Raw genomic sequence first — 54,202 nt, 5'->3', positions numbered from 1 at the left:
TGACGTAGAGCAGGCCCCCCAGCGCGCGCACGACGTACATCGGGTACTTGGCGGCGACGGTGTCGGCGAAGCTGTTGACGAGGAAGCCGTTGGCGTCGACTTCGCGCCACATAAGGCCTTCCATGATGCCCGTGACCCACATGGCGGCGGCGTAGAGAACGATGCCGATGGTGGCGAGCCAGAAGTGCCAGGACACGAGGCCGAGCGAGTAGAGCCGCTCGCGGTTCCAGAGCTTGGGCACGAGGAAGTAGAGCGCGCCGAAGGTGATCATGCCGTTCCAGCCGAGCGCGCCGGAATGCACGTGGCCGATGGTCCAGTCGGTGTAATGCGACAGCGAGTTCACCGCGCGGATCGACATCATCGGGCCTTCGAAGGTCGACATGCCGTAGAAGCCGATGGAGATCACCATCATGCGGATGATCGGATCGGTGCGCAGCTTGTCCCAGGCGCCCGAAAGGGTCATCAGGCCGTTGATCATGCCGCCCCAGGAGGGCATCCACAGGATGATCGAGAACACCATGCCGAGGGTCGAGGCCCAGTCGGGCAGGGCGGTGTAGTGCAGGTGGTGCGGACCGGCCCAGATGTAGAGAAAGATCAGCGCCCAGAAGTGCACGATGGACAGCTTGTAGCTGAACACCGGGCGTTCGGCCTGCTTCGGCACGAAGTAGTACATCATGCCGAGGAAGCCCGCGGTCAGGAAGAAGCCCACGGCGTTGTGGCCGTACCACCACTGGACCATGGCGTCCTGCACGCCCGAAAAGACCTGCACCGACTTGGAGCCGAAGATGCTGACCGGAATCGACAGGTTGTTGACGATGTGCAGCATGGCGACGGTGACGATGAAGCTCAGGTAGAACCAGTTGGCCACGTAGATATGCGGTTCGCGGCGCTTGATGATCGTGCCGAGGAACACCGCGAGATAGGCGACCCAGACCACGGTCAGCCACAGATCGACGTACCATTCGGGCTCGGCATATTCCTTGGACTGGGTGCCGCCGAGGATGTAGCCGGTGGCGGCCAGCACGATGAACAGGTTGTAGCCCCAGAACACGAACCAGGCGAGGTTGCCGCCCCAGAGCCGCGCCGCGCTGGTGCGCTGCACCACGTAGAACGATGTCGCGATGAGGGCGTTGCCGCCGAAGGCGAAGATCACCGCCGAGGTGTGCAGCGGCCGCAGGCGCCCGAAGTTGAGGTAGCCGTCGGCCCAGTCGAAGTTGAGCCCCGGAAAGGCGAGCTGTGCGGCGATGAACGTCCCGGCAAGAAAGCCGACCACGCCCCAGGCCGCGGTGGCGATGACGCCGTAGCGGATCACGCCGTCCATGTAGGAAAGTTGCAATTCCCGCGCCGGAGTCGGTTCATCCGTGTGGCGAAGGGTCCACAGGAACAGACCTGAGGCCACCAGAAAGATCAGGATGGCATGGACCATGTAAGCCACGTCACGTGCATAGTTGGCGGCGATCAAGGCGAGGATCGCGATCAGCCCAAGCACGACGAGCTTGATATAGTTGAGCATTTTTCGTCCCTTCGTCTGCCGCGCGCGATTCGTCTGCCGCGCGGGCGGTTTCAGACTGCACGCTTATTGAAGAAGTGATCGGCGCCGCTCCTTGATCTGCATCAAGGAGCGTCCACCTCTCTATCGACCATGGTTGATCTGCGATCACCCGTCCGGGCCCGTTGTCCGGACATGCCGAGTCCCTGCACTTCCGAGGAGAGCATCATGGGCTATAAGACAATTCTTGCAGTCGTCACCGACGCGTCTCTCATCAAGACGACCATCGACCACGCGGGCGCCGTCGCGGATGGCTGCGGCGCACATCTCGACGTGCTGTGCTTCGGGGTGGATCGCACGCAGAGCGGCTATTACTACGCGGGCGCCAATGCGATGATCCTCCAGGAGACGCTGTCCCGCGCGACCGAGGAGGGCGAGGCGCTTGCCGCCTCCGCGCGCGCCGCGCTGGAGCAGCGCGATACGCGCTGGTCGCTGGAAAGCGGGGTTGCGCAGCTTGTGGACATCGGCCGCCACGTGGCGGGGCGGGCGCGGTTCTCGGACCTCGTGGTGCTGCCGAAACCCTACGGCAAGGACCGCGGGGTGGAACTGGAGCCGGTGGTCGAGGGTGCGCTGTTCGAAGGCCAGGCCCCGGTCATGACCGTCCCGCAGGCGGTGATGCCGACCGCGACCCCGTCCCGCGTCGTCATCGGCTGGAACGAGGGGGCCGAGGCGCTGCGCGCGGTCAGGGCGGCGATGCCGATGCTGATCGGGGCGGAAAAGGTCCACGTGGTCGTCATCGACCCGCCCCAGCACGGCCCGAACCGTTCGGACCCCGGCGGGATGCTGTCGCAATATCTCGCGCGGCACGGGGTAAAGGCGGAAATCGACGTCCTTTCCCGGACGATGCCGCGGGTTTCGGACGTGCTCTGCCGGCATGCGCAGGATGTGGATGCGGACATGATCGTGATGGGGGCCTACGGGCACTCGCGCTTCCGCGAGGCCATCCTCGGCGGTGCCACGCGCAACATGCTCGAACAGGCCGTGATCCCGGTCTTCATGGCGCATTGACGGGCGGGCGGCCGCGCCGGGTCAGTCGAGCCCGCGCAGCATTGCCTTGAGTTGCCCGAGGTCGACGCCCTCCATATGGGCGTCGACCGCATCGTGTTCCGCGCGCCAGATCGGGACCGCACGTTTCAAGAGGTCGCGCCCCGCCTGCGACAATTTCAGCCGCCGGTTCCGCTTGTCCGCGTCGTCGGTCACGGACTCGACCAGGCCGCGCCGCTCCAGCACCTTCATCGCCGCCGTCAGGGTGGTGCGATCCATCGCCAGGAACGGCGCGAGGTCCGAGATCCGCGGCGGCTCGGGCCGGTTGAGCGACATCAGGATGGAGAACTGCCCGTTGCTCAGCCCCACCGGCTTCAACGCCAGGTCGAAACGGCGCGCGAGCACGCGCGCCGCCCGCTGCACGACGAGGCACAGGCAGCGGTCACGCACTTCGAAGGTGGTTTCGATGGGAAGATCCGGGTCCATGCCTGCATTCAAGTTGATATCAACTCAATTATCGGCATATCCTTCCCGACATACAATAGGGAGAATCGAATATGACTTATGTTTCCGGCTTCCTTGCCCCCGTTCCGACCGCCAACAAATCGGCCTACCTTGCCAGTGCCGAAAAAAGCTGGCCGCTGTTCAAGGACTACGGCGCGCTGTCCATGCTGGAAAACTGGGAAAGCGATGTGCCGGACGGGCAGGTGACGTCCTTTCCGCTCGCCGTGAAGCGCGAAGAGGGGGAATCGATCATCTTTTCCTGGATCGTCTGGCCGGACAAGGCGACGGCCGACGCCTGCTGGGCGACGATGGAGACGGACCCGCGCTGGAAGGAAATGGACATGCCCTTCGACGGCAAGCGCATGATCTTCGGCGGCTTCGACACGATCTTCGAGGCCTGACAGGCCCCGCTCAGTCAACCATCCCGCCGTCCGCGTCGTCGCCGGCTTCTTCCAGCAGGCGGCCCATGTCGGGCACGATCACGCGGCGCTTGCCTTCCAGCGTGATGACGCCGTCGCGCTTGAGGGCGGAAACCTGGCGGCTGACGGTTTCCAGCGTGAGCCCGAGATAATCGGCCATCGCCTCGCGCGTGAGGGGCAGCTCGAAGGCGACCGGGGCATCGGCGCCGCGCTGGTTGATGGAGGCATCCCGGCGCGCGATGATCGACAGCAGCGAGGCGATCTTTTCCCGCGCCGTCTTGCGGCCGAGGACCAGCATCCATTCCCGTGCGGCGTCGAGTTCGTCCAGCGTCATCTCCAGCAGGCGCTGGGCGATGTGCGGGGTCTGAGACATCATCTGTTCGAACGGCGCCTTGCGGAAGCAGCACATCACCAGATCGGTCGTCGCCACCACGTCATACGCCGCCGAGGACCGCCCCGGGCGGCCGACGAAATCCGACGGCAGCAGCAGGCCGACCATCTGGGTGCGGCCGTCCTCCATCGTCTGGGTCAGCGTCGCGATTCCCGACACCACCGAACCGACGAAATCCATCCGGTCGCCCGACCAGATGACCGTCTGACCGGCCTCGAACTTGCGATAGTACTTGATCTCTTCCAGGCGATCGAGTTCGTCGCTCTCGCAACGCGCGCAGACCGCCCGGTGGCGGATCGGGCAGTCGTCGCATTGCTGCGAAACGGCGAGGCTGCGTTCGTTCAACATGATCCTTCCGGGCGTTTGATCTGGGTCAATGTCCCGCTCCTGTCAGATACCTAGATGTAGGCCCATGATCACGCGAACACAACTCTCACGGCTGGGCCTGTTCGATGCCAAGGTGCCTCGCTATACCAGCTATCCGACCGCTCCGCATTTCTCGGATGCGGTTGACGACCGGACATTTTCCGACTGGATCGGCGCCCTTGCCGAAGGCAGCCGGGTGTCGCTCTACCTTCATGTGCCATTCTGCCGCAGATTGTGCTGGTTCTGCGCCTGCCGCACGCAGGGCACGGCGACGCTGTCCCCGGTCGAAAGCTACGTCGGGACGCTGATCCGCGAACTCGACCTGTTGAAGGCGCGACTGCCGCGCGGCGTGACGCTGTCGCGCCTGCACTGGGGCGGGGGCACCCCGACGCTGCTGACCCCCGACATGATGCGGCGCCTGATCGACAAGGTGGCCGAGGTCGCGCCCTTCGCGGATCACGCGGAGTTCTCGGTCGAGATCGACCCCAACGAGATCGACCGCGAGCGGCTCGACGTGATGGTCGCCGGGGGGCTGAACCGCGCCTCCATCGGGGTGCAGGATTTCGACGACGAGATCCAGCGCCTGATCGGGCGCGACCAGGGCTATGACGTGACGAGGGCCGCGGTCGACATGATCCGCGAGCGCGGCGTGCCGAGCCTGAACGCGGACATCCTGTTCGGACTGCCGGACCAGAGCCGCGCCCGCATCACCGAGACCGTCCAGAAACTGCTGTCCCTGTCGCCGGACCGGGTGGCGCTCTACGGCTATGCTCATGTGCCGTGGATGGCTAAGCGCCAGCAGATGATCCCCTCGGACAAGCTTCCCGGCCCGGACGAGCGGCTGGCGCTGTTCGAGACCGCCCGCAGCCTCTTTGTCTGGGACGGCTATTGCGAGATCGGCATCGACCACTTTGCCGCGCCGTCGGACGGCTTGTCCGTCGCGCAGAAGACCGGACGCCTGCGGCGCAATTTCCAGGGCTATACCGACGACACCTCGGAGGTGCTGATCGGGCTCGGTGCCTCTGCCATCTCGCGGTTTCCGCAAGGCTATGCCCAGAATGCCCCGGCGACCTCGGCGCATACGGCGCGGATCAGGGCGGGGCGGTTCTCCACCGTGCGGGGGCACGTGTTCGGCGGCGAAGACCGGCTGCGGTCGCGGATGATCGAGATGCTGATGTGCGATTTCCGCATCCGCACGGAAGAGCTGGTGCGCGATTACGGCGCATCGGCCACACGCCTGCGCGAGGAATTCGCGGCGATCTGCCGGCGGTTCGACTCCCTGCCGGTGCTCGACGACGAAGGCCTGTTCCTGCCGCCGGACGTGCGCCCGCTGACGCGCCTCGTGGCGCGGGCGCTGGACGCCTACGACCTGTCAAAGGCCGGCCACAGCTCCGCCATCTGACCGGGGAACGAATCCTCGTCGAAATTGCGGCGCCCGGTTCAGATCGAGAGTTCGAAGGCGGCGGAAAAGAGCGTGCGGGTATATTCGGTGCGGGGGTCGGCAAAGATCTCTTCCGAGCTTCCGACCTCGACCACGTCGCCCTGCTTCATCACGATGACCTTGTGGCTCATCGCGCGAACCACCTTCAGATCGTGGCTGATGAACAGGTAGGCCAGGTCGTGCTTGCGTTGCAGATCGCGCAGAAGGTTCACGATCTGCACCTGCACGGTCATGTCCAGCGCCGAAGTCGGTTCGTCCAGCACCACCAGCCGGGGCCGCAGCACCATCGCCCGCGCGATGGCGATGCGCTGGCGCTGACCGCCGGAAAACTCGTGCGGGTAGCGGTGTTTGGTGGCGGGGTCGAGGCCGACCTCGACCATGACCTCCTCGACCACCGCGTCCCGCGGCCTCCCGTCCGGAGAGCCGTGCACGCCGAGACCCTCGGCGATGATCTGTTCGCAGGTCATCCGGGGCGACAGCGATCCGAAGGGGTCCTGGAACACGATCTGCATTTCCGACCGCAGCCGCCGCAATTCGCGCGTCGACCACTTGCGGACATCCTGGCCGCGGAAGGTTATCCCGCCTTCGGAACGGATCAGCCGCATCATGGCGAGCGCCAGCGTCGTCTTGCCCGAGCCCGATTCCCCGACGATTCCCACCGTTTCCCCCGCGCGCACCGCGAAGCTGGCGTCGTTGACCGCCTTCACGTAGCCGACCGTCTTCTTGAGAAAGCCCTGCTGGATCGGGAACCAGATCTTGAGGTGATCCGCCTCGGCGATCACCTCGGCCGAGGGATCCACCGGGTCGGGGATGCCGGTGCTTTCGGCGGAAATCAGCATCCGCGTATAGGGATGCTGCGGGTTGGCGAAGATCTCCTTCGTCGGGCCCTGCTCGACGATCTCGCCGTTCTTCATCACGCAGACCCGGTCGGCAAAGCGGCGGACGATGTTCAGATCGTGGGTGATGAACAGCAGGCTCATGTCCTCGGCGGCCTTGAGCTCGGCCAGAAGTTCGAGGATCTGTGCCTGGATCGTCACGTCGAGCGCGGTGGTCGGCTCGTCCGCGATCAACAGCTCGGGCCCGTTGGCCAATGCCATGGCGATCATCACCCGCTGGCGCTGGCCGCCCGAAAGCTGGTGCGGATAGGCCGAGAGCCGGGTTTCGGGATCGCGGATGCCGACCCGGGTCAGCAGTTCGAGAATGCGCGCGCGCGCCTTGTCGCCGGTCAGCCCCTGGTGCAGCGCCAGGCTTTCGCCGAGCTGCTTTTCCAGCGTGTGCAGCGGGTTGAGCGAGGTCATCGGCTCCTGGAAGATGAAGCTGATGTCGTTGCCCCGCACCTCGCGCAGCAGCTTGTCCGAGGCCCCGATCATCTGCTGCCCGTTGTAGGTGACGGAGCCGCGCACCCGCGCCGCATCGCCCAGCAGGGACACGGTCGACAGCGCCGTGACGGACTTGCCCGACCCGCTTTCCCCGACCAGAGCCACCGTCTCGCCCTTGTCGACGTGAAAGGACACGCCCTTGACCGCGCGGGTCTCCTTGCCGTCCTGGCGGAAGGAGACCTCGAGGTCCTTCACCTCCAGCAATGCACTCATGAGAAGGTCTTTCTGGGGTCGAAGGCATCCCGCACGCCCTCGAAGATGAAGACCAGCAGGGACAGCATCACGGCGAAGACCGTGAAGGCGGTGAAGGCGAGCCAGGGCGCCTGGAGGTTCTGCTTGGCCTGCAGGGTCAGCTCGCCCAGCGAGGGTGCCGAGGAGGGCAGGCCGAAGCCGAGAAAGTCGAGCGTGGCGAGGGTCGAGATCGTGCCGGTCACGATGAACGGCAGCATGGTGACCGTCGCCACCATCGCGTTGGGCAGCATGTGGCGGAACATGATGGTGAGGTTGGAGACCCCCAGCGCCTTGGCCGCGCGGACATATTCGAGGTTGCGCGCGCGCAGGAATTCCGCCCGCACCACGCCGACGAGCGAGACCCAGCCGAACAGCACCATGAGAAAGATCAGCAGGCCGAAACTGCGCCCGAGGATCGCGAACAGGATGATGATGACATAGAGCGACGGGGTCGAGGACCAGATCTCGATCGCGCGCTGGAAGATGAGGTCGAGCACCCCGCCGAAATAGCCCTGGATCGCGCCGGCAAAGATCCCGATGACCGACGAGAACAGCGTGACCACCAGCGTGAAGATGATCGACAGCCGGAAGCCGTAGATCACCCGCGCCACCACGTCACGCTTGGTATCGTCGGTGCCGAGCCAGTTCTGTTCGTTCGGGGGCAGCGGCGCCGCGCCGGGGCGGTCCACCGGGGTGTTGTAGCTGTAGGGGATCGGCGGCCAGATCATCCAGCCCCTGGCGAAATCCTCGCCCGGCGCGCCGCCCGCGTCGACCTCGGCGATCAGTTCGTCCGGCTCGTCGAAACAGTCCTCGAGCCCGCCTGTGACGATGAGGCATTGCACCTCGGGATCGCGGTAGGCCGCCTCGGTGCGGAAATCGCCGCCGAACTCCGTCTCGGAGTAGAAGGTGAAGATCGGCATCCGCAATTCGCCGCGATAGCTCACGAGGATGGGTTTGTCATTGGCGAGGAATTCGGCGAACAGCGACAGGCCGAACAGGATGGAAAAGATCACCAGCGACCAGAGCGCGCGGCGGTTGCGCTTGAAGTTGCGCCAGCGGCGCCGGTTCAGCGCCGACAGGGCAAAGCGGCCGGGCGGGGGCGGTGCGATGGGTGCGGTCGTGTCCGTCATGGCTCAGCCCTCCCGTTTTTCGAAGTCGATGCGCGGATCGACCAGCACGTACATCAGGTCCGAGATGATGCCCATCACGAGGCCGATCAGGCTGAACACGAAGAGCGTGCCGAAGATCACCGGGTAGTCGCGCTGCAGCGCCGCCTCGAAGCCGAGCCGCCCCAGTCCGTCGAGCGAGAAGATCGTCTCGATGATGAGGGAGCCGCCGAAGAAGACGCCGATGAACACCGCCGGAAAGCCCGCGATGACGATCAGCATGGCGTTGCGGAAGACGTGGCCGTAAAGCACCCGCCGTTCCGACAGGCCCTTGGCGCGGGCGGTCATCACGTAGTGCTTCTTGATTTCGTCTAGGAAGGAATTCTTGGTCAGCAGCGTCAGCGTGGCAAAGGCCGAGATGGTCGAGGCCAGCACCGGCAGCGCGATGTGCCAGAAGTAATCCGCGATCTTCATCGGCCAGGACAGCGACTGCCAGTTGTCCGACGTGAGGCCCCGCAACGGGAAGATCTGCCAGTAGGACCCGCCCGCGAACAGCACCAGCAGCAGGATCGCGAAGAGGAAGCCGGGGATGGCATAGGCCGTGATGATGAGGCCCGAGGTCCAGGTGTCGTAGGCCGTGCCGTCCTTGACCGCCTTGCGGATGCCGAGCGGGATGGACACCGCGTAGGCGATCACCGTCGACCAGAGGCCGAGCGTGATCGACACCGGCATCTTTTCCATCACCAGGTCGAAGACCGAGATCGAGCGGAAGTAGCTTTCGCCGAAATCCAGCCGCACGTAGTTCCAGAGCATCCCGAGAAAACGCTGAAGCGGCGGCTTGTCGAAGCCGAATTCCTTTTCCAGCTTGGCGATGTATTCCGGCGGAAGCCCGCGCGATCCGGCGTAGTTCTCGTTGCCGCCGGGGGCCAGTTCGGCGCCGATGTCGCCGACGCTGCCGCCGCCGCCCGAGAAGCCCTCGAACACGTTGGCCTGGCCCTCCATCTGGGCGATGATCTGTTCGATCGGCCCGCCGGGCACGAATTGCGTGAGCGCGAAGTTCACCACCATGATGCCGAGCAGGGTCGGGATCACCAGCAGCAGGCGTCGGAGGATGTAGGCTCCCATATCAGCGCAGTTCGCCAGCCTCTTTCAGGGCCTTTTCCTTTTCGGGATTGACCCACCACAGGTTGAGATAGCCCAGATCGTAGGGCGGCAGGTTCTCCGGGTGCTCGTACATGTCGAAATAGGCGACCCAGTAATCCGCGATGTAACCGTCCGGGATGATGAAGAATTCGTACCGCAGTGCCCGGTCCAGCGCCTTGAGCGCGACATCGGTCTCTTCCTGGCTCGACGCTTCGAACGACGCGGCGAGGATGGCGTCGACCAGCGGGCTGGCCAGCCCGGCCGGGTTGAACAGGCTGAACTCCGCCTCGCGGGAGCCGTACATCTGCGTCAGACCGCCGCCGGTGGACAGGAACGCCCCGTAGCGGGTGGAATAGAGCATGTCGTACATCCGGTCGCGCCGGAGGTTGGTGTATTGCGAGGGGTCGACCTTGTCGTAGCTGGCATCGACACCGATGGCGCGCAGGTTCTGCACGAAGGTTTCGTGCATCGACTCGACCGAGCTTTCGATATTGGTCGGCAGCAGCAACTTCAGGGCCAGCGTCTTGCCCGCCTCGTTGCGGGCGAGGCCGTCCGACCCGACAACCCAGCCCGCATCCTCGAGCAGCCGGGTCGCCTTGCGCTTGGTGCCGCGGTCGAGAAGGTCGGTGGCGCTGGACTCGTGCATCGTCCAGACGTCGCCTTCGAGCAGGTCCTGCGGCACCACGTCGCCGAGCCCTTCGAGAAAGGCCAGTTCCGCGCCTTCGGGTTTGCCGGTTGCCTCGATATGCGTGCCCTCGACGAAGGAGCTGCGCGGGGAATAGAGGCCGAAACGCAGGCTCTCGTTCGACCATTCGAAATTGTAGGCCAGCGCGATGGCCTCGCGGACGCGCTTGTCCTTGAGCTGCGGCTTGGCGAGGTTGAACACGAAGCCGGTGGGGTTCGGCGGGCTGCCGTCGGGGATCTCTTCCTTGACGATCACGCCGTCGCGGATCTTGTTGAAATCGTAGGAGGTGGCCCAGAGCCGCGGATCGGTTTCCTGGCGGAAGGTGTATTCGCCCGCCTTGAACGCCTCGAAGGCGGCGGTCTGGTCGGCGAAATACTCGACGCGGATCGTGTCGTAGTTCCAGCGGCCCTTGTTGAAGGGAATGTCCTTGCCCCAGTAGTCGTCGCGCCGCTTGTAGACGATGCGGCGGTTCACGTCGTAGCTGTCCAGCTTGAACGGACCGGAGCCGATGGCGACCTCCATCCGCGGCTCGTCGAGGCGCCGGTTCTCGGGGTCTTCCTCGAACCAGGCCTTCTTGAACACGGTGGTGTTGCCGACCGTCTCGATCCGCGACCGCTTGGTCAGCTCGGTGTTGAAGGTGAACTTGACGGTATGTTCGTCCAGCGCCTCGGCGCTCGTCACCATCTCGGAAACGGCGGCGGCGTAGGAGGGCAGGCCCTGTGTGATGAACAGCTTGTGGGAATAGACCACGTCCTCGGCCGTGACGGGCGAGCCGTCCCAGAAGGTCGCCTCGGGGCGCATGTGGAAGATGACCCAGCTCTTGTCCTCGGGATATTCGAGGCTTTCGGCCAGCAGGCCGTAATATTCGCCGACCTGGTCCTCGACCGACTCGATCAGGGAATCGTACTGGATCGAGGTCAGCGCGCCGGGGCGGCCCTTGCGGGAATAGGGGTTGAGGCTGTCGAAGGTGCCCGAGCTGTCGACCACCAGTTCGCCGCCCTTGGGCGCGTCGGGGTTGACGAAGTCGAAATGCGGGTAGTCGGCGGGGTAGGCGAGGTTGCCGAAGTAGGAATAGCCGTGGGCGGTGATGATCTTCTGCTCTTCGGCAGAGGCCTCGGTCGCGGTCCCTTCCGCGGTCTCGGCCCGGACGGAGCCTGCGGCGAGCGCGAGACCCATCGCGGTCAGCGAGGCGAACAGGGTTCTGCGAGACAGCTTCGTGTCGATCACTGCGGCGATGGCGGCGGCGCGGGGCGTCGTCCGGTTCATGTGCTCTCCCCTATATTGCGGCGTGTTTGTGCCGTTTGATGTAAGCTAAGGGGCGGGCCCGACCACATTCAAGCGCAAGTTGTTGGCGAATGCGTGATCGGTGCGCGATTTGCCCACCGGACGGGGGCCGGGCACCAAAAAAGGCCGCGGAACGGTGCCGCGGCCTTTCGGATGGTCCGGAAAGGGCTGGTTCAGCCGCCCTGCTGCTGCAGGTAGGCGATCAGATCGACGCGATCCTGGGCCTTGGGAAGACCGGCAAAGGTCATCTTGGTGCCCGGTGCGACGCCCTTCGGGCTTTCCAGGAAGTGGAAGAGGTTCTCCGGCGACCAGGTCTCGCCGACCTGCTCGAGCGCGCCGGAATAGGCAAAGCCGTCGACCGAGTCGATGGCGCGGTCGACCACGCCGTCGAGGTGCGGGCCGGTGGCGTTGCTGCCGTCGAGCTTGTGGCAGGCCTTGCACTTGCCGAAGACCTTCTCGCCCTTGGCCGCATCGGCCGAGGCGAAGAGGGTTTCGAAGTCCACGGCTTCCTCGCTCCCCGAGTCGCCGCCGCTTTCCTCGACCTCGATCACGTAGGCTGCCGCATGCTCTTCGCCATGTCCGCCGCCCACAGTAAAGAGCAACTCTCCCGCCCAGTTTCCGAGCAGATAGATCAGGAAGGCGCCGCAAACGCCGCCCACGGCCTTGGTAACTGTCATCGTGTCAAGCATGTGTGCGTGTCCCAAAGATGTCCGTCGGGCGGTTGTCTACGGCTTCCCTTGCCGTCTGGCAAGGTATAGAAGCCGCGACCAAACGCCCGCTCGGGTAAATTATGTCACGAATACGGGGCAGTGCAACGGCATGAACAGACGTATAGCCTTTCAGGGCGAACCCGGCGCCTATTCCCATCAGGCCTGCCGCGAGGCGCGGCCGGAGATGGAGGCGCTGCCCTGCGGCACTTTCGACGACGTGATCGCCGCCGTGCGCAACGGCGATGCGGAGCTTGCCATGCTCCCGGTCGAGAACACCACCTACGGGCGCGTGGCCGACATCCACCGCCTGCTTCCCGAGAGCGGCCTGCGGATCGAGGACGAGGCCTTCGTGCGCGTCCACATCAGCCTGATGGCGCTGCCGGGCGTGGCGATCGAGGATCTGAAGAAGGTGCGCGCCCACGTCGTGCTGCTGCCGCAGGCGGCGAGCTTCCTGTCGCAATACGGCATCGCCGGCGAGGCGGCCGCCGACAGCGCGGGCGCGGCGGCGGAACTGGCCGAGGACCGCACGCCCGAGGTCGGCGTCCTGGCCTCGGATCTCGCGGCAGAGATCTACGGGCTCGACATCCTCGCGCGGCACATCGAGGATCATGACCACAACACCACCCGCTTTCTCATCATGGGCAAGACCCCGGATCTGAGCCGGCGCGGCGATCACGGAATGATGACCACCTTCATCTTCCAGGTGCGCAACATTCCGGCGGCGCTCTACAAGGCGATGGGCGGATTTGCGACCAACGGCGTGAACATGACCAAGCTGGAGAGCTACATGGTCGGAGGGTCGTTCACCGCGACCCAGTTCTATGCCGACATCGAAGGCCATCCCGACGATCCGGGCGTGAAACTCGCGCTCGAGGAACTCGGATATTTCACCGAAAAACTTGAAATCCTCGGCGTCTATCCCCGCGATCCGCGGCGCGACTGACGCGCGGGGCAGGGGGCTGCATGAAAGACGAGGACATTCTGGCAACGGTCGGCGCGACCGGACCGCGACGGCTGATCGGGGTCGGCACACTGGGCGGGCTCGGGGTGCTCGTGCTCTGGCTCGCCATCGTCGAACCGCCGGCGGCGATGGGATGGCGGATCTTCCTGATCGTGGTCGGGGTTGCCGCGCTCTGGGGGGCGCAGATCATGTGGCGCGCCACCGCGGCCCGTCTGATCCTGACCGAGACCGAGCTGCGCGACAGCACCGGCGAGGTGCTCGCCACCATCGACAACATCGCGCGGGTCGACCGTTCCGCCTTTGCGATGAAGCCCTCGAACGGCTTTCTCATCCTGCTCAAGCAACCGGCCCCGCGCGTCTGGCGGCCGGGCCTCTGGTGGCGGACGGGGCGGCGGGTCGCCGTCGGCGGTGTCACCGCCGCGCGCGACACCAAGCCGATGGCCGATGCGATGACGCTGCTCGTCGCGCGGCGCGACGGAAACTTCCCGGAATAGCGGCACCGCCCGGCGCGCATGGAATAGGGGCCGCAGCTTTCGCCGCGGCCCCCGGTCTCCTGCGCGCCGGTCAGGTCCGGCTGCGCTTCTTGTTCGGTTCGAGGTTCTGGGAACCGTCTTCGTTGGTGCAATCGGTCTCGTTCTCGGCGCTGTTGTTGCAGAGCGAGTTGCCCGGCGCGTCCTGGTCGCCATTGCCCCAGCCGTTGTTCTGACCGGCCCAGAGCACCTGCGGCGCATAGCGCGGGTGGGTGAAGCTGTAGGTCTTGATCTCGAACGGATCGAGGCCGACGCGGAACACCGGATCGTACTGGTCCCAGGTTTCGACGATGATCGTCTGCGCCCCGTTGGTCATGATCGGCAGGCGGTGGGTATAGTTGGTCAGATCTCCGGTCGTGAGAACCTGGGGATCGCCGCGCGCGGCAGACCACACCACCGAATACTTGCTGTTGCTGGCGTTGTACTTCACCACCGTGATGCGCAGGTCGGTCGGAAACACGACCGCGTTCAGGTCGATGTCGGTCTTGGTCATCAGCCCGAGCAGCCGGAAGGCGTTGTCGATGTAGGTGTCGTCGACCGCATCGGTTTCCCGCGAGAGCATGTCGCCGATGGCATAGTTGGCCTTCTGGTTCACCGATTGCTGGCGGAAGACGTCGAAGTACACCCAGGACAGCGCGAACAGGACGATCAGCGCCGGAAGTACGATCATCGCTTCGACCGACACGTATCCGTCGTTGTCGGAGGCAAACCGGCGAAGGCGAGATTTTATGAAAGTCTTAATCATCGGTATGCCCTTACATCGGTTCGGTGACGAACGCGGTGGTCGACACCAGAGCGGTGTACCCCTGATCGTCGGTGGGGAGGCTGCTGCTCAGATAGCCCGAGGGGCTGATCGGGCGGTACTTGTAGCAGGCCCGCAGCAGCATCATCTCGTGCCCTGCCCCGTAGGTGAAGGTACGCTGCGGCGTCACTTCGGCGGCGGTGTCGACGCAATCCGCGGTGTGCGGCGGTTCCGTCCAGGCACGCATGTCGAGCTGGATCATCTCGAGATGGATCTTGCTCACGCAGTCCGGCAGGACGGCTGCGCGGTCGCAGATCTTGGACTTGAGCACCTCGTGCGAGTAGGCGCGCCCGGTGTCGAGCTTCACGCTGCGCACGGTCTGGTCCAGCGCCCGTTCCAGAACGGTGTGGCGCAGGGTGAGCGTGCCGAGCTCGATGGTGGACAGCACGAGGCCGACGAAGAGCGGGGTCCAGAGGGCGAAGGGGACGACCATCGACCCTTCCTCGCTGTCGCGGAAGCGACGGAGGGCAGTCTTGATGAAGCGGGTCATTGAGTGAGCCTCAGCTGGTTGAGGGTGTGCGCGATGGTGGAGAAGGCTTCGGAAATCTCGACGCCTTCGACGCGGAAGAAGTGGGCGGGCGAGGAGGCACAGTCTTGCATCACGTCGGCGCCGTGGTCGGTGACTTCGAAGCCGATGGCCCAGATCAGGATGCCCTGTTCCTTGGCGGCGTTGCAGACGTTGTGCAGCAGCGAGTCGCCGGTCGTCGCATCATACTTCTGGTAGTAGAAGCTGGAGCGGTCGCGCGAGCTGACGTTGTTGGCCAGATAGTACCACAGGTTGTAGCGGTCCCAGTGGGCATACTCGGAGTCCGAGTTGTAGGCCCATTCCTGGATCCGGTAGGAGCGGTCGTGCTGACCGTCCGTCATCAGCACCACGGTCTTGAGCACCTCGGGATCGTCATAGGACACCGGGCGTCCCTGGAAGGCCGAGGACACGGTATTGTTGGCGATCATGCCGCTGGCGATCGGCCGGGTCGACGGGTCGAGCAGCGCCACGCCCCATTTCATCCCCATGAAGATCGACGTACCGGCGCGCGGCGTCAGCTTGTTGATCTGGCTCTTGAGCGCGTTGGCGTTCTGGCTCCAGGGCTGGATGCGCTCGTAGGTGTAGCGCGGGCAGACGGTGTCGGTCCGCTCGTTCGAGCCGAAGTAGTTCCACTGGAAATGCTGCATCTGGTCGTAGGTGCGCGAGAAGTCCAGCGCCGCGGAACCGAAGACGCTGTCGGGCATCTCGATGCAGTGCGAATAACCGTGCTTCCAGTTGACGTTCAGATAGCTCAGGATCTCGGGGCCGGCGTTCACATGCTCGGAATAGGGCACGAGCGAGATCGACACGAGGTCTTCGGAGGTGTCGGCGAGCAGGGTGTCGACGAATTCGTCGGCGGCGGTCTTGAGGTTCGCCATCTTCGAGTTGTCGTCCATCGAGCCCGAAACATCGAGCACCATGGAAATCTCGACCTTGTTGATGCGCTCGGACGCCTGGGAATGCGCTTCGGCCTGGAGGTCGTCGACGCCCAGCATCTCCATGAAGTTGGTCGACATGGTGATCCGGCCGTCGGCGGTGACGGTGCGGTAGTTCAGACCCTCGTCGATGTTGACCGAGGTCAGCGCCCCGTCGAGCCCCATCTTGGCGGTGTAGTCCTGCACCACGCCGTTCGCCTCGAGCTCCTGGTCGAGGTCGGCAGCGGCCAGAACGGCGCGGTCGAGGGTGTTCTGAAGCTTGTTCCGGTTCAGTTCGGCGTGGATCAGGTCGATCCCGATCCCCCCGAAGACCATCATGACCAGCGACATTGCGATGGCCATGTAGGACATGCTTCCCGACTCGTCTCTGGCGAAGCGGCGGGTTCGGGCATTCAGGGCGGAGGCAGAGGTTTCCGACCGTCTGAATCCACCGCTCCCCAAGGCAGAAAGTTTCTTATTCATCCCGATTCCTTTCATCCGGGCAAACCCGGAATGCCCCACCAGACTCACGTTGCGATGTTGGAATTTATGCCGTGGCATGATGGCCAAAATTGGGCGAATTTTATCGTGATGGAGAGATTTTTCTTTGGTTTTCAGTAACAAAGAGGCCGTTTTTCCGAGGCTGTTTCGCCAATGCGGACAATGAGGGGGGTATATCGTTAATGGCGCGGCAAGGAGGCGTCGAAATCAGGCCAAAAAGTCATTTGCCGAGCGGGCGGGAAAACTTAACCTTAACGTTACAGCGCAGGCATAAGGCTTTCCGCCCGGCGGGGTCCCGCCAGAACAGCTTGCGAAGGGAGGAACCATGAGCGCCGCACCGGCCAATGAGCCGACGTTCCGTCAGAGCGTCGACCTGATGTTCAATCGCGCGGTGGCGCTGGTGAACTTGTCACCAGGGCTCGAAGAAAAGATCCGCGTCTGCAACGCCACCTACACCGTCCGTTTCGGGGTCCGCCTGCGCGGGGGAATCCAGACCTTCACCGGCTACCGCTCGGTCCATTCCGAACACATGGAGCCGGTCAAGGGCGGCATCCGTTTCGCGCCCTCGGTCAACCAGGACGAGGTGGAGGCGCTCGCCGCGCTGATGACCTACAAATGCGCGCTGGTCGAGGCGCCGTTCGGCGGTTCCAAGGGCGGGCTCTGCATCGACCCGAGGGACTATGACGATCACGAACTCGAACTGATCACCCGGCGCTTTGCCTACGAACTCATCAAGCGCGACCTCATCAACCCCTCGCAGAACGTGCCCGCCCCGGACATGGGCACCGGCGAACGGGAGATGGCCTGGATTGCCGATCAGTATGCGCGGATGAACACGACCGACATCAACGCCCGTGCCTGCGTCACCGGCAAGCCGCTCAACGCGGGCGGCATCGCCGGGCGGGTCGAGGCGACGGGGCGCGGGGTCGAATACGCCCTGCGCGAATTCTTCCGCCACCCGGAGGACGTGGCCGCGGCCGGCCTGTCGGGCACGCTCGACGGCAAGCGGGTGATCGTGCAGGGTCTCGGGAACGTGGGCTATCACGCGGCGAAATTCCTGTCCGAGGAAGACGGCGCGATCATCACCGGCATCATCGAACGCGACGGGGCGCTGTTCGATCCCGCCGGGCTCGACGTCGACAAGGTGCGCGACTGGATGGTGACCAACGGCGGGCTGACCGGATATCCCGACGCCGGGCACACCGCCGACGGCGGTGCCGTGATGGAGGCGGAGTGCGACATCCTGATCCCCGCCGCGCTCGAAGGGGTCATCAACCTCACCAATGCGCACAATATCCGGGCGCCGCTGATCCTCGAAGCGGCGAACGGGCCGATCACCGCCGGGGCCGACGACATCCTGCGCGCGCGGGGCAAGGTCATCATTCCCGACCTCTTTGCCAACGCGGGCGGGGTCACGGTCAGTTACTTCGAGTGGGTCAAGAACCTCAGCCACATCCGCTTCGGCCGGATGCAGCGGCGTCAGGAAGAGGCGCGGCACGAACTGGTGGTGGGCGAACTCGAACGGCTCGACCTCGCGATGGGCGACACCTGGAACCTCGATCCGCGCTTCAAGGAGAAATACCTGCGCGGCGCCGGGGAACTGGAACTGGTGCGCTCGGGGCTGGATGACACCATGCGCACCGCCTACCAGTCGATGCGCGAGGTCTGGCACGGGCGCGAGGACGTGACCGACCTGCGCACCGCCGCCTTCATCGTCGCCATCGACCGCGTCGCCAGCAGCTACCGCGCCAAGGGGTTGTGAGACGCGCCGCCCGTCGCGGCGGGCGGCCTAGCGGCGAAAGAACCTCGTGCCCCGCCATTGCGGGGCGCGCGGCGCGGGCCTAGCTTGGGCCAAAGGAGTCTTCACATGACCAATCCCCTGCTCGAAACCCGGGAGGGGCCGTTCGGCCTCGCCCCGTTCGACCTGATCCAGGACGACCATTTCGCCCCCGCCTTTTCGGTCGGGCTGCAAGAGCACCTGGCCGAGATCGACGCCATCGCCGACAACCCCGAACCGCCCACCTTTGCCAACACGATCGAGGCGATGGAGGGCGCGGGCGAGGTGCTCGACAACGTGCTGTCGGTGTTCTTCACGGTCTCCGGCGCGGACAGCAACGACGCGCGGCAGGCCCTTCAGCGCGACTTTTCGCCCCGGCTTGCCGCGCATTCCTCGGCGATCTACGCCAATGCCGCGCTCTTTGCCCGGATCGAGGATCTCTGGGACCGGCGCGACAGTCTCGGGCTGAGCGAGGAGGAGGCGCGGGTGCTCTTCCTGACCCGGCGCGGCTTCGTGCGCGCCGGTGCCGCGCTCACCGGGGCGGAGGCGGAGCGCATGAAGGAGGTCAAATCGCGGCTGGCGGTGCTGGGCACCTCCTTCACGCAGAACCTGCTCAAGGACGAGGCGGACTGGTTCATGCCGCTCTCCGAGGCGGATCTCGAAGGCTTGCCGGACTTCGTGGTCGATTCCGCCCGCTCCGCCGGCGAGGCGCTGGGCCGGGAGGGGCCGGTGGTGACGCTGTCGCGCTCGCTCATCGTGCCGTTCCTGCAATTCTCGCCCCGCCGCGACCTGCGGGAAAAGGCCTACCGCGCCTGGACCGCGCGCGGCGCCAACGGCGGCGACACCGACAACCGCGCCATCGCCGCCGAGACCCTCGCCCTGCGCGAGGAGCGGGCCAAGCTGCTGGGTTATCCGGATTTCGCCGCTTTCAAGCTGGAAACGGAGATGGCCCACACGCCGGACCGCGTCCGCGACCTGCTGATGGCGGTCTGGAAACCGGCGCGCGCGGCGGCGATGGCCGATCAGGCGGAAATGGCCGAGATGCTGCGCGCGGACGGGGTGAACGGCCCCTTCCGGCCGTGGGACTGGCGCTACTACGCCGAAAAGCGGCGCCACGCGCTGCATGACCTCGACGAGGCCGAGCTCAAGCCCTACCTGCAGCTCGACAAGATGATCGAGGCGGCCTTCACCTGTTCCAGCCGTCTGTTCGGGCTCGCGTTCGCGCCGCTCGATCTGCCGCTCTACCACCCCGATTGCCGGGCGTGGGAGGTGACGCGCGACGGCAGGCACTTGGCGGTGTTCATTGCGGATTACTTTGCCCGCGCCTCGAAACGATCCGGCGCGTGGTGCTCGGCGATGCAGAGCCAGGCCCGGCGGCCGGTCGAAAAGGCGCCCATCGTCATCAACGTGTGCAACTTTGCCAAACCCTCGGGCGGCAAGCCCGCGCTGCTGTCCTATGACGACGCGCGCACGCTGTTCCACGAATTCGGCCATGCGCTGCACCAGATGCTGTCGGACGTGGACTTCGGCTCGGTCTCGGGCACGTCGGTGGCGCGCGATTTCGTCGAACTGCCCTCGCAGCTTTACGAACACTGGCTGGAAGTGCCGGAAGTGCTGTCCGAATTCGCCACCCATGCCGACACAGGCGCGCCGATGCCCGCGGCGCTGCTCGACAAGGTGCTGGCGGCGGCGACCTTCGACATGGGATTCCAGACGGTGGAATATGTCGCCTCGGCGCTGGTGGATCTGGAGTTCCACAACGGCCCCGCGCCCGCCGATCCCATGGCCCGGCAGGCCGAAGTGCTGGAGGGGCTCGGCATGCCCGATGCGATCTCCATGCGCCATGCCACGCCGCAATTCGCCCATGTCTTCGCGGGGGACGGCTATTCCTCGGGCTATTACAGCTACATGTGGTCCGAGGTGATGGATGCCGACGCCTTTGCCGCCTTCGAGGAGGCCGGCGATGCGTTCGACCCCGCCACCGCCCGCAAGCTGGAGGAATTCATCCTGTCGCGCGGCGGCTCGGTCGAGGCCGAGGAGCTGTACACCGCCTTCCGCGGCCGGATGCCGGGGGTCGATGCCTTGCTCAAGGGGCGGGGGCTGGCCGCCTGATCCCGCCGCGGCGGCCGGGTGCCGTTTCGGTGCCCGCCGTCAGAACGGCTCGCGCGTGAGGGTGAAGCCCTCCTGCGCGAGCAGGTTCAGCACGCCGTCCTCCCCGCCCAGATGCGCCGCGCCGAAGGCGGCGATGACCGGCTTGTCGGTCCCGGCCAGCGTGTCCAGGATCACCGGCAGCCAGGCCCGGTTGCGGTCGGCCAGCATGGCCGCGCCGAAATCCTCCGCGAGGTCCTGCGCCTCGCCCGCGTAATGGTCGTCGGTGCGGGCCATGAGGATCGGCGTCAACTGCCAGAACTCGACGTGGCGCTCGTCGAAATAGGCGTCGAGCGTGGTGACCAGCCCGTCGCCGTCCTGTTCGGATGCCGCCGCCGCCATGTCGAGGTAGCCGATCTGCTTCTCGACCGGACCGTCCCCGAGGATCTTCAGCGCGGCATCGAAGGGTTCGAGCGCCCGCGTCGGCACGCCGGAGGCGTCGGCAGCCGCCTCGATCCGGGTGTCTAGCCCGTTCTGTTCGCTCATCGCGTCCATCGCACAGGGCGGCAGGGACAGCAGCGACATCAGATACCAGGGCTGCATCTTGGCCGCCACGAAGGACGGGATGCCCCGCTCGGACAGCTTGGCGGCCAGCGCCTGCCAGTCCGCCTCGGGCAGGAGTTCCGGCAGGGTCTTGCCATTCAGCATCAGCAACCCCGGGTCGTTGCGCATGGCCTCGGTCAGTTCGCTCCGCTCGGCCCCGGTCATTTCCAGCAGCACTGCCCCCGCCTCGGGGATCAGCGGCCGGAGCCGGTCCATCGGCGCATCCAGCCGGGGATCGGACAGGTGCACCGTGCCGACGAGGTGCAGCACCTCGCCCGCCTTCTCGGCCCGCCAGTGGTTGCCCTCGGGATAGGGGGTCGCGGCGACGGCGGCGTCGAGCCGCGATCGCTCGGCGTCGGTGAGGGTGGCGCGCAGATCCTCGCCGGTGCATTGCGCGGCGGCGGCCAGCGGAACCATGAGAGCAAGGGCGAAGAGGCAGGCGGCGCGGTACATGATGCGGGACGGCTCCGGTTGGTGTCGCGGCAGGTTAGGACAGGGTCTGGACAGCGGCAAGCGGCTGGCCAAGGATAGCGGCGATGGAGCGGGAAAGTGATCTGTATGCGCCGGTGAAGGCGTTGCTCGTGCGGCAGGGCTATGCCGTCAAGGGCGAGGTCGGAGCTGCCGATCTCGTCGCGGTGAGGGGTGCGGAGCCTCCGGTGATCGTGGAGCTGAAGCTGCGCATCACGCTGGCGCTCTATCACCAGGCGGTCGCGCGGCTCGGGCTGAGCGACCTGGTCTACATCGCGGTGCCGAAACCCGCCGGAAAGACCGCGCGCCGGGCGCTGAAGGACAACCTGGCCATGTGCCGCCGCCTCGGGCTGGGGTTCATCGTGGTCAAGGGGACGACTGCCGAGGTGCTGTGCGATCCCGGCGCACATGCGCCGCGCAGGGCCAAGGCCAGGACCGCGCGCCTGTTGCGGGAATTCAATCGGCTCGACGGGGATCCGAACCAGGGCGGCGCCACGCGCCACGGCATCGTGACCGGGTATCGCCAGGAATCGCTGCGCTGCGCCGCGCATCTTGCCGAACACGGCCCGTCGCGGGGGCGCGACGTGGCGGCGGCGGCGGCGGTCCCGCAGGCCACGCGCATCATGCGGGACAACCATTACGGCTGGTTCGAACGCCGCGGCACGGGGGTCTACGCGCTGACCGACGCCGGGCACGCCGGGTTGCAGCACTGGGCCTACAGCTGGGAAGCCGCCTCCGGCGCGGAGACCTGACGGATCACCCGGCGCAGAAAATGTCGTAGAGCAGGGCGATGACGCGCCCGGTGTCGTCGTTGGCGAGCGAGTAGTGGATCGTCTTGCCGTCGCGCCGCGTGGCGACGAGCCCTTCCTCGCGCAGCCGGGCGAGCATCTGGCTCACAGCCGCCTGCCGGATGCCGAGCAGGCTTTCCAGTTCGCCCACGGATTTCTCGCCCGATCCGAGGTGGCAGAGGATCATCAGGCGGCCTTCGTGCGCCAGGGTCTTGAGAAATGCCGCCGCGTTGCGGGCGTTGGTCGCCATCTCGTCAGGGGGCGCGGTGATCGTCTCTTGCATGATCGGAGGTCCGGACCTTTTCACGTTTGCCGCTGGTATATAGCACCTTCGGAATCGAATGCGAGGCGCGCGGGCGTCAGTCTGCCAGGGCGCGCACCCGCTCGGCAAAGGCCCGCGCTTCGGCCGGGGCCTGCCCGGTCTGGCGCAGGGGGTCGAGCCGTTCGGCGCCGATGGCGGGATGGGCCTCGGCGGCGACCTCCGCCAGGGTCCGCCCGGTCTCGCGCACCAGCGCGCAAAGGCGCTTGGTTTCGGCCTGAGCCTCGGGTCGCGGCATGGTCTCGGCCAGCGCGAAGGACAGGGCCTCGGCCAGGATCAGCCCGTTGGACGCGGCGAGCGTGGCCGCCATCGCCTCCGCGTCGGGGGTAAGGCTCTCGGCCAGCTTGCGCCCGTGCCCGAGCGCGGCGGCCGCCGTCAGGACGAGCTGCGGCAGGCACAGCCATTCGGTGAACCAGGCCGCGCCGTCGCGCTGCTGCGCATGGGGCAGGTGCAGCGTTGCGCCGAGGCCCGAGGCATGGCGCGCCAGCGCCACCAGCACCGAGGGGCCGACCGGGTTCTGTTTCTGCGGCATGGTCGAAGAGGCGCCGGACGCGCCCAGCCGCACCTCTCCGATGCCGGATTGGGTGGCGCGGACCAGGTCTTCGCCCATCTTGCCGAAAGCGGTGGTCAGGCGGCCCAGCCAGTCGGCGATCCTGAGGATCGGCGTGCGGTCCGTGTGCCAGCTGCGGCCCGGATCGCGCAGGTTCAGCGCCTCGGCCAGCGCCGCGCGCAGGGCCGGGGCATCCGCCCCCAGTTCCGATGCGGTGCCCGAGGCCCCGGCCAGCGACACCCAGAGCGCGCCGTCGCGCAGGGCGGGCAGGTCTTCGAGCAGGCTCAGCAGCGGCCAGCCCCATCCGGCGGCGATCACGCCGAAGCTGGTCGGCGTCGCGTGCTGGCCGTAGGTGCGCGCGGCCATCGGGGTATCGGCATGGGTGTCCGCCAGCGCGGCCAGCGCGGCCAGCGTCGCGCGCAGGTCGGTTTCCGCCAGGGTCAGCACCTGGCGAAGCCGCAGCATCAGCCCGCTGTCCTGGATGTCCTGCGAGGTGGCGCCCCAGTGCAGGTATTGCGCATGGTCGGGCGCCTGCATGAGGCCGCGAAAGGCCGCGACCAGCCCCGGCACCGTCACCCCGTTCGAGCCGGTGGCATCGGCGAGCCCGGCCGGGTCGATCTGCAGCTCCAGGCTGGCGCGGTGGATCGCCTGCCCGGCGGTTTCCGGGATCACCCCTGCGGTGCCCTGCACCTTGGCCAGCGCGCCCTCGACCAGCATCATGGCGCGGATCTCGGCGCTGTCCGAGAACAGCTTGCCGATCTCTCCGGCGGGAAAGAGGCGGTGCAGGTGGGCGCTGTCGAAAGGCGTTGCGGTCATGGCTCTGATCTCCGGTCCGATGGCGTCTCTATAGGGGGCGGGGCGCCCGTGCACCAGCGCGGCTCAGCCGCGCGCGATGTCGTCGAGCAGGTCGGCCAGCCCCGCGGGGTCGGCGAGGAAGGGCGAATGCGACAGCGCCAGTTCGTGGCGATGGCTTTCGGGCAGGGCCTGCGCCATCCGGCGCTGGTAGTCCGGCGGAATGGCGCGATCCTCGGTGCAGACGATATAGCTTTGCGGCAGCCCGTGCGCGGCGCCCGAGAGCGATACCGCTTCCTCCTGCGGGCGGATCGGCTGCGGCCCGAGATGGGCGAGGGCATGGGCGACCGCCTCGGGCTGGCAATCCTGGTAGAGCTTCTCCTCGGCCTGATCGTTGAAGGAAAAGGTCACGCCGTCCGCCGCCCGGCTGATCGCCGACAGCAGCGGCTGCGACGGGCCCGCCCTGCGCAGGGAGGCCACGCTGTCGCCGTCCTCGGGCCGATAGGCGCAGAGATAGACCAGCCGCATGAACAGGTCCGGCACCCGATCCGCCGCCTGGGTCATCGCGACCCCTCCGGAGGAGTGGGCGACGGCGATCACCGGCGTGTCGACGGAGGACAGAATGGCCGAGACATAGTCTTCCAGCCCGACCTCCTCCGGCGGCGTGGGGTCATTGCCGTGCGAGGGCAGGTCGATGGCGATGGCCTGGTGTCCGCGGGCGGATAGCTCCGGCACCAGATCGCGCCAGCACCAGGCCCCGTGGGCCGAACCATGGATCAGCAGAAAGGTCGACATTCTCAGATATGCCCCTGCGCGGTCAGGAAGGCGGTCAGCAGCTCGGCATATTCGTCGGGCTTCTCGACGCAGGGCAGGTGGCCCGCGCCGCGGATCAGCCGGAAATCCGAGCCGGGGATCAGTTCGATGGTCTCCCGCACGAGATCCGGCGGGGTCGAGCCGTCCTCGGAACCGGCGATGCCCAGGGCAGGCAGGCGCAGCCCGGAGGTGGGGGTGATGAAATCCGCCCCGGCGATGGCGTGGCAGCAGCCGATGTAGCCGGCCTTGTCGGTCCGTTCGAGCATGTATTTCCACGCCGGGAATTCGTCGGTCGCGTGAAAGGGCTTGGCGAACCAGCGCTCCATCGTGGGCTCCGAGATGGCGCCGATGCCCTCGGCCTCGATCGCCGCGATGCGCGCGCCCCACATGTCGCGGGTGCCGATCTTGGCGGCGGTGTTGGACAGCACCAGCGCGCGCACGAGGTCGAGCCGCTTTGCCGCCAGACCCTGTGCGATCAGCCCGCCGATGGAGAGCCCGACGAAGACCGCGCCGGACATGCCGACATGATCCATCAGCCGTTCGGCATCGCGCACCAGCGCGCCCATGGCATAGGGCCCCTCCGGCGCATCCGACAGGCCGTGACCGCGCTTGTCGTAGCGCAGGATGCGCAGCCCGGCGGGCAGGCGTGCCACCACCTTGTCCCAGAGCCGGAAATCGGTGCCGAGCGAATTCGCCAGGACCAGCGGCGCGCCGTCGTCCGGCCCGTCGATCCGGTAGTGCAGACGAATGTCGCCAAGATCTGCCATCAGCATGTTGCGCCCTCCCGTATGTCGCGTTCGACGGACCCTAGCGCCCGCCGGAAGCGGTGAAAAGACCGCCCTGCCCGAAGCGACCCGGCCCGGCCGTCTTGCGGCCCCGCCCGAGCGAAGAAAAACCCCCGCCGCCATCTCGGCGCCGGGGGCTCTGTGTCTGCTTCGGACGTCTCGCGCGGCGGCCGATGGGCCGATCAGCCGATCGCCACCAGTTCGATGTCGAAGGTCAGATCCTTGCCCGCCAGCGGGTGGTTGGCATCCAGCGTCACCTCGGTCGGCGTGACCTCTGCCACCGTCACCTGCACCACCTGGCCGGTCGGGGTCTGCACCTGAAGCGGCGTGCCGAGATCGAGCGGGATGTTCTCCGGGATCTCGCCGCGCGGCACCGTCTGGCGCGCCTCGTCATGCACCGGGCCATAGGCTTCGGCACAGGGCACCTCGACGACCTTCTTGTCGCCGACGGTCATGCCGGGGATCGCCTTTTCGAGGCCGGGAATGATCTGTCCTTCGCCCACGGTGAATTCCAGCGGATCGCGCCCGGCGCTCGAATCGAAGGTGGTGCCGTCGCCGAGGGTGCCGGTGTAATGAATGCTGACCTTGTCGCCGGATTTGACCTGCGTCATGTGGATCTCCTTTTGAGGGGAATTTGCGTGAATGGACGAGGCCGCCTGTCGCGGGTGCTCGTATCGCTGCCCCCAAGTTAGTGGCGCGGGCATCAAATTGCAAACGGATGCGGACAATCCGCCCTTTTCCCCCGCCGCCGCCCGGCCTAGGCTCCGCCCGACAAGGAGAGCCGCATGACCATCACCCACTGCGTCTTCGACGCCTACGGCACATTGTTCGATGTCTCGGCCGCGGCGCGCCGCGCCGCCGGGGAGCCGGGGCAGGATGCGCTGGCCGCCGTCTGGCAACCGCTCGCGGCCGACTGGCGGGCCAAGCAGCTGGAATATTCCTGGCTGCGTGCCATCACCGGGGATCACGCGGATTTCTGGTCGGTGACGGGGCACGGGCTGGACTGGGCGATGGAGCGCCACGGTCTCGACGATCCCGAACTGCGGGAACGCCTGCTCGCGCTCTACTGGGAACTGGCCGCCTATCCCGAGGTGCCTAAGATGCTCGCCACGCTCAAGGCGCGGGGACTGTCCTGCGCGATCCTGTCCAACGGCTCGCCCGACATGCTGGAGGGCGCGGTCGACAGCGCCGGGCTGGCGCTCTGGCTCGATGCGGTGATCTCGGTCGAGGAGGTGGGCATCTTCAAACCGGCGGCGGCGGTCTACGATCTTGTCGGCGCGCGCCTCGGGGCGGAAACCTCCGGGGTCCTCTTCGTGTCCTCCAACGGCTGGGACGCGGCCTGCGCCGCCGCCTACGGCTTCACGACGGCCTGGGTCAATCGCGCGGGCCTGCCCGTGGATCGGCTGTCCGGCCGTCCCGACCATGTCCTGACCGATCTCACCGCCATTCCGGAGCTTGTCTGATGCCGCGATTCACCACGTCCGACGGCCTGTCCCTTCACTACACGGACGAGGGAGACGGCCTGCCGCTGCTCTGCCTCGCCGGGCTGACCCGTGACGGGCGCGATTTCGACTACGTCGCCCCCGCGCTGGACGGTGTCCGCCTGATCCGGCTCGACTACCGGGGGCGGGGGCAATCGGACTGGGGCGACCCCGCGAGCTACACCATTCCGGTCGAGGGGCGCGACGGGCTCGAACTGCTCGACCACCTCGGGATCGAGGCGTCGGCACTGCTCGGCACGTCGCGCGGCGGGCTGATCGCGATGGTGCTCGCCGCCACGGCCAAGGCGCGGCTGCTCGGGGTGGCGCTGAACGACATCGGCCCGGAAATCGCCGAGACCGGTCTCGAGGTCATCAAGGGCTACCTGGGGCGCAACCCGCCGTGGAAGACCCTTGACGAGGCCGCGGTCAAGCGCGCCGCCGCGATGACCGCCTTCGAGGGCGTGCCCGAAAGCCGCTGGCGGGAGGATGCCGAAAGGTTCTACCGCGAAACCCCCGAGGGGCTGGTCATCACCTACGATCCGAAGCTGCGCGATGCGGTTCTGGGAAGCGGGGCGCAACCGGCGCCGGATCTCTGGCCGCTGTTCGACGCGCTGAAGGGATTGCCGCTCTGTGCGATCCGGGGTGCCAATTCCGACCTGCTGTCCGCGGAAACCTTTGCCGGGATGCGGGCCCGCCGCCCCGACATGATCGCGGCAGAGGTTCCGGGCCGGGGGCATGTTCCCTATCTCGACGAACCCGAGGCGCTCGACGCGCTGCGGCGCTGGCTCAACATGCTGGGCTAGGCCGGGTCGCGCATCTTCGCCGAAAAATCGGGTGCGCCGCCGGGGGTCAGGATCTGCGGTCCGATCGCCGCCACATCGGGCACCCCGAGCAGCGCGAGCGCGTTGTCGATCTCGTCGCCGAGCAGGGCGAGGGTCTTGTCCACGCCCGCCTCGCCGGCGGCGGCAAGCCCCCAGAGGAACGCGCGCCCGATCATGCAGGCATCCGCCCCGAGCGCCAGCGCCTTCAGCACGTCGGTTCCGCGCCGCACCCCGCCGTCGAGGAGCACCTGCGCCCTGCCTTCCACGGCCGCGGCAATGGCGGGCAGGGCCGAGATCGCCGAGGGCACCCCGTCGAGCTGCCGCCCGCCGTGGTTCGACACGACCACCGCAGAGGCCCCGAGCCCGACCGCGATGCGCGCGTCCTCGGGATGCAGCACGCCCTTGACCACCCAGGGGCCGCCCCATTTCTCCGCGATGCGCCGGACCGTCTCCCAGTCGGCCCCCGCGTCGCAGAGCGAGGCGATGTGCTGCGCGATGGTGGAAAACCCGCCGCCCAGCTGATGCGTTTCGAAATTCCCGAAGGAAACGCCGTGGCGCAGGTATCCCGCGACCCATGAGGGGCGGCGCAGGGCGTCGAGCACCGTCGGCAGCGTCACCTTGGGCGGGACGACGAAGGCATTGCGCACGTCCCTGTGGCGCCGACCCTGGACCGGCAGATCCAGCGTGATGCAGAGCACCCGGTAGCCATGCGCCCTGGCGCGGGCCAGCATGCGGTCCGTCAGCCCTTCGTCCTTGAGGAAGTAGTACTGGAACCACAGATCCGCGCCGGTCGCAGCGGCGCTCACCTCCTCGATGGAGGCGACGGAATTCGTCGACAGGCAGAACGGGACTCCCGCACGGCGCGCCGCCCGCGCCGCCGCCTGTTCGCCCTGCGGCCAGTAGAGCCCGGCAAGCCCGGTCGGCGCGAGCATGACCGGCAGGGCGGAATCGAAGCCGACGATGTCGCGTCGCGTGCGTCGTGTCGCGACATCCACGCCGACGCGGGGCGACAACCCGATCCGGGCAAAGTCGTCCTCGTTGGCGCGCAGGGTGATTTCCCTGCCGGCGCCGCCGTCGATGAATTCGAAGATGGCATGCGGCAACCGGCGCCGGGCAAGGCGGCGGAGGTCCCGGATTTCGGCGGCGCGACGCAGGGTTTTCATGCCGCCACCCTGCACCGGGGCGGCGCGGTTGTCAGCCCTGAACGAAGACCCGCGAGGGATGAAGTTCGCCGGCCCTGTAGATCCCCACCGCAACCGCGCGCCCGTCGAGCGAGGCCCAGGCCTCTTCGCCGTACTCCACCTCTCCCGGGATCACCATGCCGGGATTGCCGTTGCGCAGCCGTGCCGCGCCTTCCGGGGTGCAGCGCAGCTCCGGCAGATCGGCAAGGCCGATCTCGAGGGGCAGAAGCCGTTCGTCCAGCTCCGGCGTGCGGGCGAGGGCGTCGATCTGTTCGACCGTGATGCCGTCGGCGGCGTCGAACGGCCCGGACCAGATCCGGCGCAGGCGCAGCACGTGGCCGTGACAGCCCAGCGCCGCCCCGAGATCGCGGGCGATGGAGCGGACGTAGCCGCCCTTGCCGCAGGTCATCTCGAGCTCCACGTGGTCGGCATCGGGGCGTCCCGTCATCACCAGCTCCTCGACGAGAAGGGGGCGGGCCTCGATCTCCATGGTCTCGCCGTCGCGCGCCCGCTTGTAGGCGCGCTCGCCGTCGATCTTCACGGCGGAGAACTGCGGCGGCACCTGCATGATGTCACCGGCAAAGGCGTGGAGGGCTTCCTTGATCTCCTCGTCCGAGGGGCGGAGGTCCGAACTGGCGATGACCTCGCCCTCGGCATCGTCGGTGTTCGTCGCCTGCCCGAGGCGGACGGTGAAACGATAGGCCTTGAGCGCCTCGGTGATGAAGGGAACGGTCTTGGTCGCCTCGCCGAGGGCGACCGCCAGCACGCCGGTGGCTTCGGGGTCGAGCGTTCCGGCATGCCCGGCCTTCCTGGCCGAAAGCGCCCAGCGGACCTTGTTCACGACCGAGGTCGAGGTCATCCCGGCCGGTTTGTCGACGATCAGCCAGCCGGAAATGTCGCGGCCTGTCTTGCGTGCCATGCTCTGCCCTTCGTTCGGTGTGCGGCGCGTCTGCTAGCAAGCCGCCGGGGGATTTGTCAATTCCGGCGCCGGCGCGGGCCCCGTCGCCGCGGGGGCGCTGCCCCGCCGCGCGTTCCGCGCGACTCCCCGGGATATTTCGGGCCAGAAGAAAATCCGGGGGATTCTCCGGATCCTGCGGGCCGTGACGATCCCCGCGGGGGGTCAGGTGCGCCGGCCCGCGAATTTCTCCTGCCAGCCGGCGCGCTCCTCGTCGGCGATCTTGCGGAAGGTAACGTCGGGCACGTCGAAGGCGTGGCCCTCGGGGAGGAGCGACAGGGCGGCCGGGACATCCTCGGGCCAGCTGTCGTCGCCGCTGCGAATGGCGGCAAGGAGCTGTGCGGAGGCGTCGGGAATGAAGGGCGAGGAGATCACCGCGTAGAGCCGGATCATGTTCAGGGCGAGGCGGATCTGCATCGCGGCCTGCTCGGGGTCGGTCTTGAAGGTGGTCCAGGGGGCGGCGTCCTGGAGGTATTCGTTGCCGAGCACCCAGGCGGCGCGCAGCGCGGCGGCGGCCTTGCGGACCTCGATGGTCTGCATGTGGGTTTCGTATTCGCGCAGCTTGCCGGTCAGCGCGGTGACGAGCGCGGCCTCGCGGTCGCCGGGCAGCCCGCCCGCGGGCACCGTCTCGCCGAACTTGGAGCGGCAGAACTTGGTCACCCGCGAGGCGAAGTTGCCGAGCACGTCGGCGAGGTCCTTGTTCACGCTTGCCTGGAAATTCTCCCAGGTGAACTCGCTGTCGCTGCTTTCGGGCGCGTGGCTCAGCAGCCACCAGCGCCAGTAGTCGGCGGGCAGGATCTCGAGCGCCTGGTCCATGAAGACGCCGCGTCCGCGCGAGGTGGAGAACTGGCCGCCGTCGTAGTTCAGGTAGTTGAACGACTTGATGTAGTCGACCAGCTTCCAGGGCTCGCCGGAGCCGAGGATCGTGGCGGGGAAGGAGAGCGTGTGGAAGGGCACGTTGTCCTTGCCCATGAACTGGGTGTAGGTCACGTCTTCGGCGCCCTTGTCGGTGCGCCACCAGCGTTCCCAGTCGTCGCCCTTGTCCGCGTCGACCCATTCCTGCGCGCAGGCGATGTATTCGATGGGCGCGTCGAACCAGACGTAGAAGACCTTGCCCTCCATGCCCGGCCAGTCCTGATCGCCCTTTCGCACCGGGATGCCCCAGTCGAGATCGCGGGTGATGCCGCGGTCCTGCAACCCGTCGCCGTCGTTCAGCCACTTCTTGGCGATGGAGGTGGTCAGCACGGGCCATCCCTCGCGGGTGTCGATCCACTCTTCGAGCTGGTCCTTCATGGTGGACTGGCGCAGGTAGAGGTGCTTGGTCTCGCGCATTTCGAGGTCGGTCGCGCCGGAAATGACCGAGCGCGGGTTGATCAGGTCCACCGGGTCGAGCTGCTTGGTGCAGTTGTCGCACTGGTCGCCGCGCGCATCCTCGAAGCCGCAATTGGGGCAGGTGCCCTCGATGTAGCGGTCGGGCAGGAAGCGGCCGTCGGTGGGCGAATACATCTGGGTTTCGGAGACTTCGCGGATCAGTCCGCGGTCGGCAAGAACGCCCGCGAAATGCTGCGTCAGCCGGTGGTTCTGCGGCGAGGACGAGCGGCCGAAGTGATCGAAGGACAGGCGGAAGCCTTCGGCGATCCCGGACTGGACCGCGTGCATTTCGGCGCAGTACTCGGCGACCGGCTGGCCCGCCTTGGCGGCGGCCAGTTCGGCGGGGGTGCCGTGTTCGTCGGTGGCGCAGAGAAACAGCACCTCGTTGCCGCGCGCCCGCTGGTAGCGGGCGAACAGGTCCGCCGGAAGTTGCGATCCGACGAGATTGCCGAGGTGCTTGATCCCGTTGATATAGGGAATGGCCGAAGTGATGAGGTGGCGAGCCATTCGAGAGCCTCCGAACGATGTCCTGAGGCCCCTTTACAGGCCGGGCGGCGGAAGCGCCAGAGGGCCGACGTTCCGCCGGCCCCGGACCGGCTCAGGCCGGACGTTTGCGGCGGCGCAGCGCCCCGCCGGCCCCGAGCAGGACCACGCTGCCGAGAAGCAGCCCGCCGGCGGGAAGGGGGATCGTCGCGGCAAGATCGGTGTCGAGCGTGAAGGTCGTCCCGATGTTGTTGGTGCTCGTCCCGGTGATGAAGCGGAAGGTGAAGACCTGGCCGCTCGACACGGGCATGGGGATCACGTAGAGGCCGCCGCCGCTGGAGTTCCTGACGGCCGGGTTGCTGAGGTAGTAGTCCAGGGTCATCGGCGTGCCGCCGTCGACGCTGTAGGTCAGTTTCGGCAGGTCGCGCCCGTAGTTCGAGCCGGTCGCGCCGACGCTGATCGAGGTGACGATCAGGTCTTCGAGCGCGGTAATGGTCCAGGTCGCCGTGCTGTTGGGCGCCATGGTCTGGCCGTAGGTGTAGGAATTTTCCGCCTCGACCGAAAAGGCCGCGTTGTAGGTCAGCGCATGGGCGGGGGCGGTTGCGCCGAATGCCAGCGCCAGGGCGAGTGCGAAAGTCTTCATACCAATACCTCAAACGAACCGGGGGTGGGAACGCCTTTCGGATGGCCCTCTGGAGAGAGTGGTTTTCCGCAGGATGTCGACTGCTCATTGGAGTGAAATCCGCGATTCCGGCAAGGGGAATTTCGCGCCCCGAGAGGGGTTTCCCGCGCCCTACACGCGGATGTGATCGGCGGCGGAGTCCCGCGCCTGTGCAGCTGCCGAAAAAGCGGGCGGCATGCGGGGGAATTGACTGCCCCGGTGGGGCCCCGGCCGCTCAGCGGTCCCTGAAACGGCCCAGCAGGCGACCGATCAGAAAGCTCGTTCTGGGGGCGTAGACATAGGGGGTGCGGTCGTCGGTCGTGGGCCGCGCCTGCATCCGGGCAAGGCCGAAGACGATCAGTCCGACATGCCCGATGCCGATCAGGATGAACAGGGCGGGCGGGCCGTAGCGGCCGAGCAGGACGGAGGCGGCATAGGGCGCCGCGATGGCGCCCACGGCGAACCAGAACATAAGGGCCGCCGAAAGCGCCACGCGCTGCCCGCTCTCGGCGAAGTCATGGGCGTGCGAGGCCGAGATCGAGTAGATCGGGAAGGTGGTCACGCCGAAGAAGGCCGCCAGCGCATAGATCGTGCCGGGCGAGGCATCGGACATCAGCGCGGTTGCGGTACAGGCGGCGATGGCGGCGGCGGACAGGCCGATCAGCACATGCCGCCGGTCGTAGCGGTCGGCCAGCCAGCCCACCGGGAACTGTGCCGCCGCGCCGCCGGCAACGTAGGCGGCGAGGAAGACGGCGATGCGGTCCGCGCTCAGCCCGACTTCCTGGCCGTAGATCGGGCCGACCATGCGGAAGGAGGCACCCGACAGGGCCGAGGTCAGCACCCCCGCCACCGCCAGCGGCGAGATCCGCCAGGCGAGGCCCGGCTCGAGCCGGGGTGTCGCGGGCATGACCGGCGGGCGCGAGGTGGTCAGCGTCAGCGGCAGCAGCGCCGCGCAGCACACCATGGCGAGCAGGTTGTAGCTGACGTAGCTCTGCGGATCGAGCACGCCGATGAGAAGCTGCGCCACCAGCGCGGTGCCGAGGTCGGCGACCCGGTAGATGCCCATGGCGCGGCCGCGGCTCTCGTTCGTGACATCGGCCTGCAGCCAGGCCTCGATCACCGTGTAGCAACCGGCGACGCAGACCCCCGTGGCCATCCGGAACACGGCCCATGCGTAGGGGTCGTTGACCAGCGTATGCGCCAGCAGTCCGATCGCGCCGAGCGCCGTGAAGGCCGCGTAGGCGCGCGAGGGTCCGATGCTGCCGAGCAGGCGCGGCGTCCACCAGCAGCCCGCGAAGAACCCCAGGTAATGCGCCGAGCCGAGCAGGCCGATCTGGGTGGTGCTGAAACCCGCGCCGATTCCGGCAAGGGCGTCCAGCGGTGCCACCGTCCCGGAGGAGAGCTGGAGCAGGATCGTCGAGAGCACGAGGGCGGCAAAGGAGAGGGGCAATCGCATGGCTCTCTAGAGCCATTGCTTCGCACGCCCTGTCGCGGCCTTTTTCGACTTTTCGGTGTCGTTTTCGGGGGATGGGGCCGACGGGCCGGGACGGCGGCCCGCCGCCCGGCCCGCGGGGGTCAGCGGGCGGTGTAGCCGCCGTCGACCAGGTGGTAGGAGCCGGTGATGAAGCTCGCCTCGTCCGAGAGCAGGAAGACGGTCAGGGCGGCGACTTCCTCCGGGGTGCCGAGGCGTCCGAGGGCGTGCAGCCCGGCGAGATGCTCCTGCGTCGCCTTGTCCATGTTGCTGTCGATCAGCGGCGTTTGGATGAACCCCGGTCCGATGGCGTTCACCCGTATCCCGTCGGCGGCATGTTCCAGCGCGGCGCTCTTGGTGAGTCCGACCACGCCGTGCTTGGCGGCAACATAGGCGGGGGACTGCGCGAAGCCGACCGAGCCGAGGATCGAGGCGACGTTGACGATGGCGCCACCGCCCGCCGCCTTGATCGCGGGAATGCCGAAGCGCAGCCCGAGGAACACCCCGGTGAGGTTCACGTCGATCACCTTGCGCCAGCTTTCGGTGGGATAGGCCCCGGTCGGGGCCGCCGCGCCGCCGATGCCGGCGTTGTTGACCAGCAGGTGCAGGGCGCCGGTGCGCTTGACGGTCTCGTCGACCAGCGCGGCGACCGAGCGTTCGTCCGCGACGTCCACGGCGAGGCCGATGGCTCCGGGCAGGGTTGCGGCCTTGGCCTCGGCAGCCTTCGCGTCGAGATCCGCGACGATGACCGTGGCGCCTTCGCGGGCGAGACGGTCCGCGACGGCGGCCCCGATGCCCGAGGCCGCGCCGGTGACGATGGCAGTCTTGTTTCGGAAATTCATGAGCGTCATCCCTTTCTTTCTCTTGCGGGAAAGATCTGGTGCCCCGCGCGGGCGGGTGCAATCGTCCGATCTGCAGAGCCGGTGTGCGGATCGGCCCGGAACGTTTCACCCGGGGGGGCGGATCTCCTGCAAGGGCGCGGGGGCCAGCCTGTCGTCTTCCAGCGTCCAGGCCTTCTGCGGCGCCATGCGGGCGCGCAGGCGGGTGATCGACCAGGCGGTGCGGCCGGGGCCATGATCGGGGTTGCAGCGCAGCCGCGTCTCGACCCCCGGCGCGCCGCCGTCCCAGGGGGTCAGCAGCAGGCCCAGCGGGCGGCAGCGGCCGTGGCCGGCCCCGGCCTCGGCGGCCAGGTGCAGGCGGCGCACCGGGGTCAGGCCCGGCGGTTCGGGAAGGTCGGCCACCACCAGCGGCACGCAGCCCGCGCGCAGCGTTTCCTCCATGCACCACAGGATGTCCTCGGGCCGCTTCGGGGCGAGGAAGGTCAGCGCCTGCGGCGGGCAGATCGGCGCCACCCCGTCGGTGTTCAGCGGGTCCGCCCCCCAGGTCGGCGCGATCCAGAACACCGGCGCGCCGATCCGTGCCGCAACCTGCAGCGCCAGCGTCCGCCGGGAGGAGCCGCAGATCTCGTGCACCCGGGCAAGCATCAGCACGATCTCGTCCCAGAGGGTGAGCGCGGGCGCGGTGCGGGGGGGATTGCGCCGCAGGAGGAGATCGTCGGGACTCATGCCCTGCAGTATATATGTTCTCTTTTCGTTCTCAATCGGTTTTCCGGCCCGGCAAGGCTTGGCTTCCCCGCTCCGCAGGCTAGGGTGGCGCCGGAACAGGACAGGAGATCCCAATGCAGATGACCACGCTCGGCCGCAGCGGCCTCGAGGTTTCGAAACTGTGCCTCGGCACGATGACCTTCGGCACGCAGACCGGGGTGGAGGACGCCCATGCCCAGATCGAACGGGCCTCCGAGGCCGGGATAAACTTTCTCGACTCGGCCGAGATGTATCCGGTGAACCCGATCCGCGCCGAAACGGTCGGGCGGTCCGAAGAGATCGTCGGGGACTGGTTCGCGAAGACCGGCCGGCGCGGCGACTGGATCGTCGCCACCAAGCATACCGGCGAGGGGCAGAAGGCGGTGCGCGACGGCGCGCCGATCACCGCCGAGACGATCCCCGCCGCCATCGAGGCCTCGCTGAAGCGCCTGAAGACCGACGTGATCGACCTCTACCAGTTCCACTGGCCGAACCGGGGCTCCTATGCCTTCCGGCAGAACTGGGAGTACGAGCCCTGGCCGGGGGACCGGGCGGCGACGCTCCAGCACATGCACGACGCGCTGGGCGCCCTGCGGGACGAGGTCGTGCGCGGCACGATCCGGCATTTCGGGCTGTCGAACGAAAGCACCTGGGGCACGGCGATGTGGCTGAAGGTGGCGGAAGAGACCGGCGGGCCCCGCGTGGTGTCGATCCAGAACGAATATTCGCTGGTCTGCCGGCTGGCCGACACCGACCTGGCCGAACTGATGGTGAACGAGGAGGTGGGCCTGCTGCCCTATTCGCCGCTGGGCGCGGGCCTGCTGACGGGCAAGTACCAGGGCGGCGCGATCCCCGCGGCATCGCGGATGGATCTCAACGGCAATCTCGGCGGGCGCAAGTCCGAGCGGGTGTTTCCGGCGGTCGAGGCCTACCTGGGCGTGGCGCGGGACTTCGGTCTCGATCCGGTGCGGATGGCGCTGGCCTGGACGCTGCGCCGCCCCTTCGTGGCCTCGTCGATCTTCGGGGCGACGACGCTGGAGCAGCTCGAACACCTGCTGCCCGCGGCGGAACTGGTGCTGAGCGACGAGGTGCTGAAGGCGCTGAACGCGGTCCACCACGCGCACCCCATGCCGTACTGAGCCGCAAATTCCTTTCAAGGAATTTGCAAATCTTTTGAAAAAGATTTGCGGCGCCCGGGGGAAGCGGGCGGCGCGGTTCCATGGTCAGTTGAGGCTCCCGCGCAGCGACCGCAGGTGCGCGGGCGCGGCGCGGGAGCCGACGCCGGCCTCGCGCACCAGCTGGTCGAAATGGCCGGTGAAGGCCGTCACCCGCGCGTTGTCGCGGAAGGCGAGGTAATTGCGTCCGACGTAGAGCACGGCGAGCAGCGGGCCGAAGATCGTCAGCGGCGCGGAATAGAGCCGGCGCGCGTCGAAGAGCGACAGGCGCAGCCGGGGGTAGAGATCCGCCGTCAGTGTCTCGAGGTGGTCGAGCTGCTCCAGCCGCATCCGGCGCGGAAGGCCGGTGTAGTAGCCGGTGGCGCGGGCAAAGGCGTCCAGTTCGTGCAGGGGAACCGCGAGTTCGTAGTCCGAGCCCGACTGGCGCATCCATTCCAGCCGGTCGTTCGACGCGTTGATCGCCTGCTGTGCGGTCTTGCCGAGGGAGGGCGCATATTCCCATTCCAGCACCGCACGCGTCTTGAGCATGTCCGGCAGCCCGGCGGGCACGTGGCGGATCTTGTAGCCGGCGGCCTCGCGGTGCCAGGCGAAGATCTGTTCGTCGACCAGCGCGCGGGGCGCCTCGGTCAGGGTCAACGAGGTCGCGAGCAGGTCCGCCGCGCTTTCGGGCCGTTCCGACAGGCCCAGCAGCCAGTCCGCCGAAACGCCGCAGGCCGTGGCGCAGCAGCCGACCACATGGGCGTTGGGCAGGCGTGCGCCATCTCCCGTCAGCAACTGCGAAACCGTCGAGCGGTCGATCCCGGCCTCGCGGGCGAGTGCGGCCTGGCTCTTGCCCGAGCGGGTCATGGCGCGGGCGAGGCGGGTCCGGAACAGCAGGGCGCGTGCACGTTTGTCGATATTCTGCATGATGTGGTGACAATTATCACCGATGTCGCGTTCTGTTAATCACATTCCGACTGCCCGATCCCCTGCCGTCGCCCTAACAGTCGCTCCGGACACAATCTGACAGGAGGACCGGATGCGGACATCGGTGGGGAGCAGGATATCGTCCCGGGAATGGCCGACGATCGCGCTTCTGGCGTTGTGCTACGGGATCTGGGCGCTCGGCACCACGGCGGTCGCGGAGTGGAGCCTGCCCGCCGGGATCGCCCTGACCGTGCTTGCCGGGGCGCTGCATTCCTCGCTGAGCCACGAGGCGCTGCACGGCCATCCGACGCGCCTGCCGTGGCTCGACGCGGCGCTGGTCTTTCCGGCGCTGACCATGGTCGTACCCTACCTGAGGTTCCGCGACACGCATCTTGCCCATCACCGCGATTCCATCCTGACCGATCCCTATGACGATCCCGAAAGCAACTACCTGGACCCGGCCGTCTGGGCGCGGCTCTCCGCGCCGGTGCGGCTGGCGCTGCGGGTGAACAACACGCTGGCGGGGCGGCTGCTGCTCGGGCCGCTGCTCGGGACCGCCGCCTTTGCCGCTGCGGACCTGCGCGCCGCGCTGGGAGGGGACCGGCGCGTCCTTGCCGGCTGGCTCCTGCACCTGCCGGCTGCGGGGCTGGTGATCTGGTGGATGGTCGCGGTCGGTCAGATGCCGCCCGCGGCCTTCGCGCTCTCGGTCTACGGCGCCCTCGCGGTGCTGAAGATCCGCACCTTTCTCGAACACCAGGCGCACGAAAAGGCGCGGGGCCGCACCGTCATCATCGAGGACAGGGGCCCGCTCGCGCTGCTGTTCCTCAACAACAATCTGCACGTGGTGCACCACATGCACCCCAAGGTCCCCTGGTACAGGCTTCCGGGGCTCTACTACGGCAACCGGGCGCGCTATCTCGATCGCAACGAGGGCTACCGCTACCCGTCCTATGCCTGCATCTTCCGCCGGCATTTTCTGAAATCCAAGGATCCGGTGCCGCATCCGCTCTGGCCAAAGCCCTGATTCGGGGGCATTCCTGCCCGCATGGACCTCTGGATCGCCTTCACCATCTCTGCCGCCTTCTTCCAGACCTTGCGCTTCATGCTGCACAAGGTGCTGAGCATGGGCACGCTGACCTCGACGGGGAGCACCTTTGCGCGCTTCGCCTACGCGATGCCCGCCGCGGCGCTGGCCATCGGGCTCTACCTCCGGCTGACGGGGCAGCCCTGGCCGGAGCTCGGCCCGGCGTTCTGGGGCTATGCCTGGATGGGCGCGCTGGGGCAGATCCTGGCCACGATCTGCGTGGTGGCGCTGTTCCGGCAGCGCAATTTCGCCGTCGGCATCACCTTCAAGAAGACCGAGGTCATCCAGACCGCCATCGTCGGGCTGCTGATCCTGGGGGAACGCATCTCGACCGCGGGCTGGGGGGCGATCCTGATCGGTCTCGTCGGCGTGCTGCTGCTGTCGGACACGCCGGGCGCGGGCAACCTGCTGAAGCGGATGATGACGCGGGCAGTCGCGCTCGGGCTGGCGTCGGGCTTCTTCTTTGCCTTCTCCGCCGTCGGTTACCGGGCCTCGTCGCTTGAGATCGACAGCGTGGATCCCTTCGTGCGCTCGGGCGTCACCCTGTCCATGGTCACCCTGTCGCAGACCATCGCGATGGCGGTCTGGCTGCGCATCGTCGAGCCGGGGCAGATCACCGCGGTCTGGGGCGCCCGCCGGACGGCGCTCTGGCTCGGGCTGGCCTCGATGGCGGGCAGCCTGTCGTGGTTCACCGCCTTCACGCTGCAGACCGCGGCCTATGTCCAGGCGCTGGGGCAGGTGGAACTGGTGTTCTCGCTCATGGCCTCGGTGCTGTTCTTCAAGGAACGGATCACCCGCCGGGAACTGGCGGGCATCGGGTTCCTTGCGCTTTCCATCCTCCTCCTGGTGCTGGTTCTCCGGCCCTAGCGCCGCTTCCGGGTTGCGCCCGCCGCCCCTTGGGGGCAGGGTCGCGCGGCAAATCCGAGGAGCGTCGACATGGCCTTTACCCTTGCCACCTGGAACATCAACTCCGTCCGTCTGCGCGAGGCGCTGGTGTCGCGCCTGCTGACCGAGGAGATGCCGGACGTACTGTGCCTGCAGGAGTGCAAGAGCCCGGTCGAGAAGATGCCGCTCGAGACGTTCCGGGCGCTGGGCTACACCCATATCATCGCGCGCGGGCAGAAGGGCTACAACGGCGTGGCGATCCTGTCGAAACTGCCGATCACCGATGTCGGCGACCGGGATTTCGCGCAGCTCGGCCATGCGCGTCACATCGCGGGGCAGCTGGAAAACGGCGTGACGATCCACAACTTCTATGTCCCTGCCGGCGGTGACAAGCCCGACCGCGAGATCAACGAGAAGTTCGGTCAGAAGCTCGACTATCTCACCGAGATGCGCGACTGGTTCCGCTCGGAAAAGCCGGAGAAGGCGATCCTCGTCGGCGATCTCAACATCGCCCCGCGCGAGGACGACGTCTGGAATCACAAGCAGCTTCTGAAGATCGTCTCCCATACGCCGATCGAGGTCGAGCATCTCGCGCAGGCGCAGGAGGCCGGGGGCTGGGTCGACATCACGCGGCAGGATCTGCCGGAGGGGCTGCTCTATTCCTGGTGGTCCTACCGGTCCTCGGACTGGGATGCCGCGGACAAGGGGCGGCGGCTGGATCACGTCTGGGCGACGCAGGACATCGCCAATTCCGGGCATTCCTCGCGCATCCTGAGGGCGGTGCGGGGGTGGGAGCAACCGTCCGACCACGCGCCGGTCTTCGCCTCCTTCGACCTCTGAGCGGGCCGCGGCGCGCCTTGCGCCCGCCGGGGGGCGGGCCGTGTTGCGCGGCACGCCGGAACGGTGCCATGATCGCAGGGCTTTCGCCCGCGGACGAATGAACGCTTCGGCACATCGCGCGTTGGGGTCTGCGGCGGGGTCTTGAGCGGGAACGACATGGGCGTGACACTGGGGTCGATCTACCCACATCTGATAGCGGTCGCGGCCGTGCTGGTGCCGCTCGCGGTGGCCTTCTGCATCTGGCGGGCGGTGACCTCGGCGCGCACGCCCCAGGGGGCGGTGGCCTGGGTGGTGTTCCTGCTGGCCGCGCCGTGGTTCGCGCTGCCGAGCTATGCGATCCTCGGCCACCACAAGGTGCGGGGCTACAAGGCCGCGCGGCGGGACAGCCGCCGCGTGGTCAAGGCGCTGGCCGACTTCGCCGATGAACACCCGGTGAGCCAGGATGCCGACCTCGGGCAGGGCGCGTTCGAGCGGCTGGCCGACATGCCGGCGGTCGGAGGCAATTCGGTCGATCTGCTGATCGACGGAGACGACGCCTTTGCCGCGATGATGGCCGCGATGGACCGCGCAGAGCATTACCTGCTGGTGCAGTTCTACACCTTTGCGGACGACGACCTGGGCGGGCGCTTTGCCGACCGGCTGATCGCGGCCGCCGCGCGCGGGGTGACGGTGCGGGTCATGTATGACGGGGTCGGCAGCTACGGGCTGTCCTCCGCCTACACGCGCCGCCTGCGCGACGGCGGGATCGAGACCATCGACCCCCACGAGGCGCGCGGCCCGACCTCGCGCCGGCAGGTGAATTTCCGCAACCACCGCAAGACCATCGTGATCGACGGGCGCGAAGGCTTCGTCGGCGGGCTGAACGTGGCGGACGACTATGTGGGCAAGGGCCCGTTCGGCCATTGGCGCGACACCCACCTCGCGCTGCGCGGGCCGGTGGTGGCGCAGTTGCAGCTGATCTTTGCCGAGGACTGGCACTGGGCCACGGGTCACGAGATCGGGCCCGGGCTCGACTGGCGGCCCGTGGACGAGGAGGCCAACCTCGCGGCGCTGATCGTCCCCTGCGGGCCGGGCGACGATTTCGACACCGGGGCGCTGTTCTTTGCCGCCGCCATCGCCGAGGCGCGCGAGAGGCTGTGGATCGCCTCGCCGTATTTCGTGCCCGATGCCGAGGTGCTCTCGGCTCTCAAGGTCGCCGCGCTGCGGGGGGTGGACGTGCGGGTGCTGGTGCCGGACGTTGCGGACCACACGCTGCCCTGGCTCGCCGCCTTCGCCTATTTCGACGAGATCCGCGCGGCGGGGGTCAAGGTCTGGCGCTACACCAGCGGCTTTACCCATCAGAAGGTGGTCCTGATCGACGATCGCATCGCCGCCGTCGGAACGGCGAATTTCGACAACAGATCCTTCCGGTTGAATTTCGAAACCATGGCGATGGTGTTCGACGGCGCCTTCGCGGGGCAGGTCGCGGCGATGCTCGAGGCCGACATCGCCCGCGCGCTGCCACTGGAAAAGGACCTGTCGGAACAGAAGTGGAAGGTCCGGCTCGGGGCGCCGCTGGCCCGCCTGCTGTCGCCGGTGTTGTGAGACAAGGGGTGAGATGAAGATCGCGAGCTACAATATCCGCAAAGCGGTCGGGCTGGACCGCCGCCGCGATCCGGCGCGCATCCTGAAGGTGCTGAACGACATCGGGGCCGACGTGGCGGTGCTGCAGGAGGCCGACCTGCGTCTCGGCGCGCGGCCCACCGCCATCCCGCGCTTTCTGATCGAGCAGGAGACGGACTACGCCATCACGGACCTTGCCAAGAACGATGTCAGCCTCGGCTGGCACGGCAACGCGGTGCTTGTGCGCAAGGGGCTGACGGTCGAGGAGGTGCGCCAGTTCGACCTGCCGGGGCTGGAGCCGCGGGGGGCGGTCGCCGTCCGCGTCGGCGGCATGGTCATCGTCGGCGCCCATCTCGGGTTGCTGCGACGCTGGCGGTTGCGCCAGATGACCGAGATCCGCCGCGCGCTGGGCAAGGATTGCGCCAATGCCGTGATCCTCGGCGATTTCAACGAATGGTCCGACGTGCGCGGCTACGAACCCTGGGAAGGGGCCTTCACCCTCGTCCTGCCGGGGCGCAGCTACCATGCCTCGCGCCCCTTCGTGGCGCTGGACGGCATTGCCTACGGCGGTGCCCTGCGGCTCGACGGGGCCGGCGTCGTGCGCGAGGGCGCGGCCCGCCATGCCTCGGACCATCTGCCGATCTGGGCACGGGTGGCGATCGCCTGAAGCGCCACGAAGGGGCATGTCGCCCTTGCAACATGGCAAAGCATGGGCCATCTGTCTCAGCGATGTGACCGCAAAGGCGGAGGATATGGACATGCTGGAACTGGGCACCAAGACGGCGGCACCCGCTGCCGATCTGATCAAGGATGTAAGCGAGGCCGAATTCATGGCCGAGGTCGTCGAACTGAGCCAGACGGTTCCGGTGATCGTCGATTTCTGGGCGCCCTGGTGCGGCCCCTGCAAGACACTCGGCCCGCAGCTCGAGGCTGCGGTGACCGCCGCCAAGGGCGCGGTGCGCATGGCCAAGGTCAACGTGGACGAAGCGCAGATGATCGCGAGCCAGTTGCGCATCCAGTCGATCCCGACGGTCTATGCCTTCTGGAAGGGCCAGCCGATCGACGGTTTCCAGGGCGCGGTCCCGCAGTCCGAGATCAAGGCCTTTGTCGAACGTGTCGTGCAGGCCTCGGGCGGGGATGCGAGCGGCGGTCTCGACGATGCCATCGCCGCCGCCGAGGAAATGCTGGAGCAGGGCGCCGCCGTCGATGCCGCGCAGGTGTTCGCCGCGATCCTCGAAGAGGAACCGGAACATGCGGGCGCCTATGGCGGCATGGTGCGGGCGCATATCGCGATGGGCGATCTCGACCAGGCCGAGGCGATCCTGAACGGCGCCCCGGCGTCGATTTCCCGCGCTCCCGAGCTGGAAGCCGCTCATGCCCAGCTCGAACTGGCGAGGCAGGCGGCGAATGCCGGTCCGGTCACCGAACTGACCCAGAAGGTCGAGGCCGACCCCTCCGATCATCAGGCCCGTTTCGACCTTGCGCAGGCGCTTTATGCGCATGGCGACGCGGAGGGCGCGGTGGCGCAGCTTCTCGAACTGTTCCGTCGCGACCGGGAATGGAACGAGGGCGCGGCCAAGACGCAGCTCTTCACCATTTTCGAGGCGCTCAAGCCGAACGATCCGGTGGTTCTCGCCGGTCGGCGGAAACTCAGCTCGATGATATTTGCCTGATGGGCCGCGCGGACTAGCTCGCCTGATATGGCGAAGCGTTTTGATCTGCCGGGGGTGCTCCCGGTCTTTCCGTTGCCCGGGGCGCTGCTGCTGCCCCGGTCGCGACTTCCGCTGCACATCTTCGAACCGCGCTACCTCGCGATGCTGGACGATGCGCTGAAGGCCGAGGCGCGGGTGATCGGGATGATCCAGCCCTCGGGGCCGGGCGACAAGGGGCTGCAAAAGATCGGCTGCGCGGGGCGCATCACCCAGTTTTCCGAAACCGAGGACGGGCGTTACATGATCACGCTCACCGGCCTCTCGCGCTTCCGGGTCCGGTCCGAGGTCGACGGTTTCACCCCATACCGCCGCTGCGAGGTGAGCTGGGACGGCTTCGGACGGGATCTCGAAACCTCCGACCACGACACCGGCTTCGACCGCAAGGCCTTCCTGCGCATCCTCGACCGCTTCTTTGCCGCGCAGAACCTGTCGGCGGACTGGGACACGCTGAAGGATGCCGAGGACGAGCTGCTCATCAACTCCCTGTCGATGCTGCTGGATTTCGCCCCGGAGGACAAGCAGGCGCTGCTCGAGGCGCCGTCGCTCAGCACGCGGCGCGAAACCCTTGTCACCCTGATCGAATACGCCCTGAGGGGCGGCTGCCACGAGGACCCGATGCAATGACCGCCCCGACCGACCCCGCCTTCGACCGACGCATGCTCGAAGCCCTGATCTGCCCGGCCTCGCAGAGCGCGCTCGAATACGATGCCGAGCGGCAGGAACTCGTCAGCCGGGCGTCGAACCTCGCCTATCCGATCCGCGACGGCATCCCCGTGATGCTGGTGGACGAGGCGCGCCGCCTCGATCCCTGATCCCTTCGGGGAGGCGCCGGGGCACTCAGGCGAGGGTCAGCGCGCGGGCAAAGATTTCCGCATCGACATTGCCGCCGGAGACGGTGCAGACCACGGCGTCGCCCTCGATCTCGGCGCCGTGAAACAGCGCGGCGGCCAGCGCCACGGCGCCGCCCGGTTCGGCCACGATCTTCAGATGCCGGAAGGCCAGCGCCATGGCGCGCAGGGCCTCGTCCTCGGTCACCGCGATGCCGGGGCCGCAGAGGCGTGCCATGATCGGAAAGGTCAGGTTGCCGGGCTGCGGCGTGATGATCGCGTCGCAGATATTGCCCGAAAGCTGCGGGTTCCGCTCGATCCGCCCCGAGAGCAGCGAGCGTTTCACGTCGTCGAAGCCCTGCGGCTCCGCCGGACGGGGGCGCAGGCCGGGCGCGCGGGCCTCCAGCGCCAGCGCGATCCCCGAGGTCAGGCCGCCACCGCCGCAGCAGACCAGGACATCGGCCCCGGTCACACCCAGCTCCGCCGCCTGTTCCGCGATTTCCAGCCCGCAGGTGCCCTGACCGGCGATCACCTCGGGTTCGTCGAAGGGCTTGACCAGCGTCAGCCCCCGTTCGGCCGCCAGCCGCGCGCCGATCTCGTCGCGATCCTCGGTCGCGCGGTCATAGGGCACGACCTCGGCGCCGAGCCCGCGCGTCCCGGCGATCTTGGCGGCGGGCGCGTCCGAGGGCATGACGATCACCGCCGGAGCGCCATGGGCACGCGCCGCGGCGGCGATGCCCTGTGCATGGTTGCCGGAGGAAAAGGCGATGATTCCGCGCTTGCGCACCTCCGGAGGAAGCGCGGAAATCGCCGACCATGCGCCGCGGAACTTGAAGCTGCCGGTGTGCTGAAGGCACTCGGCCTTGACCAGGACGCGGCGGCCAGCGACCTCGTCGAGGAAGGGCGAGCCGAGCATCGGCGTACGGCGGGCGTGCCCCTCGAGACGTTGCGCGGCGGCTTCGATGCGGGCGATATCCATGGGCTGTCCTGTCCTCGTCGTTTGCGGCGCAGGGTTAGCCTGTGACGCGGGGGTGTCAACGGGGTGCGGCGGGGGTTGCGGCGCGCGCCGTGCGGCGGCACCCTGCGGACCCATGATCGAGCGGTTGCACCAGCAGGACGGCGTGACCTCGCGGGCGCTGTTTTCGCGCTGCGGGACGTGGCGCTACGGGCTGGAGCGGCGCTGGGCCACGGGGGCGCCGTTGCTCTACGTCATGCTGAACCCCTCGACCGCCGACGAGACCCGCAACGACCCCACCATCGAACGCTGCCAGCGCCGCGCGGTCCGGCTGGGGTTCGGCGCGATGCGGATCGCCAACCTGTTTGCCTACCGGGCGACGCGGCCGCAGGATCTGCGCCGCGCGGAGGCGCCGGTCGGCCCGGAGAACGACGCGCTCGTTTCCGAGTGGCACGCGGAGGCCGGCATGACCCTTGCCGCCTGGGGCGTGCACGGGGCCTATCTCGGCCGCGGTCCCGCGATGGCCGCGCGGCTTGCCGGGCGGCTGCATCACCTCGGGCTGACCCGCGACGGCCATCCGCGCCACCCGCTCTACCTTCGCAACGATGCCGTTCCGCTGTGCTGGCCCGTTCCGATGCGCTATGGCGGGGGAACGTTTTCCTGACATTAACCCGAATGAGCGATGTCAGGGGAAAGGCGCGATCCGGCAAGCTCCGGTCGCGCGGGTAACGAGGGTTGGCCGATGCTCTGGCTTGCGGGATTGATGGGAATGATGATGCTGGGCTCGATCGCCGTCATCAGCACGCAGGAGGGTGAGGAGGATCGGGACGAAGACGTCGAAGGCGGCGACGCCGTGTCCGACGATCCCCTGCCCGAGGAGGCGGCCAGCGGCGTCGCGGGCGATGCGGATGCGCCCGGCGGCCTTGTCCTCGACGGCTCGGACGGCGCGGAGACCCTGACCGGAACGCCGATGACCGACCTGCTCGGCGGGGCCGGCGGCGACGACCTCGTGCAGGGGTTGGGCGCGGATGACGAACTTCTCGGCGGCGCGGGGGCCGATACCGTGCTGGGCGGCGATGGCAACGACACGCTGCACGGCGACGACGGCGACGATCTGCTTTCCGGCGGGGCGGGGGACGATGCGCTTTTTGCTCATGCAGGCGCCGATACCCTGCTCGGGGATGACGGCGACGACGTGCTGAACGGCGGATCGGGCGACGAATTTCTCGACGGCGGGGACGGCGACGACGCCCTTCACGGCCGCGAGGGCGACGACACCCTTTTCGGCGGCACGGGCAGCGATACGCTCATGGGCGGCGCGGGGGACGATGTACTCTCCGGGATCGAGGATGGCGTGACCGACTACCTCAACGCGGGCGATGGCGCCGACAGCCTGCTGGTGGGCGCCGGCGATGTCGCGACGGGTGGCGCGGGCGCGGACGATTTCCTGATGAGCCTGTCCTCCTCCTCCGGCGGAGAAGCTGCGACGCTGATGGATTTCGATGCGGTCGAGGATCAGGTCGTGGTGGTCTATGACGACCGCTCCGGCGCGGTGCCGGAGGTGCAACTGCGCGACAGCCCGACCGAGCCGGGCATGATGGAACTCCTGGTTGACGGCGAGGTGCTTGCCGTCATGCCGGGAGCCGAGGCGCCCGACCCCGGCGATATCGTCCTGATCGGCGAAAGCGTCGCCGGGGAAATGATCGCCGGCGGCTGAGGCATCGGGCAGAACCGATGGCCGGCCCGGTCCACGCGCATCGGGCCCGGCGGCAAATTCGCTTTCCATCGCGCCGGAATCACCCTATACGCGCGCATCCGCCCATACGGGGCGGGTTTCTCCATGGGCCCTGCTGGACGACATCCCGGCTTGCGCCATCCACTCCAACCCAGAAGGAGACCCCGATGTCGATCACTGCCGAAGAAAAGACCCGCCTGATGAAGGAATACGCGACCAAGGACGGCGACACCGGTTCGCCCGAAGTTCAGGTTGCGATCCTCACCAGCCGCATCACCACCCTGACCGAGCACTTCAAGACCCACAAGAAGGACAACCACTCGCGTCGTGGCCTTCTGAAGCTGGTGGCCCAGCGCCGCAAGCTGCTGGACTACCTGAAGGGCAAGGAAGAAGAGCGCTATCAGAAGCTGATCGCAAGCCTCGGCATCCGTCGCTGAGTCCGCGGGCGGGACTTCCCGCCCGGCACAGGCTTCAGGCGCCCGTTCCGAAAGGAGCGGGCGTTTTGCTGTCCGGGCGCCGCAGCGGCAGGGACGGAATTCTTCGACGAAACTTCGGGCGCCCCGGTCAGGGGAGTTCGCGGATCGGGGCGCGGTGTCCGCCCATGATGACCTGCCAGCCGCCTTGGCGCAGGTGACCCCCGCGCTGCTGAACCACCTCGCACAACGGATCGCGCCCGATTTCGTGGTCCAGCCCGACAACCGTCCGCCGGATCAGCCCGCCGCGCGGGTGGAAAACATATCTTCGCCCCTGCGCTTCGGCGTGGGACTGAGCCGCATCTTCATTCCGGACAGGATTCGCCTGAAACAAGCCGCGGATCACATCAGTTCGGGCTCGCGTCCGACCTTCCCGGCCAGCCGCGCCACCGTCAGCCCCTGCACGATGATCGAGAATACCACGACCACGTAGGTCGCGGTCAGGATCAGCGGTTTCCAGTCGTTGTCCGGCAGCGCCAGCGCCAGCGCGACCGAGATCCCGCCCTTCAGCCCGCCCCAGGTCATGATCGGAATCACGCCGGGCCCAATGTCGCGGAAGGGACGCAGCATCAGGACCGGCACGGCCACCGCCACCAGCCGGCCCAGAAGCGCCAGCAGGATCGAGGCCGTCGCCGCCACCAGGAAATCGAGCTCCAGCGCCACGGCAAAGACCTCGAACCCGATCATCAGGAACAGCACCGCGTTCAGGATCTCGTCCACCAGCACCCAGAAGGCCTCGACGTACTTGCGGGTTTCCTCGCTCATCCCGTAGCGCGACCCCACGTCGCCGATCAGCAGCCCGGCGCAGACCGCCACGATGGGGGCCGAGACGTGCAGGGCGATGGCAAGTTCGTAGCCGCCGAAGGCCAGCCCGAGGGTCAGCAGCACCTCGAGCGCGTAGTCGTCGATCCGCCGCATGACGCGGAACACCAGCCAGCCGAGCGCAAGGCCGAGCGCCGCCCCGCCCACCGCTTCGCGCAGGAACAGCGTCAGCGCACCGGCCAGCCCGCCGGCCTCCGCGCTGCCGTGCGAGACGGCGGGAAAGGCCAGTCCGACGAGGATCAGGTAGACCACGTATCCCACGCCGTCGTTGAACAGGCTTTCCCCGGCGATCTGGGTTTCCAGCGACTTGCGCAGGTTCGCCTCGCGCAGGACGCCCAGCACCGCCACCGGATCGGTGGGCGAGATCAGCGCCCCGAAGACCAGCGCCACCGCCAGCGGTGCGCCGGTCAGCCAGGAGAACCCGACCCCGACCACGGCGGTCGACAGCACCACGCCGACCGTCGCCATCAGCAGCACCACCGGCCAGACATTGCGCAGGTCCGACAGCTTCACATGCAGCGCCCCGGCAAAGAGCAGCAGGCCCAGCATCCCTTCGAGCAGCGCATCGGAGAAGTCGATCTCCAGGATCTGGGTCCGGATCTGGTCGGCGATGCGCAGATCCAGCACCCAGTCGGCGAGCAGCGTCACGAAAGAGGTGAACAGCGCCACCACGAGGATGCCGATGGAGGAAGGCAGCTTGAGGAACAGGTAGTTGATCGAGCCGAAAATTCCGGCCAGCACGATGAGCAGGGAGGCGATCTGAAGAATGGTCATCCGGTCCAGCCGTCCTGTGCAACGCGTTGAAGAAAGATCCTCTTGCGGGTGTAGCAATCCCGCCGCCGCGGGGGAACCGGCAGTTTGCCCTCGCGGGAGGGGATGCGGCCCGGCATTCCCGCTTCCAAAGGGCTTCAACTTCCTGTATTGGCCCCCCATCTGAGACGTGACGCCTTTGGGCCCCCGGGCGCGTGCAACAGGATAGGGGGCGGCGGCAATGGGGCCGCCATGAAAAACGGGAGACCCGGAGGGCCGGGAGCGCTCCCTTACAGGATACTCAAATGTTCAACGTTACGACGAAATCGATGCAGTGGGGGGAGGAAACCCTCACTCTGGAAACGGGCAAGGTTGCCCGTCAGGCCGACGGAACCGTCATCGCCACCCTGGGCGAGACGAGCGTCATGGCCAACGTCACCTTCGCCAAGGCCGCGAAGGAAGGTCAGGATTTCTTTCCGCTGACCGTCCACTACCAGGAAAAATACTATGCCGCCGGCAAGGTGCCGGGCGGCTTCTTCAAGCGCGAGGCGCGGCCGACCGAAAAGGAAACGCTGACCGCCCGCCTGATCGACCGTCCGATCCGCCCGCTGTTCGTTCCCGGCTTCAAGCATGAAGTGCTGGTGATGTGCACGGTGCTGAGCCACGATCTGGTCAACGATCCCGACATCGTCGCGATGATCGCCGCCTCCGCCGCGCTGACCATCTCGGGCGTGCCGTTCATGGGCCCGATCGCCGGTTGCCGCGTCGGCTACGAGGATGGCGAATACATCCTGAACCCGACGGTCGACGACATGCAGGGGCTGCGCAACAACCCCGAGCAGCGTCTCGACCTGGTCGTCGCCGGCACCAAGGACGCCGTGATGATGGTGGAATCGGAAGCCTACGAACTGACCGAGGACGAAATGCTGGGCGCGGTCGTCTTCGCGCACGAGCAGATCCAGCCGGTTGTCGACCTCATCATCTCGCTGGCCGAAACCGCCGCGAAGGAGCCGTTCGACTTCCAGGCGCCGGATTACTCCGAGCTGTTCGCCGCGGTGAAATCCGTGGGCGAGGACAAGATGAAGGCGGCCTACGCCATCACCGACAAGCAGGAGCGGGTTGCCGCGGTCTCTGCCGCCAAGGACGAGATCAAGGCGCAGCTTTCCGAAGAGCAACTGGCGGATTCCAACCTCGGCTCCGCCATCAAGAAGCTGGAATCGACGGTTCTGCGGTCGGACGTGGTGAAGAACAAGCGCCGCATCGACGGCCGCGCGCTGGATCAGGTCCGCCCGATCCTGTCGGAAACCGGCCTGCTGCCGCGGACCCACGGTTCGGCCCTGTTCACCCGCGGTGAAACCCAGGCGCTGGTCGTGACCACGCTCGGCACCGGCGACGACGAGCAGTTCATCGACGCGCTGCACGGCAACTTCAAGTCCAACTTCCTGCTGCACTACAACTTCCCGCCGTACTCGGTCGGTGAAGTGGGCCGCGTGGGCAGCCCGGGCCGTCGCGAGATCGGCCACGGCAAGCTCGCCTGGCGCGCGCTGCAGGCGGTTCTGCCCGCCGCGACCGACTTCCCCTACACGATCCGCATCGTGTCGGAGATCACCGAATCCAACGGCTCGTCCTCGATGGCCTCCGTCTGCGGCGGCTCGCTGTCGATGATGGATGCGGGCGTTCCGCTCAAGGCGCCCGTGGCCGGCGTCGCCATGGGTCTCGTGCTGGAAGACGACGGCGAGTTCGCCGTCCTGACCGACATCCTCGGCGACGAGGATCACCTCGGCGACATGGACTTCAAGGTCGCGGGCACCGAAAACGGCATCACCTCGCTGCAGATGGACATCAAGGTCGCGGGCATCACGCCCGAGATCATGAAGCAGGCGCTTGCACAGGCCAAGGACGGCCGGATGCATATCCTGGGCGAGATGGCCAAGGCGCTGACCGAAGCGGCCGAATTCTCGGTCCACGCACCGCGCATCGAGACCATGCAGATCCCGACCGACAAGATCCGTGAAGTGATCGGTTCGGGCGGCAAGGTGATCCGCGAGATCGTGGAAGTGTCGGGCGCCAAGGTCGACATCAACGACGACGGCATCATCAAGATCGCATCGCCGAACGGCGAAGCCATCAAGAAGGCCTACGACATGATCTGGTCCATCGTGGCCGAGCCGGAAGAAGGCGGGATCTACAAGGGCAAGGTCGTGAAGATCGTCGATTTCGGCGCCTTCGTGAACTTCTTCGGCAAGCGTGACGGCCTCGTGCACGTCTCCCAGATCGAAAACCGCCGCCTGAACCATCCGTCGGACGTGCTGAAGGAAGGCCAGGAAGTCTGGGTCAAGCTGCTGGGCTTCGACGATCGCGGCAAGGTGCGCCTGTCGATGAAGGTCGTGAACCAGGAGACCGGCGAACCCGCGGTCGAAGAGAAGAACAAGGAAGAGGCGGAGGGCTGAGGCCTTTCGCGCCGCGGACCCGTCCGCAGCGATCTTTCGGAACGCCCCGGCCGATGCGCCGGGGCGTTTTGCGTTTCAGCGGCCACCCTGTCGCTGCGGAATCGTGGCATGAGGCTGGGGGCGAAGGTCAACCTCGGGGTGAATCCCGGCGCGCCGACGCAGCCGCAACGGGACGCGGCGGACAAAAAAAGGCCGGGCAAAATGCCCGGCCAGGTCCAACAGGGAGGTGCATGCGATGACCCGCACATGCAACGGGAACTTGTGTCGAATTTTCACGATCCGACAGGTTGATCTTACTTTGAGTTACGTAAACCTCAAAGCGCGACCTTTTGCCGACCGGCAGAAATGCAACACGTTAACTTTTCTGCCATGTTTTCAGGCAACAAGCCGGTAGCCTCCGGATTCCGTCACGAGAATTCGCGCGTTCGACGGGTCCGGTTCGATCTTTTGACGCAACCTGTAGATGTGCGTTTCCAGCGTGTGAGTCGTCACGCCCGCGTTATATCCCCAGACCTCGTGCAGCAGGATGTCGCGCGGCACCACGCCCTCGGTCGAGCGGTAGAGGTACTTCAGGATGTTGGTCTCTTTCTCGGTGAGGCGGATCTTGCGGTCGTCCTCGGTCACCAGCATCTTCATCGCGGGCTTGAAGGTATAGGGCCCGACGGCAAAGACCGCATCCTCGGACTGTTCGTGCTGGCGCAGCTGGGCGCGGATGCGGGCCAGCAGGACCGGAAACTTGAAGGGCTTGGTGACGTAGTCGTTCGCGCCGGCGTCGAGACCCAGGATCGTGTCGGCATCGGTGTCGTGGCCGGTCAGCATGATGATCGGCGACTTGATGCCCTGCTTGCGCAGCAGCTTGCAGAGTTCGCGCCCGTCGGTGTCCGGCAGACCCACGTCGAGGATGATCAGGTCGTAGATCTGCTCCTTGACGCGGGGCATGGCGGCGGCGGCGCTGTCGGCTTCGAAGACCTCGAAATCCTCGGTCATCACGAGTTGTTCGGCCAGCGCCTCGCGCAGGTCGTCGTCATCGTCCACGAGCAGAATGTTTTTGATCTGAGCCATCTTGGCGCCTCCTTCTGTCTTGTGACTTCACATGGATACACCGTTGCGTGTCGGCAAGTTTTGCGTCACGACTTTCACGCCCTCGTGTCCGGCGGGGGCTTTTGTTACAGGATCGGCGGGCGCATCTGTCAGTCCGCCCCTTGCCCATGCCGGAAAACTGGACCTCGCCATGCCGCTTGCCCCCGATCTAGCCGAAACGCTCGCGCGGGCCCGTGCCGATCTGCGCATGGGGGTGCCGGTGGTTCTGTCCGGCGCTGCGGGCGGCGCGCTGGTGCTGGCGGCCGAAACCCTCAGCGCGGCGCGCTTTGCGCTGGTGCGCGGGATGGGGCGCGCGGACCTCGTGTTGACGGCGCGGCGGGCCGAGACGCTCAAGGCGCGGGCCTATGACGGAGATGTGGCGCGGGTGATCCTGCCCGAGGATGCCGACGTGCTCTGGTTGCGCGGGATCGCCGACCCCGCCGACGACCTCGCGATGCCGATGAAGGGGCCGCTGGCGACCCGGCGCGAGGGCGACGCCGCGCTGCACAGGCTGGCGGTGACGCTGGCGAAGTCGGCGCGGCTACTGCCCGCGGTCCTCGTCCTGCCGCTTGCCGACCCGGCGGCACTGGCGCAGGCCGAGCGGCTGACGCTTGTCGATGCGGCGGCGGCGGCGCCCTACATGCTGACGCTGGCGGCGCTCGATCACGTGGTCTCGGCCCGCGTGCCGCTGCGCGCCGCCGAAAACGCCCGGCTGCACATCTTCCGCCCCGAGGACGGCTCGGACGAGCATTACGCGGTCGAGGTCGGTCGCCCGGATCGCGCCGCCCCGGTGCTGGCACGGCTGCATTCGGCCTGTTTCACCGGAGACCTGCTCGGGTCGCTGAAATGCGATTGCGGTCCGCAACTGAACGCCGCGCTGGCGCGCATGGGGCAGGAGGGGGCGGGGGTGCTGCTCTATCTCAACCAGGAGGGGCGGGGGATCGGCCTGGCCAACAAGATGCGGGCCTATGCGCTGCAGGATCAGGGGTTCGACACGGTCGAGGCCAATCACCGGCTGGGGTTCGAGGATGACGAGCGCGATTTCCGCCTCGGCGCCGGGATCCTGCGCAAGATGGGTTTCGGTGCGGTGCGCCTGCTGACCAACAACCCGAGCAAGATCGCGATGATGGAGCGCTGCGGCATTGATGTCACCGAGCGGGTGCCGCTGAAGGTCGGAGAGAATCCGTACAACGCGGCCTACCTCGCGACCAAGGCCGCGAAGTCGGGGCACCTGCTGTGAGCGCGTCGGACATGGTGCTGACGCGGAGCGGGCTGCGCTATGCCGGTCGCCTCTGGCCCTGCACGGTCGGGCGGGGGGGCATCCGGACGGACAAGTCCGAGGGGGACGGGGCAACCCCGGTGGGGGTGCATCGGATCGTCGGCTGCCTCTACCGCCCCGACCGGCTTGCGACGCCCGCCCCCTGGGCCGAGCCGATCCTGCCGGGCGACCTGTGGTCCGATGCCTCCGGCCAGCCGGAGTACAACCACCT

Annotated in this window: 53 protein-coding genes (2 of these 53 only partly in view); 25 read left to right on the top strand and 28 right to left on the bottom strand. The window is 67.3% G+C overall.

The genetic code is table 11. The annotated features are described in order from the left end of the window. Window positions 1–1,513: the 5' portion of a cytochrome-c oxidase, cbb3-type subunit I gene (gene ccoN / locus ACN0RJ_RS14505; RefSeq protein ID WP_417720300.1), read on the bottom strand. 101 nt of this gene lie to the left of the window's left edge; 1,513 of the gene's 1,614 nt are visible here — the first part of the coding sequence; its start codon is at window positions 1,511–1,513; its stop codon lies off the left edge, out of view. A gap of 204 nt (window positions 1,514–1,717) precedes the next feature. Here ccoN and ACN0RJ_RS14500 point away from each other — a divergent pair, with 204 nt between their 5' ends. Further along, window positions 1,718–2,557, top strand: coding sequence for a universal stress protein (locus tag ACN0RJ_RS14500; RefSeq protein WP_417724712.1), 840 nt, complete (start codon window positions 1,718–1,720; stop codon window positions 2,555–2,557). Between the two features lie 21 nt (window positions 2,558–2,578). Here the strand turns inward: ACN0RJ_RS14500 and ACN0RJ_RS14495 are convergent, their stop codons facing one another. Then, window positions 2,579–3,019 (bottom strand): MarR family winged helix-turn-helix transcriptional regulator, encoded by a 441-nt coding sequence (locus tag ACN0RJ_RS14495; RefSeq protein WP_417724711.1) that lies wholly within the window; start codon window positions 3,017–3,019, stop codon window positions 2,579–2,581. Between the two features lie 71 nt (window positions 3,020–3,090). Here ACN0RJ_RS14495 and ACN0RJ_RS14490 point away from each other — a divergent pair, with 71 nt between their 5' ends. After that, a complete protein-coding gene (locus tag ACN0RJ_RS14490; protein ID WP_417720303.1) occupies window positions 3,091–3,438 on the top strand; it encodes a DUF1428 domain-containing protein in 348 nt (115 codons plus the stop codon). A 10-nt stretch (window positions 3,439–3,448) separates the two neighbouring features. On the opposite strand, the gene fnrL is transcribed toward ACN0RJ_RS14490, so the two are convergent. Next, window positions 3,449–4,195 (bottom strand): transcriptional regulator FnrL, encoded by a 747-nt coding sequence (gene fnrL, locus ACN0RJ_RS14485; RefSeq protein ID WP_417720304.1) that lies wholly within the window; start codon window positions 4,193–4,195, stop codon window positions 3,449–3,451. A 64-nt stretch (window positions 4,196–4,259) separates the two neighbouring features. Here fnrL and hemN point away from each other — a divergent pair, with 64 nt between their 5' ends. Then, the gene (hemN, locus tag ACN0RJ_RS14480) at window positions 4,260–5,615 is read left to right on the top strand and encodes an oxygen-independent coproporphyrinogen III oxidase (RefSeq protein ID WP_417724710.1); all 1,356 of its coding nucleotides are present in this window, start codon (window positions 4,260–4,262) and stop codon (window positions 5,613–5,615) included. Window positions 5,616–5,653: 38 nt separating this feature from the next. Here hemN and ACN0RJ_RS14475 read toward each other — a convergent pair whose 3' ends face one another. From ACN0RJ_RS14475 to ACN0RJ_RS14455, 5 genes are all read right to left on the bottom strand, one after another. Then, window positions 5,654–7,246 (bottom strand): ABC transporter ATP-binding protein, encoded by a 1,593-nt coding sequence (locus tag ACN0RJ_RS14475; protein WP_417720306.1) that lies wholly within the window; start codon window positions 7,244–7,246, stop codon window positions 5,654–5,656. Next, window positions 7,243–8,394, bottom strand: a complete 1,152-nt coding sequence (locus tag ACN0RJ_RS14470) for an ABC transporter permease (RefSeq protein ID WP_417724709.1) — start codon at window positions 8,392–8,394, stop codon at window positions 7,243–7,245. Before ACN0RJ_RS14470 ends, ACN0RJ_RS14475 begins: the two co-directional genes overlap by 4 nt. Window positions 8,395–8,397: 3 nt before the next feature. Next, window positions 8,398–9,495, bottom strand: a complete 1,098-nt coding sequence (locus ACN0RJ_RS14465) for a microcin C ABC transporter permease YejB (protein ID WP_417720308.1) — start codon at window positions 9,493–9,495, stop codon at window positions 8,398–8,400. Between the two features lies 1 nt (window position 9,496). Then, complete coding sequence (locus tag ACN0RJ_RS14460) at window positions 9,497–11,464, bottom strand: extracellular solute-binding protein (protein WP_417720309.1); 1,968 nt, start codon at window positions 11,462–11,464, stop codon at window positions 9,497–9,499. A 191-nt stretch (window positions 11,465–11,655) separates the two neighbouring features. Beyond that, window positions 11,656–12,171 carry a c-type cytochrome gene (locus tag ACN0RJ_RS14455; RefSeq protein ID WP_417720310.1) on the bottom strand — a complete coding sequence of 172 codons (516 nt, stop codon included), beginning with the start codon at window positions 12,169–12,171 and terminating at the stop codon, window positions 11,656–11,658. A gap of 130 nt (window positions 12,172–12,301) precedes the next feature. Here ACN0RJ_RS14455 and ACN0RJ_RS14450 point away from each other — a divergent pair, with 130 nt between their 5' ends. Beyond that, a complete protein-coding gene (locus ACN0RJ_RS14450) occupies window positions 12,302–13,135 on the top strand; it encodes a prephenate dehydratase (protein ID WP_417724708.1) in 834 nt (277 codons plus the stop codon). Window positions 13,136–13,155: 20 nt separating this feature from the next. Next, window positions 13,156–13,647: a hypothetical protein gene (locus ACN0RJ_RS14445; protein ID WP_417720312.1), complete on the top strand. Its 492-nt coding sequence runs from the start codon at window positions 13,156–13,158 to the stop codon at window positions 13,645–13,647. 70 nt (window positions 13,648–13,717) lie between these two features. Here the strand turns inward: ACN0RJ_RS14445 and ACN0RJ_RS14440 are convergent, their stop codons facing one another. From ACN0RJ_RS14440 to ACN0RJ_RS14430, 3 genes are all read right to left on the bottom strand, one after another. Beyond that, window positions 13,718–14,353: a TadE/TadG family type IV pilus assembly protein gene (locus ACN0RJ_RS14440; RefSeq protein WP_417724707.1), complete on the bottom strand. Its 636-nt coding sequence runs from the start codon at window positions 14,351–14,353 to the stop codon at window positions 13,718–13,720. An 85-nt stretch (window positions 14,354–14,438) separates the two neighbouring features. Then, on the bottom strand, window positions 14,439–14,975 hold the full coding sequence (locus tag ACN0RJ_RS14435; RefSeq protein ID WP_417720314.1) for a TadE/TadG family type IV pilus assembly protein: 537 nt from the start codon (window positions 14,973–14,975) through the stop codon (window positions 14,439–14,441). Further along, on the bottom strand, window positions 14,972–16,297 hold the full coding sequence (locus tag ACN0RJ_RS14430; protein ID WP_417724706.1) for a pilus assembly protein TadG-related protein: 1,326 nt from the start codon (window positions 16,295–16,297) through the stop codon (window positions 14,972–14,974). The genes ACN0RJ_RS14435 and ACN0RJ_RS14430 overlap by 4 nt, the downstream gene beginning before the upstream one ends. A gap of 454 nt (window positions 16,298–16,751) precedes the next feature. Between ACN0RJ_RS14430 and ACN0RJ_RS14425 the strand changes: the two genes are divergently transcribed. Both ACN0RJ_RS14425 and ACN0RJ_RS14420 read left to right on the top strand, forming a co-directional pair. Continuing rightward, on the top strand, window positions 16,752–18,188 hold the full coding sequence (locus ACN0RJ_RS14425) for a Glu/Leu/Phe/Val family dehydrogenase (RefSeq protein ID WP_417720316.1): 1,437 nt from the start codon (window positions 16,752–16,754) through the stop codon (window positions 18,186–18,188). A 105-nt stretch (window positions 18,189–18,293) separates the two neighbouring features. Further along, window positions 18,294–20,315: a M3 family metallopeptidase gene (locus tag ACN0RJ_RS14420; RefSeq protein ID WP_417724705.1), complete on the top strand. Its 2,022-nt coding sequence runs from the start codon at window positions 18,294–18,296 to the stop codon at window positions 20,313–20,315. Between the two features lie 39 nt (window positions 20,316–20,354). On the opposite strand, the gene ACN0RJ_RS14415 is transcribed toward ACN0RJ_RS14420, so the two are convergent. Beyond that, window positions 20,355–21,407 carry a TraB/GumN family protein gene (locus ACN0RJ_RS14415; protein WP_417724704.1) on the bottom strand — a complete coding sequence of 351 codons (1,053 nt, stop codon included), beginning with the start codon at window positions 21,405–21,407 and terminating at the stop codon, window positions 20,355–20,357. A gap of 23 nt (window positions 21,408–21,430) precedes the next feature. Between ACN0RJ_RS14415 and ACN0RJ_RS14410 the strand changes: the two genes are divergently transcribed. Further along, window positions 21,431–22,114, top strand: coding sequence for a DUF2161 domain-containing phosphodiesterase (locus ACN0RJ_RS14410; protein WP_417724703.1), 684 nt, complete (start codon window positions 21,431–21,433; stop codon window positions 22,112–22,114). Between the two features lie 4 nt (window positions 22,115–22,118). On the opposite strand, the gene ACN0RJ_RS14405 is transcribed toward ACN0RJ_RS14410, so the two are convergent. The 5 genes from ACN0RJ_RS14405 to ACN0RJ_RS14385 all read right to left on the bottom strand — a co-directional run bounded on the left by ACN0RJ_RS14405 (window position 22,119) and on the right by ACN0RJ_RS14385 (window position 26,020). After that, on the bottom strand, window positions 22,119–22,433 hold the full coding sequence (locus ACN0RJ_RS14405; RefSeq protein WP_417720320.1) for a metalloregulator ArsR/SmtB family transcription factor: 315 nt from the start codon (window positions 22,431–22,433) through the stop codon (window positions 22,119–22,121). Between the two features lie 76 nt (window positions 22,434–22,509). Then, window positions 22,510–23,835: a lyase family protein gene (locus tag ACN0RJ_RS14400; RefSeq protein WP_417724702.1), complete on the bottom strand. Its 1,326-nt coding sequence runs from the start codon at window positions 23,833–23,835 to the stop codon at window positions 22,510–22,512. 63 nt (window positions 23,836–23,898) lie between these two features. Further along, on the bottom strand, window positions 23,899–24,606 hold the full coding sequence (locus ACN0RJ_RS14395; RefSeq protein ID WP_417724701.1) for an alpha/beta fold hydrolase: 708 nt from the start codon (window positions 24,604–24,606) through the stop codon (window positions 23,899–23,901). A gap of 2 nt (window positions 24,607–24,608) precedes the next feature. After that, window positions 24,609–25,397, bottom strand: a complete 789-nt coding sequence (pcaD, locus tag ACN0RJ_RS14390) for a 3-oxoadipate enol-lactonase (RefSeq protein WP_417720323.1) — start codon at window positions 25,395–25,397, stop codon at window positions 24,609–24,611. A gap of 194 nt (window positions 25,398–25,591) precedes the next feature. Further along, window positions 25,592–26,020 carry an FKBP-type peptidyl-prolyl cis-trans isomerase gene (locus ACN0RJ_RS14385; protein ID WP_417720324.1) on the bottom strand — a complete coding sequence of 143 codons (429 nt, stop codon included), beginning with the start codon at window positions 26,018–26,020 and terminating at the stop codon, window positions 25,592–25,594. Window positions 26,021–26,194: 174 nt separating this feature from the next. Between ACN0RJ_RS14385 and ACN0RJ_RS14380 the strand changes: the two genes are divergently transcribed. Beyond that, a complete protein-coding gene (locus tag ACN0RJ_RS14380) occupies window positions 26,195–26,872 on the top strand; it encodes a haloacid dehalogenase type II (protein WP_417720325.1) in 678 nt (225 codons plus the stop codon). Further along, a complete protein-coding gene (locus tag ACN0RJ_RS14375; RefSeq protein WP_417720326.1) occupies window positions 26,872–27,693 on the top strand; it encodes an alpha/beta fold hydrolase in 822 nt (273 codons plus the stop codon). Before ACN0RJ_RS14380 ends, ACN0RJ_RS14375 begins: the two co-directional genes overlap by 1 nt. On the opposite strand, the gene ACN0RJ_RS14370 is transcribed toward ACN0RJ_RS14375, so the two are convergent. The 7 genes from ACN0RJ_RS14370 to ACN0RJ_RS14340 all read right to left on the bottom strand — a co-directional run bounded on the left by ACN0RJ_RS14370 (window position 27,690) and on the right by ACN0RJ_RS14340 (window position 35,398). After that, window positions 27,690–28,874, bottom strand: a complete 1,185-nt coding sequence (locus ACN0RJ_RS14370; protein ID WP_417720327.1) for an alpha-hydroxy acid oxidase — start codon at window positions 28,872–28,874, stop codon at window positions 27,690–27,692. The two genes, ACN0RJ_RS14375 and ACN0RJ_RS14370, sit on opposite strands and share 4 nt — an antisense overlap. Before the next feature lie 31 nt (window positions 28,875–28,905). After that, entirely contained in the window at window positions 28,906–29,811 is a 906-nt protein-coding gene (truB, locus tag ACN0RJ_RS14365; RefSeq protein WP_417724700.1) for a tRNA pseudouridine(55) synthase TruB, read from the bottom strand. A 201-nt stretch (window positions 29,812–30,012) separates the two neighbouring features. Further along, a complete protein-coding gene (gene metG / locus ACN0RJ_RS14360) occupies window positions 30,013–31,725 on the bottom strand; it encodes a methionine--tRNA ligase (RefSeq protein ID WP_417724699.1) in 1,713 nt (570 codons plus the stop codon). Window positions 31,726–31,816: 91 nt separating this feature from the next. After that, window positions 31,817–32,344 carry a hypothetical protein gene (locus ACN0RJ_RS14355; protein ID WP_417720330.1) on the bottom strand — a complete coding sequence of 176 codons (528 nt, stop codon included), beginning with the start codon at window positions 32,342–32,344 and terminating at the stop codon, window positions 31,817–31,819. Between the two features lie 253 nt (window positions 32,345–32,597). Next, window positions 32,598–33,818 carry an MFS transporter gene (locus ACN0RJ_RS14350; RefSeq protein ID WP_417724698.1) on the bottom strand — a complete coding sequence of 407 codons (1,221 nt, stop codon included), beginning with the start codon at window positions 33,816–33,818 and terminating at the stop codon, window positions 32,598–32,600. A 119-nt stretch (window positions 33,819–33,937) separates the two neighbouring features. Next, window positions 33,938–34,684, bottom strand: coding sequence for an SDR family NAD(P)-dependent oxidoreductase (locus tag ACN0RJ_RS14345; protein WP_417724697.1), 747 nt, complete (start codon window positions 34,682–34,684; stop codon window positions 33,938–33,940). A 96-nt stretch (window positions 34,685–34,780) separates the two neighbouring features. After that, window positions 34,781–35,398, bottom strand: a complete 618-nt coding sequence (locus tag ACN0RJ_RS14340) for an ImuA family protein (RefSeq protein ID WP_417724696.1) — start codon at window positions 35,396–35,398, stop codon at window positions 34,781–34,783. 113 nt (window positions 35,399–35,511) lie between these two features. Between ACN0RJ_RS14340 and ACN0RJ_RS14335 the strand changes: the two genes are divergently transcribed. Beyond that, a complete protein-coding gene (locus ACN0RJ_RS14335; protein ID WP_417724695.1) occupies window positions 35,512–36,555 on the top strand; it encodes an aldo/keto reductase in 1,044 nt (347 codons plus the stop codon). Between the two features lie 84 nt (window positions 36,556–36,639). On the opposite strand, the gene ACN0RJ_RS14330 is transcribed toward ACN0RJ_RS14335, so the two are convergent. Continuing rightward, complete coding sequence (locus ACN0RJ_RS14330) at window positions 36,640–37,500, bottom strand: helix-turn-helix domain-containing protein (RefSeq protein ID WP_417724719.1); 861 nt, start codon at window positions 37,498–37,500, stop codon at window positions 36,640–36,642. Between the two features lie 109 nt (window positions 37,501–37,609). On the opposite strand from ACN0RJ_RS14330, the gene ACN0RJ_RS14325 reads away from it, so the two are divergent. From ACN0RJ_RS14325 to ACN0RJ_RS14290, 8 genes are all read left to right on the top strand, one after another. After that, window positions 37,610–38,521: a fatty acid desaturase gene (locus tag ACN0RJ_RS14325; RefSeq protein ID WP_417724694.1), complete on the top strand. Its 912-nt coding sequence runs from the start codon at window positions 37,610–37,612 to the stop codon at window positions 38,519–38,521. Window positions 38,522–38,542: 21 nt separating this feature from the next. Further along, the gene (locus ACN0RJ_RS14320) at window positions 38,543–39,448 is read left to right on the top strand and encodes an EamA family transporter (protein ID WP_417724693.1); all 906 of its coding nucleotides are present in this window, start codon (window positions 38,543–38,545) and stop codon (window positions 39,446–39,448) included. 69 nt (window positions 39,449–39,517) lie between these two features. Beyond that, window positions 39,518–40,306, top strand: a complete 789-nt coding sequence (locus ACN0RJ_RS14315; RefSeq protein ID WP_417720337.1) for an exodeoxyribonuclease III — start codon at window positions 39,518–39,520, stop codon at window positions 40,304–40,306. A 141-nt stretch (window positions 40,307–40,447) separates the two neighbouring features. Next, on the top strand, window positions 40,448–41,890 hold the full coding sequence (gene cls / locus ACN0RJ_RS14310; RefSeq protein ID WP_417724692.1) for a cardiolipin synthase: 1,443 nt from the start codon (window positions 40,448–40,450) through the stop codon (window positions 41,888–41,890). A gap of 13 nt (window positions 41,891–41,903) precedes the next feature. Beyond that, window positions 41,904–42,575 carry an endonuclease/exonuclease/phosphatase family protein gene (locus ACN0RJ_RS14305; RefSeq protein ID WP_417724691.1) on the top strand — a complete coding sequence of 224 codons (672 nt, stop codon included), beginning with the start codon at window positions 41,904–41,906 and terminating at the stop codon, window positions 42,573–42,575. A gap of 91 nt (window positions 42,576–42,666) precedes the next feature. Beyond that, complete coding sequence (locus ACN0RJ_RS14300; RefSeq protein WP_417720340.1) at window positions 42,667–43,581, top strand: tetratricopeptide repeat protein; 915 nt, start codon at window positions 42,667–42,669, stop codon at window positions 43,579–43,581. A gap of 27 nt (window positions 43,582–43,608) precedes the next feature. Next, window positions 43,609–44,244, top strand: coding sequence for an LON peptidase substrate-binding domain-containing protein (locus ACN0RJ_RS14295; RefSeq protein ID WP_417720341.1), 636 nt, complete (start codon window positions 43,609–43,611; stop codon window positions 44,242–44,244). Next, complete coding sequence (locus ACN0RJ_RS14290) at window positions 44,241–44,432, top strand: Trm112 family protein (RefSeq protein WP_417720342.1); 192 nt, start codon at window positions 44,241–44,243, stop codon at window positions 44,430–44,432. Before ACN0RJ_RS14295 ends, ACN0RJ_RS14290 begins: the two co-directional genes overlap by 4 nt. A 25-nt stretch (window positions 44,433–44,457) precedes the next feature. Here the strand turns inward: ACN0RJ_RS14290 and ACN0RJ_RS14285 are convergent, their stop codons facing one another. After that, entirely contained in the window at window positions 44,458–45,426 is a 969-nt protein-coding gene (locus ACN0RJ_RS14285) for a threonine ammonia-lyase (RefSeq protein ID WP_417724690.1), read from the bottom strand. A 112-nt stretch (window positions 45,427–45,538) separates the two neighbouring features. Here ACN0RJ_RS14285 and ACN0RJ_RS14280 point away from each other — a divergent pair, with 112 nt between their 5' ends. The 3 genes from ACN0RJ_RS14280 to rpsO all read left to right on the top strand — a co-directional run bounded on the left by ACN0RJ_RS14280 (window position 45,539) and on the right by rpsO (window position 47,574). Then, window positions 45,539–46,066 (top strand): DUF1643 domain-containing protein, encoded by a 528-nt coding sequence (locus tag ACN0RJ_RS14280; protein WP_417724689.1) that lies wholly within the window; start codon window positions 45,539–45,541, stop codon window positions 46,064–46,066. A gap of 78 nt (window positions 46,067–46,144) precedes the next feature. Beyond that, the gene (locus tag ACN0RJ_RS14275) at window positions 46,145–47,119 is read left to right on the top strand and encodes a calcium-binding protein (protein ID WP_417724688.1); all 975 of its coding nucleotides are present in this window, start codon (window positions 46,145–46,147) and stop codon (window positions 47,117–47,119) included. Between the two features lie 185 nt (window positions 47,120–47,304). Then, the gene (gene rpsO / locus ACN0RJ_RS14270; protein WP_417720346.1) at window positions 47,305–47,574 is read left to right on the top strand and encodes a 30S ribosomal protein S15; all 270 of its coding nucleotides are present in this window, start codon (window positions 47,305–47,307) and stop codon (window positions 47,572–47,574) included. A 378-nt stretch (window positions 47,575–47,952) separates the two neighbouring features. Here the strand turns inward: rpsO and ACN0RJ_RS14265 are convergent, their stop codons facing one another. Next, on the bottom strand, window positions 47,953–49,206 hold the full coding sequence (locus tag ACN0RJ_RS14265; RefSeq protein ID WP_417724687.1) for a cation:proton antiporter: 1,254 nt from the start codon (window positions 49,204–49,206) through the stop codon (window positions 47,953–47,955). A gap of 281 nt (window positions 49,207–49,487) precedes the next feature. Between ACN0RJ_RS14265 and pnp the strand changes: the two genes are divergently transcribed. Further along, window positions 49,488–51,632, top strand: coding sequence for a polyribonucleotide nucleotidyltransferase (pnp, locus tag ACN0RJ_RS14260; protein ID WP_417720349.1), 2,145 nt, complete (start codon window positions 49,488–49,490; stop codon window positions 51,630–51,632). Window positions 51,633–52,007: 375 nt separating this feature from the next. On the opposite strand, the gene ACN0RJ_RS14255 is transcribed toward pnp, so the two are convergent. Further along, complete coding sequence (locus ACN0RJ_RS14255) at window positions 52,008–52,694, bottom strand: response regulator transcription factor (RefSeq protein WP_417720350.1); 687 nt, start codon at window positions 52,692–52,694, stop codon at window positions 52,008–52,010. A 169-nt stretch (window positions 52,695–52,863) separates the two neighbouring features. On the opposite strand from ACN0RJ_RS14255, the gene ribA reads away from it, so the two are divergent. Both ribA and ACN0RJ_RS14245 read left to right on the top strand, forming a co-directional pair. After that, the gene (gene ribA, locus ACN0RJ_RS14250) at window positions 52,864–53,952 is read left to right on the top strand and encodes a GTP cyclohydrolase II (protein WP_417724686.1); all 1,089 of its coding nucleotides are present in this window, start codon (window positions 52,864–52,866) and stop codon (window positions 53,950–53,952) included. Continuing rightward, window positions 53,949–54,202, top strand: the 5' end (the start) of a protein-coding gene (locus ACN0RJ_RS14245) for a L,D-transpeptidase family protein (protein ID WP_417724685.1). It continues 262 nt past the right edge of the window; only the first 254 of its 516 coding nucleotides appear in the window; the start codon lies at window positions 53,949–53,951; the stop codon falls past the right edge of the window. The genes ribA and ACN0RJ_RS14245 overlap by 4 nt, the downstream gene beginning before the upstream one ends.

The sequence above is a fragment of the Salipiger sp. genome (assembly GCF_048261495.1).
Taxonomy (GTDB): domain Bacteria; phylum Pseudomonadota; class Alphaproteobacteria; order Rhodobacterales; family Rhodobacteraceae; genus Salipiger.
The sequence above is the reverse complement of the archived record's forward strand: the minus strand, read 5'-3'. Positions and strand labels throughout refer to the sequence as shown.

Excerpts from the sequence above, each read along its gene's own strand:
- ACN0RJ_RS14500 (WP_417724712.1), top strand. The coding sequence starts at position 1,718 with ATGGGCTATAAGACAATTCTTGCAGTCGTCACCGACGCGTCTCTCATC.
- ACN0RJ_RS14495 (WP_417724711.1), bottom strand. The coding sequence starts at position 3,019 with ATGGACCCGGATCTTCCCATCGAAACCACCTTCGAAGTGCGTGACCGC.
- ACN0RJ_RS14490 (WP_417720303.1), top strand. The coding sequence starts at position 3,091 with ATGACTTATGTTTCCGGCTTCCTTGCCCCCGTTCCGACCGCCAACAAA.
- fnrL (WP_417720304.1), bottom strand. The coding sequence starts at position 4,195 with ATGTTGAACGAACGCAGCCTCGCCGTTTCGCAGCAATGCGACGACTGC.
- hemN (WP_417724710.1), top strand. The coding sequence starts at position 4,260 with ATGATCACGCGAACACAACTCTCACGGCTGGGCCTGTTCGATGCCAAG.
- ACN0RJ_RS14475 (WP_417720306.1), bottom strand. The coding sequence starts at position 7,246 with ATGAGTGCATTGCTGGAGGTGAAGGACCTCGAGGTCTCCTTCCGCCAG.
- ACN0RJ_RS14470 (WP_417724709.1), bottom strand. The coding sequence starts at position 8,394 with ATGACGGACACGACCGCACCCATCGCACCGCCCCCGCCCGGCCGCTTT.
- ACN0RJ_RS14465 (WP_417720308.1), bottom strand. The coding sequence starts at position 9,495 with ATGGGAGCCTACATCCTCCGACGCCTGCTGCTGGTGATCCCGACCCTG.
- ACN0RJ_RS14460 (WP_417720309.1), bottom strand. The coding sequence starts at position 11,464 with ATGAACCGGACGACGCCCCGCGCCGCCGCCATCGCCGCAGTGATCGAC.
- ACN0RJ_RS14455 (WP_417720310.1), bottom strand. The coding sequence starts at position 12,171 with ATGCTTGACACGATGACAGTTACCAAGGCCGTGGGCGGCGTTTGCGGC.
- ACN0RJ_RS14450 (WP_417724708.1), top strand. The coding sequence starts at position 12,302 with ATGAACAGACGTATAGCCTTTCAGGGCGAACCCGGCGCCTATTCCCAT.
- ACN0RJ_RS14445 (WP_417720312.1), top strand. The coding sequence starts at position 13,156 with ATGAAAGACGAGGACATTCTGGCAACGGTCGGCGCGACCGGACCGCGA.
- ACN0RJ_RS14440 (WP_417724707.1), bottom strand. The coding sequence starts at position 14,353 with ATGATCGTACTTCCGGCGCTGATCGTCCTGTTCGCGCTGTCCTGGGTG.
- ACN0RJ_RS14435 (WP_417720314.1), bottom strand. The coding sequence starts at position 14,975 with ATGACCCGCTTCATCAAGACTGCCCTCCGTCGCTTCCGCGACAGCGAG.
- ACN0RJ_RS14430 (WP_417724706.1), bottom strand. The coding sequence starts at position 16,297 with ATGTCCTACATGGCCATCGCAATGTCGCTGGTCATGATGGTCTTCGGG.
- ACN0RJ_RS14425 (WP_417720316.1), top strand. The coding sequence starts at position 16,752 with ATGAGCGCCGCACCGGCCAATGAGCCGACGTTCCGTCAGAGCGTCGAC.
- ACN0RJ_RS14420 (WP_417724705.1), top strand. The coding sequence starts at position 18,294 with ATGACCAATCCCCTGCTCGAAACCCGGGAGGGGCCGTTCGGCCTCGCC.
- ACN0RJ_RS14410 (WP_417724703.1), top strand. The coding sequence starts at position 21,431 with ATGGAGCGGGAAAGTGATCTGTATGCGCCGGTGAAGGCGTTGCTCGTG.
- ACN0RJ_RS14405 (WP_417720320.1), bottom strand. The coding sequence starts at position 22,433 with ATGCAAGAGACGATCACCGCGCCCCCTGACGAGATGGCGACCAACGCC.
- ACN0RJ_RS14400 (WP_417724702.1), bottom strand. The coding sequence starts at position 23,835 with ATGACCGCAACGCCTTTCGACAGCGCCCACCTGCACCGCCTCTTTCCC.
- ACN0RJ_RS14395 (WP_417724701.1), bottom strand. The coding sequence starts at position 24,606 with ATGTCGACCTTTCTGCTGATCCATGGTTCGGCCCACGGGGCCTGGTGC.
- pcaD (WP_417720323.1), bottom strand. The coding sequence starts at position 25,397 with ATGCTGATGGCAGATCTTGGCGACATTCGTCTGCACTACCGGATCGAC.
- ACN0RJ_RS14385 (WP_417720324.1), bottom strand. The coding sequence starts at position 26,020 with ATGACGCAGGTCAAATCCGGCGACAAGGTCAGCATTCATTACACCGGC.
- ACN0RJ_RS14380 (WP_417720325.1), top strand. The coding sequence starts at position 26,195 with ATGACCATCACCCACTGCGTCTTCGACGCCTACGGCACATTGTTCGAT.
- ACN0RJ_RS14375 (WP_417720326.1), top strand. The coding sequence starts at position 26,872 with ATGCCGCGATTCACCACGTCCGACGGCCTGTCCCTTCACTACACGGAC.
- ACN0RJ_RS14370 (WP_417720327.1), bottom strand. The coding sequence starts at position 28,874 with ATGAAAACCCTGCGTCGCGCCGCCGAAATCCGGGACCTCCGCCGCCTT.
- truB (WP_417724700.1), bottom strand. The coding sequence starts at position 29,811 with ATGGCACGCAAGACAGGCCGCGACATTTCCGGCTGGCTGATCGTCGAC.
- metG (WP_417724699.1), bottom strand. The coding sequence starts at position 31,725 with ATGGCTCGCCACCTCATCACTTCGGCCATTCCCTATATCAACGGGATC.
- ACN0RJ_RS14355 (WP_417720330.1), bottom strand. The coding sequence starts at position 32,344 with ATGAAGACTTTCGCACTCGCCCTGGCGCTGGCATTCGGCGCAACCGCC.
- ACN0RJ_RS14350 (WP_417724698.1), bottom strand. The coding sequence starts at position 33,818 with ATGCGATTGCCCCTCTCCTTTGCCGCCCTCGTGCTCTCGACGATCCTG.
- ACN0RJ_RS14345 (WP_417724697.1), bottom strand. The coding sequence starts at position 34,684 with ATGACGCTCATGAATTTCCGAAACAAGACTGCCATCGTCACCGGCGCG.
- ACN0RJ_RS14340 (WP_417724696.1), bottom strand. The coding sequence starts at position 35,398 with ATGAGTCCCGACGATCTCCTCCTGCGGCGCAATCCCCCCCGCACCGCG.
- ACN0RJ_RS14335 (WP_417724695.1), top strand. The coding sequence starts at position 35,512 with ATGCAGATGACCACGCTCGGCCGCAGCGGCCTCGAGGTTTCGAAACTG.
- ACN0RJ_RS14325 (WP_417724694.1), top strand. The coding sequence starts at position 37,610 with ATGCGGACATCGGTGGGGAGCAGGATATCGTCCCGGGAATGGCCGACG.
- ACN0RJ_RS14320 (WP_417724693.1), top strand. The coding sequence starts at position 38,543 with ATGGACCTCTGGATCGCCTTCACCATCTCTGCCGCCTTCTTCCAGACC.
- ACN0RJ_RS14315 (WP_417720337.1), top strand. The coding sequence starts at position 39,518 with ATGGCCTTTACCCTTGCCACCTGGAACATCAACTCCGTCCGTCTGCGC.
- ACN0RJ_RS14305 (WP_417724691.1), top strand. The coding sequence starts at position 41,904 with ATGAAGATCGCGAGCTACAATATCCGCAAAGCGGTCGGGCTGGACCGC.
- ACN0RJ_RS14300 (WP_417720340.1), top strand. The coding sequence starts at position 42,667 with ATGCTGGAACTGGGCACCAAGACGGCGGCACCCGCTGCCGATCTGATC.
- ACN0RJ_RS14295 (WP_417720341.1), top strand. The coding sequence starts at position 43,609 with ATGGCGAAGCGTTTTGATCTGCCGGGGGTGCTCCCGGTCTTTCCGTTG.
- ACN0RJ_RS14290 (WP_417720342.1), top strand. The coding sequence starts at position 44,241 with ATGACCGCCCCGACCGACCCCGCCTTCGACCGACGCATGCTCGAAGCC.
- ACN0RJ_RS14285 (WP_417724690.1), bottom strand. The coding sequence starts at position 45,426 with ATGGATATCGCCCGCATCGAAGCCGCCGCGCAACGTCTCGAGGGGCAC.
- ACN0RJ_RS14280 (WP_417724689.1), top strand. The coding sequence starts at position 45,539 with ATGATCGAGCGGTTGCACCAGCAGGACGGCGTGACCTCGCGGGCGCTG.
- ACN0RJ_RS14275 (WP_417724688.1), top strand. The coding sequence starts at position 46,145 with ATGCTCTGGCTTGCGGGATTGATGGGAATGATGATGCTGGGCTCGATC.
- rpsO (WP_417720346.1), top strand. The coding sequence starts at position 47,305 with ATGTCGATCACTGCCGAAGAAAAGACCCGCCTGATGAAGGAATACGCG.
- ACN0RJ_RS14265 (WP_417724687.1), bottom strand. The coding sequence starts at position 49,206 with ATGACCATTCTTCAGATCGCCTCCCTGCTCATCGTGCTGGCCGGAATT.
- pnp (WP_417720349.1), top strand. The coding sequence starts at position 49,488 with ATGTTCAACGTTACGACGAAATCGATGCAGTGGGGGGAGGAAACCCTC.
- ACN0RJ_RS14255 (WP_417720350.1), bottom strand. The coding sequence starts at position 52,694 with ATGGCTCAGATCAAAAACATTCTGCTCGTGGACGATGACGACGACCTG.
- ribA (WP_417724686.1), top strand. The coding sequence starts at position 52,864 with ATGCCGCTTGCCCCCGATCTAGCCGAAACGCTCGCGCGGGCCCGTGCC.